This is a genomic window from Peribacillus sp. NPDC097197 (genome assembly GCF_050278025.1).
In the GTDB taxonomy this organism is placed as follows: Bacteria; Bacillota; Bacilli; order Bacillales; family DSM-1321; genus Peribacillus.
The window spans coordinates 242,298-299,968 of sequence record NZ_JBNNST010000002.1; the positions used below are offsets into that span (position 1 = coordinate 242,298).

Annotated in this window: 56 protein-coding genes, 1 riboswitch and 1 other annotated feature (1 of these 58 only partly in view); of the genes, 10 read left to right on the top strand and 46 right to left on the bottom strand. The window is 39.7% G+C overall.

Annotated features, from left to right (window positions below):
* Positions 1-20: 20 nt before the first annotated feature.
* The 7 genes from tatA to ACQKL6_RS03595 all read right to left on the bottom strand — a co-directional run bounded on the left by tatA (position 21) and on the right by ACQKL6_RS03595 (position 5,993).
* Positions 21-215 (bottom strand): twin-arginine translocase TatA/TatE family subunit, encoded by a 195-nt coding sequence (gene tatA / locus ACQKL6_RS03565; protein WP_402868997.1) that lies wholly within the window; start codon positions 213-215, stop codon positions 21-23.
* A gap of 194 nt (positions 216-409) precedes the next feature.
* The gene (gene ilvA, locus ACQKL6_RS03570) at positions 410-1,678 is read right to left on the bottom strand and encodes a threonine ammonia-lyase IlvA (protein WP_403121814.1); all 1,269 of its coding nucleotides are present in this window, start codon (positions 1,676-1,678) and stop codon (positions 410-412) included.
* 146 nt (positions 1,679-1,824) lie between these two features.
* The gene (locus tag ACQKL6_RS03575) at positions 1,825-2,310 is read right to left on the bottom strand and encodes a dihydrofolate reductase (RefSeq protein ID WP_402988173.1); all 486 of its coding nucleotides are present in this window, start codon (positions 2,308-2,310) and stop codon (positions 1,825-1,827) included.
* On the bottom strand, positions 2,307-3,101 hold the full coding sequence (locus ACQKL6_RS03580) for a thymidylate synthase (protein WP_402869003.1): 795 nt from the start codon (positions 3,099-3,101) through the stop codon (positions 2,307-2,309). Before ACQKL6_RS03580 ends, ACQKL6_RS03575 begins: the two co-directional genes overlap by 4 nt.
* 95 nt (positions 3,102-3,196) lie before the next feature.
* Positions 3,197-3,907: an anthrax toxin lethal factor-related metalloendopeptidase gene (locus ACQKL6_RS03585; protein ID WP_403121817.1), complete on the bottom strand. Its 711-nt coding sequence runs from the start codon at positions 3,905-3,907 to the stop codon at positions 3,197-3,199.
* Positions 3,908-4,397: 490 nt separating this feature from the next.
* Positions 4,398-5,174, bottom strand: a complete 777-nt coding sequence (locus ACQKL6_RS03590) for a TerC family protein (RefSeq protein ID WP_402869007.1) — start codon at positions 5,172-5,174, stop codon at positions 4,398-4,400.
* 204 nt (positions 5,175-5,378) lie between these two features.
* The gene (locus ACQKL6_RS03595; RefSeq protein WP_402956796.1) at positions 5,379-5,993 is read right to left on the bottom strand and encodes a YpjP family protein; all 615 of its coding nucleotides are present in this window, start codon (positions 5,991-5,993) and stop codon (positions 5,379-5,381) included.
* A gap of 431 nt (positions 5,994-6,424) precedes the next feature.
* Between ACQKL6_RS03595 and ggt the strand changes: the two genes are divergently transcribed.
* Positions 6,425-8,119: a gamma-glutamyltransferase gene (ggt, locus tag ACQKL6_RS03600; protein ID WP_427650589.1), complete on the top strand. Its 1,695-nt coding sequence runs from the start codon at positions 6,425-6,427 to the stop codon at positions 8,117-8,119.
* 2 nt (positions 8,120-8,121) lie between these two features.
* Here the strand turns inward: ggt and ACQKL6_RS03605 are convergent, their stop codons facing one another.
* From ACQKL6_RS03605 to ACQKL6_RS03645, 9 genes are all read right to left on the bottom strand, one after another.
* Positions 8,122-8,901: a class I SAM-dependent methyltransferase gene (locus ACQKL6_RS03605; protein WP_403121820.1), complete on the bottom strand. Its 780-nt coding sequence runs from the start codon at positions 8,899-8,901 to the stop codon at positions 8,122-8,124.
* 77 nt (positions 8,902-8,978) lie between these two features.
* Entirely contained in the window at positions 8,979-9,413 is a 435-nt protein-coding gene (locus ACQKL6_RS03610) for a BrxA/BrxB family bacilliredoxin (protein ID WP_402956792.1), read from the bottom strand.
* 195 nt (positions 9,414-9,608) lie between these two features.
* The gene (gene ilvD, locus ACQKL6_RS03615) at positions 9,609-11,294 is read right to left on the bottom strand and encodes a dihydroxy-acid dehydratase (protein ID WP_402956790.1); all 1,686 of its coding nucleotides are present in this window, start codon (positions 11,292-11,294) and stop codon (positions 9,609-9,611) included.
* A gap of 290 nt (positions 11,295-11,584) precedes the next feature.
* Positions 11,585-12,709 (bottom strand): conserved virulence factor C family protein, encoded by a 1,125-nt coding sequence (locus ACQKL6_RS03620; RefSeq protein ID WP_402869018.1) that lies wholly within the window; start codon positions 12,707-12,709, stop codon positions 11,585-11,587.
* A 133-nt stretch (positions 12,710-12,842) separates the two neighbouring features.
* On the bottom strand, positions 12,843-14,720 hold the full coding sequence (locus ACQKL6_RS03625; RefSeq protein ID WP_427650592.1) for an ABC-F family ATP-binding cassette domain-containing protein: 1,878 nt from the start codon (positions 14,718-14,720) through the stop codon (positions 12,843-12,845).
* Positions 14,717-15,361 carry an HD domain-containing protein gene (locus ACQKL6_RS03630; protein WP_402956786.1) on the bottom strand — a complete coding sequence of 215 codons (645 nt, stop codon included), beginning with the start codon at positions 15,359-15,361 and terminating at the stop codon, positions 14,717-14,719. Before ACQKL6_RS03630 ends, ACQKL6_RS03625 begins: the two co-directional genes overlap by 4 nt.
* Before the next feature lie 61 nt (positions 15,362-15,422).
* Positions 15,423-16,268, bottom strand: coding sequence for a DegV family protein (locus ACQKL6_RS03635; RefSeq protein ID WP_402956784.1), 846 nt, complete (start codon positions 16,266-16,268; stop codon positions 15,423-15,425).
* A 132-nt stretch (positions 16,269-16,400) separates the two neighbouring features.
* Entirely contained in the window at positions 16,401-16,880 is a 480-nt protein-coding gene (locus ACQKL6_RS03640; protein WP_402869026.1) for a glutathione peroxidase, read from the bottom strand.
* A 78-nt stretch (positions 16,881-16,958) separates the two neighbouring features.
* On the bottom strand, positions 16,959-17,501 hold the full coding sequence (locus ACQKL6_RS03645) for a hypothetical protein (RefSeq protein ID WP_427650594.1): 543 nt from the start codon (positions 17,499-17,501) through the stop codon (positions 16,959-16,961).
* Between the two features lie 182 nt (positions 17,502-17,683).
* Between ACQKL6_RS03645 and metA the strand changes: the two genes are divergently transcribed.
* Positions 17,684-18,592, top strand: a complete 909-nt coding sequence (gene metA / locus ACQKL6_RS03650) for a homoserine O-acetyltransferase MetA (protein WP_403121828.1) — start codon at positions 17,684-17,686, stop codon at positions 18,590-18,592.
* 246 nt (positions 18,593-18,838) lie between these two features.
* Here metA and ACQKL6_RS03655 read toward each other — a convergent pair whose 3' ends face one another.
* The 6 genes from ACQKL6_RS03655 to ACQKL6_RS03680 all read right to left on the bottom strand — a co-directional run bounded on the left by ACQKL6_RS03655 (position 18,839) and on the right by ACQKL6_RS03680 (position 24,195).
* Positions 18,839-19,534: an AIM24 family protein gene (locus ACQKL6_RS03655; RefSeq protein ID WP_402988802.1), complete on the bottom strand. Its 696-nt coding sequence runs from the start codon at positions 19,532-19,534 to the stop codon at positions 18,839-18,841.
* Positions 19,534-20,229 (bottom strand): class I SAM-dependent methyltransferase, encoded by a 696-nt coding sequence (locus tag ACQKL6_RS03660; protein WP_403121830.1) that lies wholly within the window; start codon positions 20,227-20,229, stop codon positions 19,534-19,536. Before ACQKL6_RS03660 ends, ACQKL6_RS03655 begins: the two co-directional genes overlap by 1 nt.
* A gap of 209 nt (positions 20,230-20,438) precedes the next feature.
* Positions 20,439-20,867 (bottom strand): transcriptional regulator MntR, encoded by a 429-nt coding sequence (mntR, locus tag ACQKL6_RS03665; RefSeq protein ID WP_402869035.1) that lies wholly within the window; start codon positions 20,865-20,867, stop codon positions 20,439-20,441.
* Between the two features lie 94 nt (positions 20,868-20,961).
* Entirely contained in the window at positions 20,962-23,133 is a 2,172-nt protein-coding gene (locus ACQKL6_RS03670; RefSeq protein ID WP_427650595.1) for a DNA topoisomerase III, read from the bottom strand.
* A gap of 233 nt (positions 23,134-23,366) precedes the next feature.
* Positions 23,367-23,825, bottom strand: coding sequence for an aminodeoxychorismate lyase (locus tag ACQKL6_RS03675; RefSeq protein WP_402956778.1), 459 nt, complete (start codon positions 23,823-23,825; stop codon positions 23,367-23,369).
* Positions 23,815-24,195: a hypothetical protein gene (locus ACQKL6_RS03680; RefSeq protein ID WP_402869039.1), complete on the bottom strand. Its 381-nt coding sequence runs from the start codon at positions 24,193-24,195 to the stop codon at positions 23,815-23,817. The genes ACQKL6_RS03675 and ACQKL6_RS03680 overlap by 11 nt, the downstream gene beginning before the upstream one ends.
* Before the next feature lie 392 nt (positions 24,196-24,587).
* On the opposite strand from ACQKL6_RS03680, the gene ACQKL6_RS03685 reads away from it, so the two are divergent.
* Complete coding sequence (locus tag ACQKL6_RS03685) at positions 24,588-25,031, top strand: DUF5392 family protein (protein ID WP_402869040.1); 444 nt, start codon at positions 24,588-24,590, stop codon at positions 25,029-25,031.
* 60 nt (positions 25,032-25,091) lie between these two features.
* Here the strand turns inward: ACQKL6_RS03685 and ACQKL6_RS03690 are convergent, their stop codons facing one another.
* Together ACQKL6_RS03690 and ACQKL6_RS03695 are read right to left on the bottom strand one after the other, a co-directional pair.
* A complete protein-coding gene (locus tag ACQKL6_RS03690; RefSeq protein ID WP_427650669.1) occupies positions 25,092-26,429 on the bottom strand; it encodes an amino acid permease in 1,338 nt (445 codons plus the stop codon).
* A 182-nt stretch (positions 26,430-26,611) separates the two neighbouring features.
* Complete coding sequence (locus tag ACQKL6_RS03695; RefSeq protein WP_427591772.1) at positions 26,612-27,244, bottom strand: LysE family transporter; 633 nt, start codon at positions 27,242-27,244, stop codon at positions 26,612-26,614.
* A gap of 261 nt (positions 27,245-27,505) precedes the next feature.
* Here ACQKL6_RS03695 and ACQKL6_RS03700 point away from each other — a divergent pair, with 261 nt between their 5' ends.
* A complete protein-coding gene (locus ACQKL6_RS03700) occupies positions 27,506-28,138 on the top strand; it encodes a LysE family translocator (protein WP_427591771.1) in 633 nt (210 codons plus the stop codon).
* A gap of 216 nt (positions 28,139-28,354) precedes the next feature.
* Here ACQKL6_RS03700 and ACQKL6_RS03705 read toward each other — a convergent pair whose 3' ends face one another.
* The 4 genes from ACQKL6_RS03705 to hmpA all read right to left on the bottom strand — a co-directional run bounded on the left by ACQKL6_RS03705 (position 28,355) and on the right by hmpA (position 32,791).
* Entirely contained in the window at positions 28,355-28,798 is a 444-nt protein-coding gene (locus tag ACQKL6_RS03705; protein WP_402869047.1) for a general stress protein, read from the bottom strand.
* 81 nt (positions 28,799-28,879) lie between these two features.
* Complete coding sequence (locus ACQKL6_RS03710) at positions 28,880-30,127, bottom strand: glutamate-5-semialdehyde dehydrogenase (protein WP_402869049.1); 1,248 nt, start codon at positions 30,125-30,127, stop codon at positions 28,880-28,882.
* 30 nt (positions 30,128-30,157) lie between these two features.
* Positions 30,158-31,246: a glutamate 5-kinase gene (proB, locus tag ACQKL6_RS03715; RefSeq protein WP_402869051.1), complete on the bottom strand. Its 1,089-nt coding sequence runs from the start codon at positions 31,244-31,246 to the stop codon at positions 30,158-30,160.
* Positions 31,247-31,303: 57 nt separating this feature from the next.
* Positions 31,304-31,518: a binding site (T-box leader), on the bottom strand.
* Positions 31,519-31,582: 64 nt separating this feature from the next.
* Complete coding sequence (gene hmpA, locus ACQKL6_RS03720; protein ID WP_427591770.1) at positions 31,583-32,791, bottom strand: NO-inducible flavohemoprotein; 1,209 nt, start codon at positions 32,789-32,791, stop codon at positions 31,583-31,585.
* 171 nt (positions 32,792-32,962) lie between these two features.
* On the opposite strand from hmpA, the gene ACQKL6_RS03725 reads away from it, so the two are divergent.
* The gene (locus tag ACQKL6_RS03725) at positions 32,963-33,424 is read left to right on the top strand and encodes an RrF2 family transcriptional regulator (RefSeq protein WP_402869867.1); all 462 of its coding nucleotides are present in this window, start codon (positions 32,963-32,965) and stop codon (positions 33,422-33,424) included.
* A gap of 18 nt (positions 33,425-33,442) precedes the next feature.
* Here ACQKL6_RS03725 and ACQKL6_RS03730 read toward each other — a convergent pair whose 3' ends face one another.
* The 3 genes from ACQKL6_RS03730 to ACQKL6_RS03740 all read right to left on the bottom strand — a co-directional run bounded on the left by ACQKL6_RS03730 (position 33,443) and on the right by ACQKL6_RS03740 (position 35,386).
* Positions 33,443-34,441, bottom strand: a complete 999-nt coding sequence (locus tag ACQKL6_RS03730; protein WP_402988097.1) for an HD-GYP domain-containing protein — start codon at positions 34,439-34,441, stop codon at positions 33,443-33,445.
* A 77-nt stretch (positions 34,442-34,518) separates the two neighbouring features.
* Entirely contained in the window at positions 34,519-34,710 is a 192-nt protein-coding gene (locus ACQKL6_RS03735; protein WP_402869055.1) for a zinc-finger domain-containing protein, read from the bottom strand.
* Complete coding sequence (locus ACQKL6_RS03740; RefSeq protein WP_402869057.1) at positions 34,688-35,386, bottom strand: ribonuclease H family protein; 699 nt, start codon at positions 35,384-35,386, stop codon at positions 34,688-34,690. Before ACQKL6_RS03740 ends, ACQKL6_RS03735 begins: the two co-directional genes overlap by 23 nt.
* 255 nt (positions 35,387-35,641) lie before the next feature.
* Between ACQKL6_RS03740 and ACQKL6_RS03745 the strand changes: the two genes are divergently transcribed.
* Together ACQKL6_RS03745 and ACQKL6_RS03750 are read left to right on the top strand one after the other, a co-directional pair.
* Positions 35,642-36,049, top strand: coding sequence for a reverse transcriptase-like protein (locus ACQKL6_RS03745; RefSeq protein ID WP_402869059.1), 408 nt, complete (start codon positions 35,642-35,644; stop codon positions 36,047-36,049).
* The gene (locus ACQKL6_RS03750; protein ID WP_427591769.1) at positions 36,033-36,935 is read left to right on the top strand and encodes a DMT family transporter; all 903 of its coding nucleotides are present in this window, start codon (positions 36,033-36,035) and stop codon (positions 36,933-36,935) included. The genes ACQKL6_RS03745 and ACQKL6_RS03750 overlap by 17 nt, the downstream gene beginning before the upstream one ends.
* Before the next feature lie 31 nt (positions 36,936-36,966).
* Here ACQKL6_RS03750 and ACQKL6_RS03755 read toward each other — a convergent pair whose 3' ends face one another.
* From ACQKL6_RS03755 to ACQKL6_RS03790, 8 genes are all read right to left on the bottom strand, one after another.
* Positions 36,967-37,260: a DUF6123 family protein gene (locus ACQKL6_RS03755; protein ID WP_402869063.1), complete on the bottom strand. Its 294-nt coding sequence runs from the start codon at positions 37,258-37,260 to the stop codon at positions 36,967-36,969.
* Between the two features lie 110 nt (positions 37,261-37,370).
* Positions 37,371-38,216 (bottom strand): 5'-3' exonuclease, encoded by an 846-nt coding sequence (locus ACQKL6_RS03760; RefSeq protein WP_402869869.1) that lies wholly within the window; start codon positions 38,214-38,216, stop codon positions 37,371-37,373.
* A 117-nt stretch (positions 38,217-38,333) separates the two neighbouring features.
* Positions 38,334-39,161 carry a sulfurtransferase gene (locus tag ACQKL6_RS03765; protein WP_403079409.1) on the bottom strand — a complete coding sequence of 276 codons (828 nt, stop codon included), beginning with the start codon at positions 39,159-39,161 and terminating at the stop codon, positions 38,334-38,336.
* Positions 39,149-39,931, bottom strand: coding sequence for a DNA polymerase beta superfamily protein (locus ACQKL6_RS03770; protein ID WP_427650597.1), 783 nt, complete (start codon positions 39,929-39,931; stop codon positions 39,149-39,151). Before ACQKL6_RS03770 ends, ACQKL6_RS03765 begins: the two co-directional genes overlap by 13 nt.
* Positions 39,932-39,957: 26 nt before the next feature.
* Positions 39,958-43,668 (bottom strand): dynamin family protein, encoded by a 3,711-nt coding sequence (locus tag ACQKL6_RS03775; RefSeq protein ID WP_427591767.1) that lies wholly within the window; start codon positions 43,666-43,668, stop codon positions 39,958-39,960.
* A 182-nt stretch (positions 43,669-43,850) separates the two neighbouring features.
* A complete protein-coding gene (locus tag ACQKL6_RS03780; protein WP_402988084.1) occupies positions 43,851-44,009 on the bottom strand; it encodes a hypothetical protein in 159 nt (52 codons plus the stop codon).
* 152 nt (positions 44,010-44,161) lie between these two features.
* Positions 44,162-44,692 (bottom strand): isoprenylcysteine carboxyl methyltransferase family protein, encoded by a 531-nt coding sequence (locus tag ACQKL6_RS03785; RefSeq protein ID WP_402869069.1) that lies wholly within the window; start codon positions 44,690-44,692, stop codon positions 44,162-44,164.
* On the bottom strand, positions 44,692-45,780 hold the full coding sequence (locus tag ACQKL6_RS03790; protein WP_407406659.1) for a type III polyketide synthase: 1,089 nt from the start codon (positions 45,778-45,780) through the stop codon (positions 44,692-44,694). Before ACQKL6_RS03790 ends, ACQKL6_RS03785 begins: the two co-directional genes overlap by 1 nt.
* A 174-nt stretch (positions 45,781-45,954) precedes the next feature.
* On the opposite strand from ACQKL6_RS03790, the gene ACQKL6_RS03795 reads away from it, so the two are divergent.
* A complete protein-coding gene (locus ACQKL6_RS03795; RefSeq protein WP_402869073.1) occupies positions 45,955-46,407 on the top strand; it encodes a chemotaxis protein CheX in 453 nt (150 codons plus the stop codon).
* A gap of 362 nt (positions 46,408-46,769) precedes the next feature.
* Here the strand turns inward: ACQKL6_RS03795 and ACQKL6_RS03800 are convergent, their stop codons facing one another.
* On the bottom strand, positions 46,770-48,086 hold the full coding sequence (locus ACQKL6_RS03800) for a nucleobase:cation symporter-2 family protein (RefSeq protein WP_402869074.1): 1,317 nt from the start codon (positions 48,084-48,086) through the stop codon (positions 46,770-46,772).
* Positions 48,079-48,678, bottom strand: coding sequence for a xanthine phosphoribosyltransferase (locus ACQKL6_RS03805; RefSeq protein ID WP_402869076.1), 600 nt, complete (start codon positions 48,676-48,678; stop codon positions 48,079-48,081). The genes ACQKL6_RS03800 and ACQKL6_RS03805 overlap by 8 nt, the downstream gene beginning before the upstream one ends.
* A gap of 160 nt (positions 48,679-48,838) precedes the next feature.
* A riboswitch (purine riboswitch) is annotated at positions 48,839-48,940 on the bottom strand.
* A 531-nt stretch (positions 48,941-49,471) separates the two neighbouring features.
* Here ACQKL6_RS03805 and ACQKL6_RS03810 point away from each other — a divergent pair.
* Together ACQKL6_RS03810 and ACQKL6_RS03815 are read left to right on the top strand one after the other, a co-directional pair.
* Positions 49,472-49,951, top strand: coding sequence for a cytochrome c oxidase subunit II (locus ACQKL6_RS03810; protein ID WP_402869078.1), 480 nt, complete (start codon positions 49,472-49,474; stop codon positions 49,949-49,951).
* Positions 49,948-51,600 (top strand): b(o/a)3-type cytochrome-c oxidase subunit 1, encoded by a 1,653-nt coding sequence (locus ACQKL6_RS03815; protein WP_427650601.1) that lies wholly within the window; start codon positions 49,948-49,950, stop codon positions 51,598-51,600. The genes ACQKL6_RS03810 and ACQKL6_RS03815 overlap by 4 nt, the downstream gene beginning before the upstream one ends.
* A 45-nt stretch (positions 51,601-51,645) precedes the next feature.
* Here the strand turns inward: ACQKL6_RS03815 and ACQKL6_RS03820 are convergent, their stop codons facing one another.
* The 5 genes from ACQKL6_RS03820 to ACQKL6_RS03840 form a co-directional block, all read right to left on the bottom strand.
* On the bottom strand, positions 51,646-53,166 hold the full coding sequence (locus ACQKL6_RS03820; RefSeq protein WP_427650603.1) for a carboxypeptidase M32: 1,521 nt from the start codon (positions 53,164-53,166) through the stop codon (positions 51,646-51,648).
* 124 nt (positions 53,167-53,290) lie between these two features.
* The gene (locus ACQKL6_RS03825; protein WP_427650604.1) at positions 53,291-55,204 is read right to left on the bottom strand and encodes an ATP-dependent DNA helicase; all 1,914 of its coding nucleotides are present in this window, start codon (positions 55,202-55,204) and stop codon (positions 53,291-53,293) included.
* Positions 55,205-55,423: 219 nt separating this feature from the next.
* Complete coding sequence (locus ACQKL6_RS03830; protein ID WP_034307871.1) at positions 55,424-55,624, bottom strand: cold-shock protein; 201 nt, start codon at positions 55,622-55,624, stop codon at positions 55,424-55,426.
* 193 nt (positions 55,625-55,817) lie between these two features.
* Positions 55,818-56,966 (bottom strand): THUMP domain-containing class I SAM-dependent RNA methyltransferase, encoded by a 1,149-nt coding sequence (locus ACQKL6_RS03835; RefSeq protein ID WP_402869085.1) that lies wholly within the window; start codon positions 56,964-56,966, stop codon positions 55,818-55,820.
* Positions 56,963-57,671, bottom strand: the 3' portion of a protein-coding gene (locus ACQKL6_RS03840) for a sensor domain-containing protein (RefSeq protein WP_427650606.1). Its footprint extends 1,376 nt past the window's final position; only the last 709 of its 2,085 coding nucleotides appear in the window; its start codon lies off the right edge, out of view; the stop codon is at positions 56,963-56,965. The genes ACQKL6_RS03835 and ACQKL6_RS03840 overlap by 4 nt, the downstream gene beginning before the upstream one ends.

Consider the following 57,671-nt stretch of genomic DNA (forward strand, 5'->3'; position numbering starts at 1 on the left):
ATCTTACGCCCTGCATTTAATCATTCATGATTTTTTGGTTGTTGTATTTTCTTATCCTCTTCATAGTCGCCTTTTGTCAGTTCACTCGTGGATTTCTTGAATTCTCGAAGCGTTTGTCCAAAAGCACGTCCGATTTCGGGAAGCTTCTTCGGACCAAAAATGATTAAGGCCAATACCAAGATGATAATTAGACCAGGTATTCCAATATTCGACATGAATACATCCCCCTCGATGTTATAATTCAACCTATTCTGCTTTTAATTATAATACCATTTTCAGCCAAATGAAAGGAACCTGGCAAATCGTCATACAACGGTAACAATTATCGACAAAACACGACTGCTGGATAAGTTGAATAATATGTAAAAATATATATATTATTCTAACCTAATTTAAAATTTTGTCTAGTTTAAATTAATAAGTGGAATAAATTGCTGTCTTTATTGACTTCCACGCTTGAGAAACCCTTCTTATTCATTCTCTGAATAAGTCCTGTATAATCAAATTTGTTTTTTAACTCAATACCAACAAGGGCCGGGCCACTCTCTTTATTATTTTTCTTCGTATATTCAAATCGACTAATATCATCATTGGGTCCCAACACTTCATCAAGAAATTCCCTTAATGCTCCAGCACGTTGTGGGAAATTCACGATAAAGTAATATAGCAGGCCTTCATATAATAAGGACTTTTCCTTGATTTCCTGCATACGGCCTATATCATTATTACCCCCACTTACAAGGCACACGACCGTTTTCCCCTTTATTTGGTCTTTGTAAAAATCAAGGGCTGAAACGGAAATAGCACCCGCTGGTTCAGCAATAATGGCATGCTGATTATATAAATCGAGAATCGTCGTACAGATATGGCCTTCAGGCACTGCAACGATATCCTCAAGATTCTCTTTACATGTTTGGTATGTCATTTGCCCTACACACTTCACGGCTGCACCATCCACAAACGTATCGATATTCTCAAGTTCAACGACTTTTCCTTCTTGGAAGGAAGTTTTCATGGACGCGGCTCCGAGCGGTTCTACTCCAATACACTTCGTATCAGGGGACACTGATTTGAAGTAACTTGAAACCCCAGCCATTAATCCGCCGCCACCGATTGCTGCGAACACATAATCAATCTTATCTTCACAATCATTCAGGATTTCAACCGCCGTAGTGCCTTGACCGGCAATCACCTTTTCATCATCGAAAGGATGGATGAAAGAACGCCCTTCCTTCTCGCAACATTCCATTGCACTTGCGAATGCGTCATCAAATGTATCACCAATTAAGACAATTTCAATATTATCCCTACCGAATAACCGGACTTGATCGACCTTCTGCCTTGGCGTCGTAGCAGGCATGTAAATTTTCCCATCGATTCCTAACTCACTGCAGGAAAAAGCCACTCCCTGTGCATGGTTCCCGGCACTCGCACACACGACACCATTCTTTGTTTCTTCCTGAGTCAAACTTTTCATTTTATAGTAAGCTCCCCTTAACTTAAAGGAACGAACATGTTGAAGGTCCTCACGTTTCAAATAGACATTGCATTCATACTTACTGGATAAACGCTGATTCTTTTGTAAAGGTGTATGTAAGACAATATCCTTCAATTCTCTATAGGCAATTAGAATATCCTCCAACTGAATCCCCCTATTCACTGATGCTGTCTGGTTCATAGTTATCCCTCATTTCCTTCCTAATCAATTCTATAATTATAGCACTTTATCATAAGTATGTAACTGATTTTTCTAAAAATTCTATCTCTTTGATCTTGTACAAAAAAACCGACTATGGCTTATTCACCATAAATCGGTTACTAATATCATTTTTTTCGTAAAACAATAAAATCATGGGCATATAGATTTTTATCATCTGTTACACCAGGGGTCGTCTCCACGGTTTCCCACTCCGTCTCATTAATGATTGGAAAAAACGTGTCCCCTTCAAAGACTTCATGTATTTCAGTTATATATAACCGATCGGTTACTGGCAGGATTTCTTTGAAGATTTCCGCTCCCCCTATAACGAACACCTCTTGTTTACTATTGTCGGCATACGTCTTAATCTGATCAACATCATGCAAAATGGTGCAGCCTTCCGCTTTAAATTCATGATTCCTGGTCACGATGACGTTTTCCCTTCCAGGCAGAATCCGCCCTATGGATTCAAATGTTTTGCGCCCCATGACGATTGGGTGACCCATCGTTACCTTTTTAAAGTACTGAAGGTCCGCTGGCAAATGCCAAGGCAGCTTGTTATCTTTTCCAATCACACGTTTTTCATCCATGGCTACAATTAAGGAAATCATATACTCACCTTCCCTTTAATGTGGGGATGAGCTTCGTAATTTTCAAGTTCGAAATCTTCAAACCGAAACTCAAAGATATCTTTCACTGCAGGATTGATTTTCATCGTAGGCAGTGGTTTAGGGTCTCGTGTCAACTGTAATTTCACTTGATCCATATGGTTCGAATAGATATGGACATCCCCAAAAGAGTGAACGAATTCACCAGGCTCCAGGTCACATACTTGGGCTATCATCATCGTTAAGAGTGCATAAGAAGCGATATTGAACGGCACACCTAAAAATACGTCCGCAGAACGCTGGTAAAGTTGGCAGGAAAGCTTACCGTCCGCCACATAAAATTGAAAGAATGCATGACAGGGAGGTAAGGCCATCTCTTCAAGCTCTCCGACATTCCAGGCACTTACGATCAATCTCCTTGAATTTGGGTTTGTTTTGATTTGCTCGATCACTTCACTGATCTGGTCGATTTGCCTTCCATCCGCTGCACCCCATGAGCGCCATTGATGCCCATAGACGGGACCTAGATTTCCTGCTTCATCAGCCCACTCATTCCAAATGCGCACATTATTTTCCTGAAGGTATTGTACGTTTGTATCGCCTTTTAGAAACCATAAGAGTTCATGGATGATTGCTTTTAAACTGACTTTTTTCGTAGTCAAAACAGGGAATCCCTCACGCAGATTGAACCTCATTTGATATCCGAAGGTACTGATTGTTCCTGTTCCGGTACGATCGCCTTTTTGAGTTCCATTTTCAAGTACATGCTTACATAAATCCAAATATTGCTTCATGGTAAACCACCTTTTCAACATTCATTCTTCTTATTTTAACTTTTTACTGTTACCAGTTCAATGTGTCAATGTGAATTACGATTGAATTAAATTATTCAATCTAGTTGTTTAATAAAATGGTAGGTCTCTGGAGCTTTCCGTCTTAGCAATTGATTTTGTTCCGGATTTACATAAAACATCGCAAACGCTTCCGCAAAGTATTCTTCGGGATATGTAGAAAAATAAGGTTGACCAGGAAACAGTGCATCTACTTCTTTTCCCCATACGCTTAAATAATCCATATCCTCACGAATGCCGCCATACACGATTTTATCGATGGAATGGGCAATTTCATGGAGTTCGAGATTTATAGAACTATGGCCGTTACCTTTATCGCTCGCGCCGATTTTAACCAAGACCATATGCGAGCCCCCCATACCCGGAACATCATCCCATGTAGTGCTGGGATTAACATACCCTCTTGGTGTCTGCCCCTTTAAATGAGCTGCAGAACGATTGTCTGTCAGGCTCCCACTGAAAAGCTTTATTTTCACACCCCGATCAATAATTTTCACTTGAAGGGAATGCGGGAGTTTATTGATTGTTTCAACTATGTTTAAGGCTTCCTCTTCATCAAATTCATCTACAGGATATATAAACAAGTTCTGTAATGTCTCTTGATCCTGAAAAATGGCTGCCTGCCTTAGTAGGCTATCTTTTTTCAAGTCCCTCCACTTTAAACCATCTTCCTTAGCAAAAGAGATGGAAAGCATAGAAAGGAAACAGCCTGCCAAAATGAATAATCCAATCCACTTTTTATTTGTCACCTTCTACATCCTTTCCATGGTTTAATAGGATATTTCAAAGAAATATGTATACTTCAATCCCAATTTATTATTCTAGTATAACATGAAACTCCTCTATAATTGATTGATGTATTTTTGGTAAAAATAAGTGGAATATTCTTTTCTCACGAGGCACGGATCACCCAGCATTTTCATATAAAATAATATAATCAAAAAAGGTTCAAGGTGATACCATGAAACCAGTTAACAGAAGTCTCATCCTGCCAGAACCACATGAACTAGCCGAGGAAGTACTGGAAATTTACAGTTTAAAAGTGTTCATCATTCTAGATCTATTGCTATTTTCGATTTTCTTTGGCATCTTGCTGCATCCATTCCTCACATCACTATGGCTAAACCTGTTATACCCTTTGCTCTTTTTTACATTTTTCACTCTCCTTTTTCATCTATTTGAATTTTATTTCCAAAGAAAGAGCTGACACCATTTTGGTATCAGCTCTTTTCCGTAAGATTATTTACTGTGTTCTTTAAGCTTTTTTTCCCTCTGAAAATGAAGCAAGATGGTCGTTCCAAAAATAACAAGAATGGTCAAAAAGAAGATGACATGTGGAACTTCGATTTTCGCCACCGAAAGAAGCATTTTAATCGATATGAACCCTATCAAGACATAGGCAGCCGTTTCCAATTCAGGAATCTTATCAATCAGTTTCAAAAAGACTCCGGCAACGCCCCGCATCATCAGGACACCGATCATTCCGCCCAACAGGAGGACCCAAATCTTTTCACTCACCCCAAAGGCAGCCAAGACACTATCAACGGAAAAAGCAATATCCATCATCTCAACAGCGACAACCGTTCCCCATAAATTACCGAACATACGGATTAATAAACTATTTTTACTCATTCCCTGTAACTCTTCATCCTGGTTAGCCTGTTTATTTCTCTTATCTCGGAAATACTTGAATGAAAGCCAGGCAAGATAAACAGCTCCGAGGATTTTTACCCAAGAAATCTTGATGAGATAGACACCTATTCCAATGGCTAAGAAACGGAATGCATATGCACCCAATAATCCATAGAAAAGGGCCTTTTTCCTTTGTTTTTCCGGAAGATGCCGAACCATAACGGCCAATACCAAAGCGTTATCAGCCGATAAAAGGCCTTCCATTAAGACAAGTGTCCCAATTAATCCCCAGCTAACAGGGTCTGTTAGTACTTCCCCCCACATATCCCAATCAAAAAACTGGGAATAGGTATGGAAGATTTTATTTAGCAATTCTACTGACATGATTAAAGCACCTCTGCAAAACTATAAAATTCACTGCAAGTGCTCTCTAGAGGCACAGCGCAGTTTTTCTTGCTATGTATTATTTCACACAAAATAAATACGTTGCAGAACAACGTATCCAAAAAGAACATTATGAACTTACCTTTATGTATGTTCATTATCATCATACTCTTCCCTTTAGATAAAATCAATGAACGAAGAGATTTAGGATATTCTATCTTGATTCGTCCATTTGGGAGGAGTGTTTTTATCCCAATATATTTTCCCGATGTCATAATGCGTGGCAAAAGAATCGTGGTACGTGTGATAATGAAAATTAAACCAATATCCTTCTAACGGTGGATTTTCCTGCCTAACATGGAATCGGATGACATCATTTCCACTTATCGAGTCATAAATATGAAAAATTTTTTCGGATCTACCTGCACTTGGCCGCTCCGTGATAGTTAGCTGTTGCAGTTTTTCATCAGGAAATTGGTTCGCCATATCGTTTACCGTCTCTTCTATTTTCGGCAAAATGATCATTTTGAACTCATCACCTATTTTAGGGTTTATTTTTTCACCAAATTTCACATAAGCGCTTTCTTCTGCTTTATCAAGTATATCCGATAAAAAGTTATCACGGTCGAAATGATTGAAGCCACTAGATTCCTGTGCAGAAGGAAATGGTGTATGGTCTTCTTGCACTACCGCTTTTTTCGAATCTTTTAGAGAGTCAGCATCAGCTAACCATGCCAAATCTGTAGGTGTGACAAGTCCAAACGTTAAAACGGAAACTAAAATGACAAGACTTTTCCTAAACCATGTTGCCGTTTTCAAACCATTATCCCCCCTCCTGTTGTTCCTTTTTTCTAGTATACTGCGATTTTCCAGGTAATACGAATATATAATACCCCATGTTTCAAAAATCGCCAAAAAGGATAAATACCTATATGCAACATACGTGTTGCATCTTTTATACCATTTTTCACTATAAATATATAAATTAAAGGATTATTAGGTAATTTGTAGAACTTAAATAGATTCAGGTATCTTTTTAAGGAGGGCTTATAAATGGCTTTGACTACAACCGCCATGGTGGCTTTATGTCTTGTTACATTAGCATTTTTCGTATATTTATCATTTGCTGATTAAGACTAAAATACTTATGAAAGAGTCCTTGTCATTCTATTAATGACAAGGTTTTCTTTTCAATGAAGTTCGTCTCTAGCTCAAGAAAGAACTTAAGACGATATACTGGAGGAATTTTGATGGAAAACATCGATGAAAAAACCAAAGAAGAAAACTATAAAAGAGAAACGGCAACAGGAAAAGCTGGTATGGTCGTCACGGCTCATCCAGTTGCGACTAAAATCGGGGAAAAGGTCTTACGCGATGGCGGAAATGCCGTTGATGCAGCAGTAGCCATCCAATTTGCATTAAATATCGTGGAACCTATGATGACAGGAATAGGCGGCAGTGGATTCCTTATGGTTTATAATGAAAAAAGTAAAAAAACGAAGATATTCGATGGACATGTCAGGGCACCTAAAGCGGCATATCCTGAATTGTTCCTGGATGAAAATGGGGAGGTTATTCCCTTTAAAGAGCGTTCGACAAAAGGGACGGCAGTTGGCATTCCAGGAATTCTAAAGGCGATGGATGAAGCGCTCAATGAATATGGTAGCAAGCCATTAGCCGAACTCATTGAACCCTCTATAGAATTTGCTGAAAATGGGGTCCCGGTCAACTGGGTACTTTGTGATGCCCTTAAAAACTTTGAATATCGATTGGGTGATGAAGCGCGAAACTTCTTCATGCCCGAAGGAAAACCATACCAGGTGGGAGATATATTAGTTAAGGAAAAGCTGGCAAATACTTATAGGATTTTACAACGCGAAGGGGTATCTGCTTTTTATGAGGGCGAGATTGGTGAAGGAATCATTTCCTGTATCAAGGAACAAGGCGGATTCATGGAAATGGCCGATTTAAGAGATTACAAAGCAACCGTTGATGAACCCATGGTCGGCACCTATAAAGATTATAAAATTGTCTCTTCGATGGCTCCTAGCGCGGGAGGGTTTACCGTCATTCAAATATTAAAGATATTAGAATCATTCCATCTAGAGCAATATGATGTACGTTCCTGGGAGAAATATTATCTGATAGCGGAAGCGATGCGTCTGGCCTTTACAGATAAAAAGGCATTTCTGGCTGATCCTGAATTTGCCGAATTACCGCTTACGGGTCTTATGCATGACGAATATATAGCTGAACGACGGAAGTTCATTAATTTCAAGTCACGGAACAATGCCATTGATTTCGGAAATCCATGGAAGTATGATTCCGTGAAGCAAAGGGAAGTGATTCAACAGCCAAATGATGAAGAACGCAGTGAAACCACCCACTTCACGGTGCGTGACAGATGGGGCAACATCGCGGCTTGCACCTCGACTGTTGAGCACCCTTTCGGTTCTGGCATCATGGTTTCCGACTATGGTTTCATGTTGAATAATGAATTGACCGACTTTGATTCCGTTCCAGGCGGCATGAATGAAGTACAGCCTAATAAACGACCAGTAAGCTGTAAGAGTCCGACCATCATTTTTAAAGACAATCAACCCATTTTAACACTTGGTTCCCCTGGGGGACCGACCATCATTAGCTCAGTTGTCCAAACCATCATTAATGTGCTCGATTTCAAAATGGACTTAAAGGCGGCAATTGAAGAACCAAGAATTTTCACGCCGATGGGCCCACATATTGAATGGGAAGCCGGGATTGATATGAACAGCAAGGGACACCTCGAAGGAATGGGATTTGCCTTCAATGAAGTCCCCCACTCAATCGGTAATGTCCAGGCCATACAAATCAACCCATTGGACGGTTCGAATTATGGCGCTGCTGATTCCAGCCGTGAAGGCTGTGCAATGGGTCTTGATGAAGGGGATTATCAGACCGAATGAATTCATAAAATGGAAATGAAGCCATAATGGAATTTTGAGGTTTTTCGTTCCAACACGTCAAATCCAAATCTCTGGAAGCGGGTACTGCGAAAATGATCTTTCAACACAACTCTTTTTCGTGCGACCCGCTTGGCTTCATTTATTATTTCTATGGTGAAATCATGATTTGCAGCAAAATGGGTCAGGCCTTTAATGCCATTAGATTCTTCAATGGTCTCCTCAAACATCGGATCAAAATAGACGACATCGAAATGATTATCCGGTAAAGTTTTCAATAACTCATTATGATTAGCCTCCATAACTTCTATCCGCCTCATTACTGATAACATCCACTCTTCTGCATCACTCCAAGTCTTTAAACCATGGTCCACAAGTAATGCCAAGTATTTATTTCCCTCCAGCGCTAACACACGCCCTTTACTACCGACTGCAAAACTAGCGACAATGGAGTCAGCACCTAATCCCAATGTACAATCAAGCACGGAGTCCCCTTCTTTAATATCCCCTGCAATAAGAAATGGATCAGCCTCCCCATTCAGTAATCGCTTCAATCGAATCATCGCTAAGTTAGGATGGAAAAAGAAAGGCTCCCTCTCTCCGTACCGGTATATTTCCATTCTATTTCTCCCGAAAACGAGACAATCATCCTTGTCGTTTTCCCTTTGAATATCCTGAATCGAACGTTTTCTCCTCGATACAAAAGGAATCTTTTGATCCATCGCGAACTCTTTTGCCAACTCTATAACATCTTGGTCAGCTCGTCCAGCTGTAGTCACAAACATGTACCTGCTCCTTTAATACTCTGAATTTGAAAAAGAATGCCCTTTTACAGGACATTCTTTTTTTTACTTATTTTATTTTACTTTACATTATCGAATGCTACCAAGAGATTTTCCATGATAGCTTCCATAGGCTGGCCTTCAATATCATGGCGAGGAATGAAATGAACGACCTCTTTCCCTTTTAATAGAGCCATGGATGGAGAAGAAGGTTCAATCCCATTAAAGTACTCACGCATTTTAGCTGTCGCTTCTTTATCTTGCCCTGCAAATACAGTGACTAGATTATTTGGCTTCTTCTCTGCTTGGAGTACAGCTTGAGTCGCTGCTGGACGAGCTAAACCTGCAGCACAGCCACAAACTGAATTGACGACAACAAGTGTAGTCCCTTCGGCTGCCTCCATGAATTCCTCAACCTTTTCAGCTGTTTCCAATTCCTTAAAACCCGCTTGCACCAATTCAGCACGCATTGGCTTCACCATTTGTTTCATGTATTCATCATAAGCCATAGACATAATAATTCCCCCTTGAAATAACTAGATGACTATAAGGATACTATAATTTATGTTCATAATGCAAAGTTGACGCTTAAACCTTCTACGAAAGGCGAACCTTAACCTTGAATCCACACAATTTAGGTTTACCAACATCCAAGCCCTGCATAGAAAATAGGCAGCAGAATTATCTGCTGCCACCCTTTCATTTGTGGATTAAATCTTCATGACGCCGCCAGTGCTTGCATTGGTGACAAGCTTGGAATAACGACCCAGATACCCTCTTGTTACCTTTGGTTCGAATCCTTTCCAATTCGCTTTGCGTTTTTCAAATTCTTCGTCAGAAATTTCCAACTGGATGATACGATTATTCAAATCCAGCTCAATGATATCTCCATTTTCTACAAAGGCTATTGGTCCTCCTTCGGCTGCTTCAGGAGATATATGACCGATACTGATCCCTCTAGAAGCACCTGAGAAACGCCCATCGGTAATTAAACCTACCTTGGCCCCAAGACCCCTGCCGACGATTTGCGAAGTTGGTGCCAGCATTTCCGGCATACCCGGTCCGCCTTTAGGTCCTTCATATCGAATGACCACGACATCCCCTTCTTTTACTTTACCAGTAATAATTCCTGACAACGCATCTTCTTGGGAATCAAAGCAGATTGCGGGACCTCGGTGATAACCGCCGACAGACTCGTCTACGGCACCCACTTTAATGATCGATCCTAGAGGAGCCAGATTCCCGAATAATACCGCAAGTCCTCCACGTTCGGAATGCGGGTTATCTAGGGGATGGATGACATCCGTATTCAAGATTTCGCAGCCTTCCACATTTTCACGTAGCGTTTTACCGGATACAGACAGACAATCACCATTGAACGCTCCTGGCTTTTTCAGTAACTCATGAATAATAGCACTGACCCCACCTGCATTATGGACATCTTCAATATGATAATCCGATGCCGGTGCAATCTTTGCAAGATGTGGTACCCTTCCGGCTATTTCATTTATTCTCTCCATTGGATACTCAAAACCTGCTTCATGGGCCAAAGCAAGGGTATGAAGGACGGTATTGGTCGATCCACCCATGGCCATATCCAAAGCAAATGCATTATCAATCGCTTCCATCGTAACGATATCGCGCGGTTTACGATCCATTTTGATTAGTTCCATCAGTTGTTTAGCTGATTTCTTTACGAATTCCTTTCGTTCTTCAGCTACGGCTAAAATAGTACCATTACCTGGAAGGGCAAGACCTAATCCTTCAGCTAAACAGTTCATCGAATTGGCAGTAAACATCCCTGAACAAGAACCGCACGTAGGACATGCCACTTGTTCGATTTCTTCTAAGTCTTCTGCTTCAATATTACCTGCTTGATAGGCTCCAACACCCTCAAAGACCGATGTTAAGGATAGAGACTTACCATTCTTATCTTTTCCAGCCTTCATAGGTCCTCCGCTGACGAACATCGTCGGGATATTGACACGAAGTGCCCCCATCATCATCCCTGGTGTAATCTTGTCACAGTTTGGAATGCAAACCATCCCATCAAACCAATGTGCAGAAACAACCGTTTCTACGGAGTCAGCAATGATTTCACGACTTGGTAAAGAATAACGCATACCAATATGTCCCATGGCGATTCCATCGTCTACTCCGATTGTATTAAATTCAAATGGAACCCCGCCAGCTTCCCTGATTGCTTCCTTCACGATCTTACCGAACTCCTGAAGATGGACGTGCCCAGGAACGATATCAATATATGAATTACAAACCGCAATGAACGGTTTGCCGAAATCTTCTTCTTTAACACCCGCTGCACGCAATAGACTTCTATGTGGAGCACGGTCAACCCCTTTTGTAATCATGTCGCTTCTCATTTTTGCTGTAGACATTTATGTAGCCCCCTCATTTTAGCAAATTAACATTGAATATATTAACTTTTTATAATACTCTAAAAATTCTAACATAAATGTGGTCAAATGTAACCATTCTAGCTCAAAGTTTTCTACATAAACATTTTTCTAAAATAGTAGAAAAGGGATTTATTCATATAAATGGATGATTTTATACATTTTTCACCTAATCTTTCATCCCTTTTTTATAAAAAAAAGAGGATGACCAACAAACACGTCCTTACACGGTCTGTGATTATCCTCTTTCGGTCTTTAAACTTACTTATTTTTTACTTTCTTGATTCCGTCATTTGTTTCCATACAGAACCTTTCGCTTCTTCCCCATTCTCGATTCTATCAAGGGCCATTTTCACTTGGAGTGCGACTTCAAATTCGGGGTCTTGTTCAGCTTTCTTTAAAAAAGGTAGGATGGATTCATCACCAACTTCGTATAAAAACATGGCTGCCCTCCATCTCACTAGTTTATTTTTATCCGATAGAGATAATGCCATTTCACCCATTGCTTCCTCAAACCCAAGATCAGATAAACAGTCCCCGGCCGTCCTTCTTACAGCGGCACTTGAATCCCTCAATGCTTTATATAAGCTAGGAAGGACTTTTGGATCTTCAATCATCCCTAAATATACAGCAGCAAGTCGACGAATGGAAACTTTGCTATCGGCAAGGGCTTTTTCCAGTACCGGAATATCTTCAACCGTCGGATCGCTCATCTGATCCAATAATTGATATCTCTTTTCCCAACTTTCATCGTCTAACATGTCAACGGTCAATTTTATTTTGGGGCGATTGATGACCGGTTCTTTTTTATCCACGGTTTCTTGGGCGGCATCAACTAATTTATTAATTCTTTCCTCCGGATAAGCTGCAACCAATTCTGCCGCTACTTCCTTGACGATGTCTTCCATTTCTCCGTAGCGAATGCCGTAATCCTTCCATTTACGAAGTAGGACGACATTATCATCTTCTTTTTGCGAAGCTGATATGCCCTTAATGAAATACTCCGGTAACGCAAAACGTTTTTCGTGTGTGCTATCATTTGCTTTAATCTGCATGGGAATACCTTTAAATTGTTGGATGGAAACGGAAACTTCTCCATAATGCTCATTTATTTGCGCTTGTTGATTTTGTTTTCCAGTATCCTCACCGAAAACTTGGCGAACTTGGACCAAAATATCTTTCCAATCAAATTTCGCATTACGTTCGACTGCTAAAAAGTCAGCCACATGGTATACACCCTTGACACCGTCAATTTGTAACATGTCTTTTATCATTTGCGGCGCAAGTTCCGCTTGATCTTTTTTATAATTATTGCTCTTGCCTGCTGGCAATTCTTCCGTAAGATTAATTTTCATTGTATTTGGACTTGGCGTAGGTTCTATCGATTTAATATTCAATGCTTTTCTCTCCTTTATCAATACGTTTCCTCGTGTCCTAGATTTTATCACACTGGCAAGAGATTCTCATGCAATTGAGATTCACCGAAAAAAAGACCGGGCCAAGCTAACGCATCCTGGCCCAGTCTTCAGCTTATTCCCCTTCAAGTTTTTCAGCGAGATATGTCCATCTTTCCATTGTATACTCTAACTTTTCGTTAAGCTCTTTTTCTTCTTCTAGAAGCAGGCGGACCTTTTCAAAATCACTGCCGGCTGCTGACATTTCGGCTGTGATATCCTTCAGGCGACCTTCGACTTGCTCCATTTTCCCTTCGATTTCTTCCCATTCCTTACTTTCCGCATAAGTAAGCTTTTTCTTCTTCTTTTCCGTCCGATTAGGCTGTGGCTCGATAGTTTTTTGAGGAACCGTTTCTTCTGTCTTTTCCTCTAAAAACTCAGAGTAGTTTCCGTAATAAAAATCTATTTTACCTTTATCTTTGAAGACGAGTAGTTGGTGACAAGTTTTATCAAGAAAGTACCGATCATGCGAAACGGTGATGACGACTCCCGAAAACGTTTCTAAATAGTCTTCAAGGACTGTCAAGGTTTGTGTGTCCAGGTCATTTGTCGGTTCATCCAATAAAAGGACATTGGGTGAACCCATCAAGATGTTCAATAAATAAAGTCGTCTTTTTTCTCCTCCTGAAAGTTTCCGTATCGGAGTGCCATGCGAACCCATGGGGAACAAGAACCTCTCAAGCATTTGTGCAGCGGATATGAAGCTACCATCTTTAAGAGCAATTGAATCAGCCGTTTGCCGGATATATTCGATCATTCGGAGATTTTCATCCATATCGATGCTTTCTTGTGTATAGTAGCCGATTTTGACGGTTTGCCCGATTTCAAGATTTCCACCATCCAACGGTTCGCGTCCGGCCAAGATATTCAATAGTGTGGATTTTCCACTTCCGTTATTACCGACAATCCCAATACGATCGCCTGGCTTGAAAAGGAAAGATAAATCTTTGATAATTGTCTGATTACCGAATGATTTGGAGACGCCTTGCAGTTCCAACACTTTTTTCCCTAGACGGGCGCCGCTTAATTCCATTTCAAGGCTTTCGTTTTTCTGCTTATCCTTAACACCGGTTTCTAACGTTTCAAAACGTTGAATCCTAGCCTTTTGCTTCGTTGAGCGCGCCTTGGCCCCTTTGCGGATCCAGGCCAATTCTTTTTTGAAGAGACTCTCTTTTTTTGAACGTTCAGTTGATTCATTTTCTTCCCTTATGGCTTTTGATTCAAGGTAGTCTGCATAATTCCCCTTGTATTCAAAAAGCTGAGCTTGAGCTATTTCCCATATTTTATTGGACACACGATCAAGAAAATATCGATCATGGGTCACAAATAAGACGGATTTCTGATGCTTTGATAAGTATTCTTCCAACCAGGTGATACTTTCAAAATCCAGATGGTTGGTTGGCTCATCCAAAATGAGCAAATCAGGAGTTTCTATCAATGTCTTTGCCAATGCTGCCCGTTTCTTTTGTCCACCTGAAAGCTCACCCAATTTCCGAGAATGATCAGGAAGGCCTAGCTTAGTCAAGATTGTCCGGGCATTGGCGCTAGTATCCCAGGCATTAAGAGCATCCATAGATTGTTGTTGCTTCAATAATCGATTTTGCACTTCACTATTTTGGGGATCGATTTGCAATTGCACCAATGTTTTTTCATATTCTTTTATCAAGGAGAATACGGGTGTCGAACTTTCATACATATACTCCATAATGGTCAATTGTTCATCAAAGTCAGGATCTTGTGATAAATAAGAAATTGTATAGTCATTCGGATGATCCTTCGTACCCAGGTCACTTTCTTCCAATCCAGCTATAATATTCAACAGCGTGGATTTACCGGTCCCATTTATACCGACGATCCCGATCTTTTCACCTTCACTGATGGATAAAGAAACATCTTTAAAAAGAAGCTTCTCTCCTTGGGTTTTCATTACATGTTCCATGCTAAAAACTTTCATAAACGTACATCCCATTCCTTATAGAATTCTTCTAGAAAACGAACCATGTATTCATGGCGTTCACTCGCGATATTCTTCGCTGTATCTGTGTTAAGCAAGTCTTGTAAACGTAATAATTTTTCATAAAAATGGTGGACGGAAGAGCTTTTACCCATTCGATATTCCTGCTTGGTCATCTCTTCACGGACCGAGAGAGATGGATCATACATAGGTTGTCCCTTTTTACCCCCATACGCAAATGTTCTTGCAATTCCAATCGCCCCGAGAGCATCCAAACGATCGGCATCCTGAACAATTTCAGCTTCGATGGACGTCAGATTCACTTCTCCAGCACTGTAGGAAATGGTAGAAATAATCTCCTTTATCTCCTTAACCGTATTCAGGTCCACCCCGGTCATCTTCAACCAATCATCGAGCTTATTCCAACCTGCTTCCATATCATCATTCAATTTATCATCTGGAATATCATGAAGGAGGGCTGCCATCTCGATTATGAATTCATTACCCTTTTTTTCTTCACGTGCAATATGTAAGGCCAGCTTCCGAACCCGATTGATATGATACCAATCATGGCCACTGACATCAGATTTTAATTGTTCGTAGACAAATGATTCCGTTTGTTCAATTATTGTTTTTTGCATTTCACCACTCCATGTCCTTTCTATTTTACCATGGTTCTAATTTTTAGAAAGGGAAATTGCCCTAAACTTCCTTGAACCAACTGATCCCGATTGTCTGTTCACCTGTATGCACCCCTATTGCACTACCTAGTGGTGATATATGTATTTTCACTTCTGGAAACTCTTCTGTAATCCTCTTTTCCCATGGTTCGGCCTGAACGGGTGAACCTCCGTACAAGATACTGCATTCTTTTACCTTGCCCAATGAAATGGATTTGCGTAATTCATGGAATATTTGATTTTCCGCTTTCTTAAGATTTCGAGTTTTCGTTTTGGTTTGCAGCAACCCATTCTCTATGGTTATGATCGGTTTTAAGCTCAATAGACTTCCAAGGTAATACTGAGTCCCCGTTAACCGCCCACTCCGGTGTAGTTGGTCTAATGAGCCAATCAAGACATATGTCTCATGGCTATCTGCATACTTCCGTGTAAGGGTGAAAGCTTCTTCCATTGAGAACCCGCTGTTTATATAGTGCATGAGCCTTTTTAATAACAGAATCATCGGATACGATATAAGCAAGGTGTCAAAAACATCCACAGGTATCGTGACAAGTTGTGCTGCCTGACGGCTTGAGGAGACCGTCCCACTCAATTTACTTGAGAGATGGATGGAAACCACCCGATCATAGTCTTTTTCAAGTTTCCTATACAACTCGTAAAAGGTGCCCACTGATGGCTGGGAGGTGGTCGGGACCTTATTTTCCTCCTTCATTTTGCGATACAGTTCTTCAGGTAGTAGGTCGACACCATCTTCGTATTCCTCACCATCCATGATGACAATCATAGGTACGACATATACATGTTCATTTTGAGATAGTTCCTCGTCCAATAAAGCCGTACTGTCCGTAACCCATGCAATCCGTTCCATTGTTTCCCTCCTGGGTAAAATAGTTGTTACCTATTATATTCCACTTTATCCCCATTTTTCCCCCTTTAAATTACGGACCCTTTTATTCCTTAAATAAAAAGCCCACCGATAAGAACACGGTGGGCCATTGAATCATGATAGCAATTTTTTTATATCTTCTTCCATTTCAAGCGGTTTTGTTTTGGGAGCATAGCGGTTCACAATATTCCCTTCACGGTCGATCAAAAATTTGGTGAAGTTCCATTTTATTGACTTCGATCCCATCATTCCTGGTGCATTCTCCGTTATATAGCTAAATAGCGGGTGAGCGTCTTTTCCATTCACATTCACTTTCGCAAACATTGGAAAGGTTACACCGTGATTGAGCTTACAATAGGAATCGATTTCAAGCTCGTCGCCAGGCTCTTGGTTGAGGAACTGATTGCAAGGAAACCCTAGAACTTCCAGACCGTCCTCTTTGTATTGCACATATAGGCTCTGCAGGTCATCATACTGTGGTGAAAATCCACATTTACTAGCCGTGTTAACTATAATCAATACTTTTCCCTTGTACTCCTCAAGCGAAATGACATCACCATTGATCTTTTTCACTTCAAATTCATAAATGGACATATATGATCTCTCCCTTTAGCCCTGATGAGGTCATTTTACCTTAAGTGAAGGAAACTTTTCCAGTTTGAGTGTTCTTGATTAGTTATTTAAAGAACCTTCAACAATTTGTACGGATTGTATTAGATACTCTACCATATCTTCTAAATCTTCCATTTGCTCTTCCTTTATAAGTCTTCCGAAAGAAATACCAAATGTTGAATGGCATGATGAGGATGGTTCTTTTTCACTAACCGTTTCAGAAGTAGTCAATTTAATGATTCTCTCACTCCCCCAAAGGGTCTCGAGTTCAATTAATATATTTCTAACTTCCAAGCTGTTGAGCTTTCTCGGTATGGAAATGAATAAATTCACGGCACAACCGGAATGCGTTTCATTCAGGTTCGACTGCAGCAGCTCGGAACTTAAATTCTCCAGTGAAGCGTATACCTCAAAGCCGCCGGTCACAGAATCAGTATGCTCTGATTCTTTCATTTCTAACTCAATTTTATATTTCCTTGCAAGTGTTGAGAGATTGACGATATCATCACGACCAATAACCAATATATCCCCAATGAGGTCGCGGTCATATACCGCTCCTTCCAATACCACTTTCATATTCTCATATGCTGTAGGATCAAACAATATCCATATACCCCTCTTCTAGATTCTTAACTGTCATAAACAAGTTTTATATAACTCATCATCATTTTACCATTCTACAAAATTCTTATGAGGATCTAAAAAAATAAAAAAATTGCTTTTCTATTTTTAAATTTTCTATATAATTGAAATATTATGATTTCACAAAGGAGGCAAAGCTAACTATGCCAATCAAAATACCAAGACACCTGCCAGCTAAAGAGATTTTAGAAGAAGAGAACATCTTTGTAATGGATGAGGAACGGGCAATCAGCCAGGAAATCCGGCCATTAAATATATTGATTTTAAACCTTATGCCTGAAAAAGAAAAAACAGAGGCACAGTTACTGCGTTTTCTTGGCAACACGCCTATTCAAGTAAATATATCATTTCTGGGTTTGAGTACCCATGAATCCAAAAACACAAGTAAATTTCATTTAAATCAATTTTATAATTCTTTTGCAGACATTCGTTCAAAAAAATATGATGGGATGATCATCACGGGAGCACCTGTCGAAAAGATGGACTTTCAAGAAGTTAATTATTGGGAAGAATTAAAAGATATCATGAACTGGTCAAGCAAAAATGTCACATCCACCCTACATATTTGTTGGGGGGCTCAAGCAGCTCTATACCACCATTATGGTATAGGTAAATATGAGCTTCCGGAAAAATGCTTTGGCATCTATAAACATGAGGTTCTTGAACCGAATGAAGACCTCGTCCGTGGCTTCGACGATTATTTCTTGGCTCCTCATTCTCGCTATACTGACATAGATTATCAAAAGTTAGTGAATCATCCCGAACTGAAAATCTTAGCACAATCAGATCAAGCCGGTGTGTTAATAGCCGCTTCAACCGATTCAAAGAGAATTATGGTGACTGGTCATTTCGAGTATGATGCGGGAACGCTCGGTGACGAATATAAACGCGATATTGAGCGCGGAATCGAAACCCAGCTCCCCGAAAACTACTTTCCGGATAATGACCCATCTAAAACTCCGTTGCATCGTTGGAAAAGTCACTGTAGCCTCATGTTTTCCAACTGGCTCAATTATTACGTCTATCAATCCACGCCATATGATTGGGATTGAAAGCGAAAGAAAAAAAGGGTCTTTGTCCGTTGATTGCCCTTTTTGGGGGAACCTGCCACACATCTGTCTAATGAAAAATCCTGATGAGAAACTCAGGATTTTTTTATTTCGCACTAGAATGAAATGATATTGAATACCTATGTCTGTTAAATGCAAACGTGTATCTACTCATCCTTTTTCTTCATTCTCAAATCATTCATTTACTACTCTTCTATTATCATAAAAAAAGGAATCTAATTTTACTTTTTAAGACTCTTTATCGCCAAAATATACTTCTTCATAGGGCTGGACAACAATAAACCCCTGTCCTTCGAATTTCATCTGAACTGACTCTCCGCTTCCTCTCCCAAAAAATGATTTCAAGGATACATCCGTTACGAAGTCTGGCTGTAAGTTCCCTGACCAGGCGACGGTCGCATTTGGATCTGTATAGACTGGCTTTCCCTCTTCAACAAGTAAAGTGAGGGGTTCGTAGTGTGATGTGAACGCAACCATCCCATTTCCTTCAAGCCTGACATTGAACAATCCACCAGCCAACAATCCGGCAATGCGTCTCATCATTTTAATGTCCCATTTCACACTTGATTCAAAGGCAAGTAAATCATTGCCGTTTATACAAATGGCCTCTCCATTCAATTGTATAATCGAAATCTTCTTTCCTTGGTCGGCCACATATAGCTTCCCTTTCCCTGTCGCTTTCATTAAAGAGGTACCTTCACCAGTAAAGGCTTTCTTAAATAATTTTCCAATCCCATGCTCCAGCATGCCTTCTCGTTCGAACTTAATACTGCCCCGGTATGAAATCATCGTCCCCATTTTGGCCCAGATTTGTTGTTCGAGATTGATTTCAAGAATTCGTTCCGTCTCCAGTTCAAATAATCCCTGGCCCTTATCCTGCTGTTTCGTTTTTTCGACAAATTGATTGATATGATATTTTTCCATCATTGAATACCTTCTTTTTGAAAGAGGAAGAGCCACATAAATGAAACGGATTGTTTCAATTCTTTTGAAAAGTGACCTAGCTTGGAGTAGTCCACCCCTCTTTTTTCAACACCAGTCTCAGCGACTAGCTTCCAACCAGTAGATAGTGCAAGCTTTTCAAATTCCCAGGCCTGCATCGTATTCATGATCACATCTTCACCAAATAACCGTTGGTAACTAAATTTTTTACGAGGCTCCGCCGTAGGTCCTAGTATTCCAAAACATACATATCCCCCGGGCTTTATAATTCGATGTATTTCCTTCATCACCGTCAGTGGCTCACCAGTATATTCAAGTGAATTGATCACCAAAGCGGCATCCATTTCATCATCCTTAAATGGGAGACTGTAAAAATCTCCTTGAGTAAAAGAAAGGCCGGGTTGTTGGTCGGCATTTTCCTTAGCCAATTCAACCATGACGGTTGAAAGGTCCACACCTGTAACAGCGTAACCGGCTTGGGCGAGTTTTGAAGAACCGACTCCGTCTCCGCAACCTATATCCACAACCTTCGATCCCGACTCCACATACTCGGAAAAGAAAGGGATGATCTTTTTACGACTACCGGTCTCCCACATTTCCTGTGAATTCTTCGCCCATGTCGGGGCAAAAACATCCCATTTCTTTTCTGCTTCTTTATGCCAAGTTTTTACATTCAAATGTCATTCCCCATTTCACATAGTTTTTCAGATTTACTGATCGCACCTTTTTCATGATTTAAATGGATATATTTTATGGTATTTCAAAATATCCCCTTTATAATAGCTATTCTGTTTTAAGACTAAAAATCCTCTTTTCCCCGTCATGTGGTTGCTTATTTAAGAAACGAATGATGGTTTTAGAGCAAAAAAAAACTGCCCATGGCAGCTTATTTTGCATTTTCTTCATTTTTCTTTTGTATATTTCTTAAATCCTCAACCCGGCTAGGTGATTCCTCAAAGAATTCTACAAGGTCACCAATTCGGTCTATCGCATTCCAGCTCAGGTGATGCTCGATTCCTTCAACATCATGGTAGATATTTTCTTCCTTGACCCCTATCAATCGTAGCATCTGCTCCAATAATTCATGACGGTAAACAAGTCGTTTACCCACTTTTTTACCATTTGCTGTCAAAACCAAACCACGATACTTCTCATAGATTAAATACTTTTCGTGGTCTAGCTTTTGTACCATCTTCGTCACTGAAGAAGGATGTACAGATAGGTTTTCAGCAATATCCGAAACCCTTGCATATCCTTTTTCTTCTATAAGTAAATATATCTGTTCTATGTAATCCTCCATGCTCGGTGTAGGCATCAGGAATCCTCCCATTCAAACGCATATCTAAAAATCTTACTATAAAAACGACCCTGAAACAAGATTATATCGTCTCAGGGCATGGTAGAAACGCTTAATTTTGCTTAACTGGTTGATCCGATATAAATTTTAAAATTACCTTCTTCTCGGTATCAGACCAAATTAAAGCAGCATCAAACGTCTTGTCCCCTTTTTTGAAACCACTGATCACATCGGTTTCTCCATGGGATAAAAGCTTTTTAACATTGACCTGACTGATTTTTTTATTAAGGATTTTTTTTGAGACGGTAAAGTTACATTTGGTTTTCTGATAACTTGCACATCCATAGAATTCCCCTTTATCGACAACTTTAGCACCACATTTCTTGCAACTTCCTACTGATGTCACACTTTTTTTCTTAAAACCCGGTCTTTGAATCGAATCGATATCTAGACCTTGAAAGTCCCAGGCTTCACAAGACTCAACGGCATCGCTAATAATCTTTGTGGACATCTTTTTAACGGCTTCCATGAAAGCACCCGCGGAAGCCTTACCTTCCCCGATTTCCCTTAGGCGCTGCTCCCATTTAGCCGTCATTTCTGGAGAAGCAAGGATTTTCTCGCCAATTGCTGTAATGAGAACCTTCCCTTTATCGGTTGCAAATACCTGGTTTTTCTTAACATCAATATATTTTCGATCTTTCAGCATGGTAATGATCCCCGCACGTGTCGCTTCGGTTCCTAAGCCTTCTGTTTTCATCAGGACCTTTTCAAGCTCTTCATTTTCCAGATGCTTTCCCGCCGTTTTCATCAAGGTTATTAGCTGACCCTCTGTATAACGCTTCGGTGGCTGGGTTTTTCCTTCTTTCACTTTTACCTTGGACACTAGCCCAGAATCGCCTTGTTTAAGGAGGGGTAAAAGAACATCATCATCTTTCTCATCTTGAAAAATGACCTTACGCCACCCTTCTTGAATCTGTTGTTTACCCTTTGAAATGAACTCGGCCCTCTTCTCGACCTTTGTCTTGATCGTCGTGTAATCAAAAATGGCTTTTTCATAATGTGCCGCAATCAGTCTACGTACCACTAAATCATATATATTACGTTCCTCACCGGAAAGTCGTTTTGGATCTACAACCTGTTCTGTCGGAATGATGGCATAGTGATCCGTAACTTTTTTTTCGTTAACAAATCGTTTATTGTCGCTGATACTGGAGACAGGTAACGGGAAAAAGGGTTGATATTCTGAAAATCCACTTAATTTTTGCATAATGTCCGGAAATGTTTCAGCTTCGCCTTTAGTGACATAGTTGGAATCCGACCGTGGATAGGATACAATTCCTTTTTGGTATAAACTTTGAACGATATCCAGGGTTTTTTTAGGTGAGTACTTATAGAGCTTATTCACAGTTGCTTGCAATGACGACAGATTAAATAAGAGCGGAGGCTGAAACTCTTTTCTTTCCGTTGTCATATCGGCAATTTCAGCTTCTTTTCCCTTACAAAATGCAGCTATTTTCTCTGCCATCTCTTTAGTCTGGATTCTCGAATCATTATTTTGTTGCCATTTTCCCTGATACTTCTTTCCATCCATCTTGAAGTCTGCAAATACTTCCCAAAACGGTTCTGATTTGAACCGTTCGATTTCCAATTCCCTTTTGACTATCAAAGCAAGGGTTGGGGTCTGAACGCGACCTGCTGAAAATACATCCGATACACCCTTTTTTTTCAAGAGAATGCTATATACCCTTGATGCATTCATGCCTACTACCCAATCCGCACAAGCACGCGTATACGCTTCATGGTAAAGTGGCCTGGTTTTCTCTTCACTGATTAGATTTTGAAACCCTTCATATATGGCCTTTGGAGTCAGTGAGGAAATCCACAAACGTTTCATCGGCTTTTTGACATGACATAGTGAAATGATATTACGTACAATCAATTCCCCTTCGCGACCAGCATCCCCAGCATGAATGATTTCATCAACATTCGGTTTACTCAGCAAAGTCTTGACCACATTGAACTGTTTGGCCTTTTGGCGGGTCACTTCGTATTGAAATTTTTCCGGTATCATCGGCAGGGTATCAATCGACCATTTTTTCCAGTTAGAATGATAGGTTTCCGGTGATACTAGTTGACATAAATGACCGACTGCCCACGTTACATAAGCGCCATCGGGGAAAAGCTCGTTTGGCATGATTTCTATATATCCTTGCTGTTTCTTCGATTTAAATTGAGCTGCCAATGTTGAACCTTGATCAGGTTTCTCGGCAATGATCAGCTTCATATTCTCTTCACCTAATCCGTTACAAAATACTTTCACACTTATATTATACCTTAATTATGAAAATCGGAAAGATAGGGGGTCGCTTTTGTCCCAGGTCCCCATTTGAAAACATTGAACTATCCTGCTGCAGTCAGGTAGTCAGTTCGAAAATGATATGGCGTTTGTAGACGACATAAAAGGCCGACTATCCATTTGATAGTCGGCTTTTCATATGAGTTGCTTCATTAATATGCTTACTTAAAGATAATAGAGATTATTTCCTCAGTCTCCATTTCACTATCTATCACATAAGAACCCGGACGTAAATTGTTCGCCTTGCCCTTCTTTTCGACTTCATTAAAGAAATCTTGGGCATTCGGGATGATTTTCGACCGTTTAAGATGTTTACCAACATCAATGCTGGTCATGCCTTTGGTAACTTTCAGGACCGTCCGATAAATAATCTTTTCGCTCGTCCCTTTTTCAGCTACCTCCTGGTTGGCTTTCAATTCATCAAGTTGCTCTTGATATTCTTTTTCGGTATGAATGACATACCCTTCAGAAGTTAACTTGTTTTTCATCTCATCATCAGATAATTTTTCTACTGTTTTTGTGCTAGCCGTTTCTTCAGAATCGAAGAAATATACTGCTCCGCATATACCTGCTGCAACAAGAATGCCACCGGCAAAGCTGCGCATCGATTTAGATGTCATTGACAACTTTTCTCCTTTCGTTCTTTGCTTTTATGTAAGGAGCAAGTAGGTTTTCTATGTCTTCAATAGATCGTTCTTTTTTTGCTGCTATGCTATCGATTGAATATCCACGTTTATATAAATCTAGTACATCGTGCAACAAAATCCACTTCTCAGGGGGTCCAGACAGTAAACCTGCTTCTTGTGCCATTATTTCAGCATCTATCTCAAGACTTCTTATTTGCATTTGTAATTGGCTTACTTCGTCTCCAAAGGTACTTGTAACCTGTTCAATTTGCTGTTCTACTTTCATCGAATCCGTCTTTATAAACGAAAAAATGAAGAGTAAAACTGCCACACCAAACAAAATGGCTAACGTCCATGACATCATTCTATTTCCTCCTTAACCTTATAAATCCTTCTAGCTTACTCATTATAGCTGGATTTAGTCGAAAACTCGATTTTAATTAGCCGAACCTTGATAAAACAGAACAAAAGTCATGTATTTATGACAAAAAAATACGTGATTACTAAATTATTAAAGATTTTCATGTATAATCCCCCATTTTCCAATCCCTAAGATTCTTCTACTCTTTCTCACTCTTACTAGCCATTTCTCGTGTCCCCCCTTTAACGTATAATAAATGACAAATAATTTTTTACACGTTAGAATGTATGTAATCACGAATTACTATGAAAGATTTTTTAAAATGATTATATTAATGGATGATCTTTTTATATAGAAGGAAAAACTAGCAGCAGCGATTACTAAAGGAGGATACGATGAATATAAAGGTCAAGAATATTCCACACTCTATGCAAAGTGAATTGAAGAAAATCCAAATGAAATTAAATCCCTTATTGAAGAAAAATATGAAGTATGGTTTCTTCTCCACCGTAATGATAGGATTTTCCGTTATAAACCTTTTTTTCCTCTTGTTTATGAATGATTCTTATCCTATTTCTAAAATAGCACTATGTATTTATGCACTAATAGGTGCAATAGGATTTGCTTTAATGAAAGAAAATAAACACAACCAAAAAGAAATAGTGAAAATGAGCCAAAAGTTTGTCCTTGAGAGAATGAAAAAAAGTACCTATCTAACGGATGCAAGGAAAAATAATTATTATCAAAAAGTGAATGAACACCCTTTTTTAGCGATGAATGTTTTCATTGAGTTTCTGGCCGAAGAAGAACAAAGAAAGAACAACTCCTCCCATAGTTAAATCCGTTAACAAAATCTAAACAAAAAATGGAACCCGACATGATAAGTCAGGTTCCATTTTTTAATCTAGTTCCGATCTTTTTGCCCTCGCCGTCATCGCCTTGTCCTTATTCCAAACCTTTAACTTCATATAAATGGTAGCAAGCCCGATGATTATGATGAATATTAAACTGATGAAGAATCCAGGACGTATCTCCTTTTCAAGAAGGGTTCCACTAACTGTTATAAGTATTAAAACAATCCCGAAAATAGCAATGACTTTACTCCACAATTTATGTTCGAGAATTTTAAGCGAAGAAAGTATGATGAAACCCCAATTATACAAAAGTAAGATACCAGCTGATGTTGTAATGTATTCATAAATCTTTCCTGGCAGTAGTAAAGCTGTAATAATGGACCCCAGGAGCCCTATGGCTGCCAGAACGAGAGAAGGTAACGGAAGGTCTTTAAACTTCTTTATCTTCTTCATGAAAAATGAAGGGGCATTTCCATCATCCGCAAGTGTCACCAACAAATTGGTTACCCCAAATAATGAAGCGGTCATCGTTGAAAAGCCCGCTATGATGATGGCTCCATTAAAAACATGTGGAAAGAATGTAAGATGATAACTATCAATGGCTGTTACAAAGGGACTTTCCTTTTCACTGAATGCTTCCATCGAAACCATTGTCACGGCTAATCCTAAAGATATTACATAGATGATGGTCAGAACTAAAAGCATGATGGTTCCTGCCTTTTGCGCATCTTCTTTCTTTTTCAATTGCATTGCCATCAGCCCTATCACTTCAATGCCGCCAAATGCATAAAAAGCATAAATGAGCGATGTCCAAAAACCTTTCATCCTTTTTGGAAATAATTCATGGTACGTATTCGGAAATGAAGGCGGCTTCCCACCATCTAGTCCAAACCAACCGACTACCGCACATATGGCAATGATGATAAACATGAAGATAGCCGCTGTCTTGATAACTGCAAGGATGTTTTCAACTCTGTCAAAACCCTTTGTTCCCAGCAAAACGACCACTATTGAAACAAGCGCGAATCCAGAGGCAAATAGCCATAATGGCACCTTTGGAAACCAAAATTGAGAGAGGAGAGAAAGTGCTGTTAGCTGGCTACCCATTATCAAAATATTAGAGGACCAATAATTCCAGCCACTGCTAAAGCCAGCCCATCTTCCGAATGCTTTATTAGCATAATAACAAAATGAACCCTTTTGAGGGTCTGCAGCTGTCATTTTAGCAAGCAGATTATATACGATATATGTACCTAACGCAGCCAATACAAAGGAAAACACAATGGATGGCCCAGTTGTTTTAATTCCTATTGTCGAACCTAGAAAATACCCTGTCCCAATCGTGCATCCGACACCGACTAAAGATAGCTGCCACCATTGCATGTCACCTTGTTGTTCACTTGATGCAGTGTTTTTAGCGGCATTCCCTTTTGCTGAGCTGCAATTGGCTTTTTTTTCATAAGAATTCCCCCTTCCATCATCCATAGTATGAATAAACCTTCAATGAATTATGTTAGAAAGAAGTTCCATAATGAAATAGAAATGTGTTAAAGGGATTTAGAACCTTATGAAACGATGGCTTTAATGCCTTGATAAGCAAAATAACCACCAAAGCCTAAAAGTGATGCACCCGAGGTGATGGATATGACCCTTAAGCTTCTTTCTGTTAAAAATCTCCTAAACCCATTCGTCAATAAGGCTACAAAAAAATCCCAGCAAGTGAGGCCCAGAAATATCATCCCACTATAAATGAATACTTGTGACGTACCATAACTGGATGCGGTTTTAGCTAAAATCGACCCGTATATCCCTAACCAAAACAAAATGGATAATGGACTGGTTACCGACATAATGAACCCGGTTAAAAAACAGGAAAGTAAGGAATCCCTATTTCTATATTGATTTAAGGTTATTTTGTTGGACTGAACAACGCTTTCGAACCCCGTATAAATGAGAACGAATCCACCAAAGAGCCAAAAGAAAATTTGAACGACTGGTATCTCTAAGAACCTTACCATGCCAATATAAACTAAAATCATGAAAATGGCATCTGCTATCATGGATCCTGCCCCCACAATCCACGCATGCCAAAATCCATTCTTGATTCCTTTATCTATTCGAGCGGAATTTACCGGCCCAATCGGGGCAGCAAGGGTTATTCCTAAAAAGAAGTAACTTAAAAGTAAATGTACACTCAAAAGCATCCCTCCATTCGTTTAGGTAATAACTTGTACATTCTATGAGAAAATCCCCAACCTATTACTTTTACCTGGAAGGTTCTGTGCACAATCTAAGTCTGAATCACCCCATATTTAATATGAATACATAAATCAAGCACACGACATCTAATAGATTCCCCCCTCTTTTGAACAATCTTTTTAGGATTATAAAAAAATGGGTTTGAGAGTCAACCCGTTTGAATACATTCAATTAAGACATATCGACGAAGAGGTGATACTTTGGATTTAGTTGTTTTTTTAAGCTACGTATTCTTAGGCTTGTCAATAGCGGTTCCTATCGGTCCTATTAATGCTGCTCAATTGGACATTGGAATTAAGAAAGGGTTTTTCCATGCCTGGATTTTCGGCTGGGGCGCCATTTTAGCGGATACTGTCTTTATAGCCCTTGTCTTTTTTGGTTTTATCCATTTTATGGACAACTCCTTCCTGAAGACGTTTTTATGGATTTTTGGATTTTTCGTTCTGACTTATACAGGGATTGAAAGCCTCCTAAGCGCTGGAAAGTTTGAAGTGAATAATCAAAAGTCCAATGACCGACTTGCTTCTTCATTCTTATCTGGGTTCATTATGTCGCTTTCGAACCCTTTATCCATTTTGTTTTGGTTAGGTATTTATGGTTCGGTACTTGCAAACTCCGTTTCAAAATATGATATGTCTCATTTACTCATTTATAGCTTGGGAATTCTTCTTGGACTTTTATTATGGGATTTCACGATGGCTATCGTCTCCAGTTCCCTTAGACGATTTTTATCGAAACCTATACTCACAGGCATTTCGATAATATCGGGAGTTTCTTTAATAGGAATCGGTATATACTTTTCCATTCAAGCAGCAAAGCTTTTATTTACATAAGAGTCATTACCTCTCGTAAACATTGATAATATAATATAAGAGAGTGCTACTCCATGTCAGGTCTAGGTATAGCCTGACATTTTGTTTCACTCAAGTGCCCGAAACAACCTGTACGCACAAAAAAAAGAGAATGCCTAAGCATCCTCTAAGTACTAACATTCCTAACATAGAAACAGAAACGTTCTGGTATGTATTTCTCAATAGTTAATCTATCTGTCATTTATCTAAATGAGTATCTGCAACGACCAAGATTTTCCCAGCCTTGATATCCTCTACATACTGTTTTGCTTCAGCCTTATCCAATCCAAAATCCATTAATGGTTTTTCCAATCCACCTGCACCTGATGCTGCACCTGCAGCAGCTCCACCAAATGTGGCAAATAACGGGCCTGCGGCCAAAATTGGTCCGATGCCAGGTACTGCAAGTGCACTCATTCCAATAAGTAGACCAGTTAAACCAACTGCCCCTCCCGCCGTTGCACCCGCTATAAATCCATCCGTTTTAGTAGGACTCACTTCTTCAATTTCATTAGACAAATTCTTACTATCTTTTGCCACAACTGAAATCTGATCTGATGTATATCCTTCTTTCTTTAACTGTTCAACTGCTACCATTGCTTCATTTTCATTATTAAAAATTTCTATAAATCTCTTGTCCATGGTATCTGCTCCTTTAAAAAGTAATGTACTATACCATTACCCGTTAAAATGCTTTACTAATCATCATGAACTAGAATGCTTCTACTCTCTTATTTGACCTTGACCATATATAAAATACTTGCTTGAGGTCAAGGCAGGTAACCCCATAGGTCCACGAGCATGAAGTTTTTGCGTGGAAATGCCAATTTCGGCACCGTATCCGAATTCGAAACCGTCTGTAAAGCGTGTCGAAGCATTATGATAAACAGCGGCTGCATCTACCTTTTTCAAGAAGGTCGCCGCATTTGAATCGTCGTTGGTAAGGATCGCTTCGGAATGCTTCGTACCATAACGATTAATATGTTCGATGGCATCAGATACATCCTTGATAATTTTCACACTGATTTTCAGTGCTAAATATTCAGCGGACCAATCTTCTTCCGTCGCCATTTTGGCTGGTGAAAAAGCGGCACAGACCGTATCATCCCCAAATATCTCTATACCTCTTTCATCCAAGGCTTCTAATAAACGATGTCCATGGCTTTCAAACCAATTTTCATGAACTAGCAAACTTTCAATGGCATTGCACACGGAAGGGCGCTGAGTTTTTCCGTTCAAGACTACCTTCTCCGCCATAGCCGGATCAGCCGTTTCATCAATGAAAATATGACAATTGCCTGCCCCGGTTTCAAGAACCGGAACACTTGACTCTTTCATGACGGTTTCAATTAAATTCTTTCCTCCCCGAGGAATCAAGACATCTAAATAATCGTTAAGATGGAATAGCTCTTTAGCCGTTTCACGACTGGTGTCTTCAATTAGTTGAACGGCATCCACGGGGATGGCTGTACCCTCTAATGCCTTGTGGATAGACGAAACCAAGGCCTTATTAGAAGATTTGGCGGATGAACTACCACGTAAGATGACTGCATTACCCGTTTTCAAAGATAAAGTCGCAGCATCTATGGTCACATTCGGCCTTGCTTCATAAATCATGCCAATGACCCCAATCGGAACTCGTAGCTTTTTAATCAATAAGCCATTATCCTTTTCAATCGTTTCTAGTTCTTCGCCAACTGGATCTTTTAAGTCAACTAAAAGGCGAATGGCCGCCGCCATATCTTCAATCCGTTTTCCATTCAGCATGATGCGGTCCAATACCGATTCATTCATTCCTTTTTGGCGGCCCATATCTAGATCCTTTTTGTTTTCGGCCAAAATGTATTCCTTATCTAAGACCAGGCGTTGAGCTACTTTTTCAAGTGCCTCATTTTTCACTTCAGTAGACAGGCCGATCAGCTGATAACTTGCGCTCTTGGCCGCTTTTCCTTTTGCTAACACTTCACTCATATGCATAAACCCCCTTAAATATTTTTTTGATTAAGCTTTCACCCATTTATCACGATGGATGACTTCTATCGAAGAAAGGACAAGCTCAGTCGTGCGCTTTCCCATCGCCTGCTTCAATTCGGAGGATGAATATAGTACTTCTCCACGTCCCAAAACACCGCTGGCACCGAACACTTCGACGACATCCCCCTTGGTGAAGTTCCCTTTGATCTCATATATCCCTGCAGGTAATAAGCTGCACCCTTTCGAAACTAAAGCCTTTTCAGCACCTTCATCGATGTAAATCGCCCCTGATACTTTTGAATGAAGGGAAATCCACTGCTTATTTTTGGTAACAGTCGTTAGGACCTCATTGCCGATATATGTGCCATCACCGTTTCCTTCTAGGATGGTAAGGAGTTTCTCTCTCCCCTCTCCGGATCCAATAAACACCTTAACTCCCAGGGAAAGGGCTGTCTGAGCTGCAATCAGCTTAGATTTCATACCACCTGTACCCACACTTGACCCCGCACCTTCAGCCATTTGCAGCAATTCTTCGGTAATTTCAGAAAGCTGGCCGAATCTGCTAGCCATGGGATTAGTCTGCGGATTAGAATCATAAAGCCCGTTTATATCGGTTAGGATGATTAACTGGTTCGCATGGACAAGGCCGCTAACAAGGGCAGATAACATATCATTATCCCCGAATGTCAGTTCCGCAATGGATACGGTATCATTTTCATTAATTATCGGAAGAATCCCCCGCTCAAGCAATTCCATCAATGTAGCATAGGCATTTTGATAGCGTTCTTTATTCGAAAAATCATTTCTTGTTAACAAAATTTGCGCCGGGACGATCCCGAATTGGCCCAGTTGCTCCATATAGGACTGAATCAATAGACTTTGACCGACGGCGGCTGCCGCTTGTTTTCCTTTTAATGTAACAGGTCTTGTCGGATAACCTAATTTACGAAAGCCAGTTGCTACCGCTCCGGATGAAACTAAAACCACTTCATGTCCAGCTGAACGTAAGGCCGCTACTGCGTGAATATGATCGGAAAATTTCTTTTGGTCGATTTCACCTTGGTTGTTTGTTAAAGAACTACTTCCTATCTTTACAACGATGCGCTTCTTTTCCATCGATTTTTTCCTCCAATAACTATCTTAAAAATGAAAAAAAGCCCTTTTCATCCTCGAAATAAGGACGAAAAGAGCTCTCTCCGTGGTACCACCTTCATTGGATGCACATGTATACATCCCACTTTACCTAATAACGCCAGGGTTCGCGCCTATGTTTTGCATAGGACTCAAGAAGCAGGTTCTGCGCTTTTCTGTCGCGGGTCTTCCAGCTATAAACTCCGCTCTCTGTCACAGTAATATTTCGCATACTAATCTTCTCTCAACGTTCATTGTTTTAATATAGTATGCAAAATTATCGTCGTGATGTCAACAACATTCCAGGTGCCTTACTAAATCTTAAAGGGCCATTGCTGGACCGAAAAACTCATAATGAATTTTTTCGGAATCGACCCCTAGCTCCTTCAAGTGAGTGATGATCGTTTTCATAAATGGTACAGGACCACATACATAATAATCTGCATCCGCTTTAATATGATTGCTTAAAAGCTCAACATCCATGTATCCTTTTTTTTCATAATTTGGAAGATCTTGATCTTCTTTACTAGGGTTCTTGAAAACATACGATAATTGATAGTTTACTAGCTTTTGTGAAAGTCCTGCCAATTCTTCTCTAAACGGCTGAACTGCCCCATTCTCACAAGCATGGACCAATTGTACATCACGTTCAGACTGTAGGTCAGCAAGGGAATGCATCATACTCAAGAAAGGCGTGATTCCAACACCTCCGCTAAGAAAGACAATTGGTGATTGTTTTTTTAAGTCCAGGGTAAAGTCTCCTGCAGGAACCGTCGCCTCAATACTATCCCCAACTTGAATGGCATCGTGCAGGTGGTTCGAGACCCTTCCATCAGGAGAGACTTGTGTTTTTTCTTTTTTGACGGAGATACGGAAATATTCTTTTCCTGGTGCATCCGATAAACTATATTGACGGTTGAATAAATACTGTTCACCCTGGATTTCGATGCGTACTGTTAAATATTGCCCAGGTAAATATGATGGGACAGCTTCTCCATCGGCAGGTTTTAAATAGAAAGAAGTTATGACTTCACTTTCCCGTACCTTCTTAATAACAGTAAACGGTTTGAAATCAGTCCATCCCCCATTCTGGTTAGATGCCTGGTCATACATTTCCTTCTCCATGTTAATGAAAACATCAGCTATGACACCGTATGCATCTCCCCATGCTTGAAGGATTTCCTCGGTAGCTGCATCTCCCAACACTTCCTTGATAGCAGCCAATAAGTATTCTCCGACAATAGGATAATGCTCAGGTTTCACAATAAGGCTCCTATGTTTTTGAGCAATTTGTTTAACTGCCGGTAAAATCGTTTCAAGCTGGTCGATATATTTAGCGGCAGCTAGCACCGTGTTCGCTAATGCGTTTTGTTGACGCCCCTTTTTCTGGTTAGTGTGATTAAAAATATTCAATAGCTCTGGATGGGCTTCAAAAAGATTTTTATAAAAAACAGTTGTAATGGTAGTACCATGCACTTCTAATACAGGCACGGTGGATTTTATGATATCAATGGTTTTTTGAGATAACATGTTTAGGCTCCTCTTTTTAAAAAAACAAGTATTTTAAATACATGTTTATCTTAAAACCAAATATCGATAAAAGCAATATCTAGAATACTTCTTTTTAGCACTTTAGCATTGATGTTAAAAAATGTTCACATTTATGATATAGTCAAAGGGATAGAATGTGAGGCGAAAAACATGAGGCTAACGAGTTATTCAGATTATTCACTAAGAGTTTTGATTTACCTAGCTTCCCAGGAACAAAGCACGTTGACAAATATAAAAGAGATTTCTGAAGTCTATCATATATCGAAAAACCACCTGATGAAAATTGTCTATAACCTTGGTAAATTGGGTTATATTGAGACAGTACGCGGACGAAATGGTGGGTTACGGCTGGCAAAAAAACCTGATGAGATAAATGTTGGAGAATTGGTCCGTAAAACGGAGGAAGATTTTTACTTAGTAGAATGCTTCAAAGATGATGATAACTGTGTGATTTCTCCCGTATGTTCTTTAAAATTTGTACTTAATAATGCCTTAGACGCTTTTCTTAAGGTTCTTGATCAATATACAATTGCCGATTTCGTTGAAAATAGAGTAATGTTAAAAGCCTATTTCGATTCGGTAAAGCCAAAGGACAAAGAGCCCGATATTTAAATCCGGCTCTTTGTCTCATTAACTCATGATCCGCTCAATTTGTAATTCCTTTTCCATTCTTAAATCCACGAAACCTGCATCGGTTTTCATCAGTACTTTAAGAGGGTCATATGGGTTTATCATGATAATCGTCCCAATCTGCTGATTCGTCAGCATGACTTCTTTTCCCACTAGCGTTTCCATCAAGGAATTAATGAATACCAACAAAATTTCAGGATTGAATTTTCCGAATACATCTCGGTTCATTTGTTCGATGACCATATAAAATGGCATGGCCTGATGATAAACCCGATTTGAGGACATGGCATGAAACACATCAGCTATTGCTACGATTTTGGAAAGATAGTAAATATTATTCCCGTTCAGGTTTAATGGATATCCATGCCCATCCTCACGCTCATGGTGCTGAAGTGCCGTCAATGCTATAGAAGGATGGAGCCCTGGTATGTTCTTAAGTAGCTCGTATCCATAAATCGTATGCCGTTTCATTTCTTCATATTCTGCTAAGGTTAGTTTCCCCGGCTTGTCTAATAAACTCTCAGGTATCCTAGTTTTACCAACATCATGAAGGGTTGCCGCTAATGTAAGATTGGAGAGACTTTCACTCGACAATCCGAGCTTCTTCCCTAAATAGGTCGCTATGATCCCGACCCCTATATTATGCTTATACGTATATTCGTTTTTGGACTGCATTTCTTCGAATAAGTAGTAAATATCCGGAATCCTGGCTGCCTCTTGAATGACTGGGACAATTTCCGCTTGAATTCCGTCAATTGTCCTGCGTTGAATTTTCTCTTCTTTGCGTATGTCATCAAATATATTCTTTATTTGTACCGTAATATCGTTTATTTGGTGGTGTAGGTGATCCCCCATTTTTTGTTTATCATAAAGGTCACTAACTGACGACTCTTGGTTTTCTTTTGTCTTTTTATTCAGTTCTTCCAACAAAGAATCGATTTCGGGAATGGTAAGCGGTACTTTCCACTCTTTATTTAACTTTCCTTTTCTTTTATTCATAGCTCCACACTTTTCCTTCTTTTTCCCCATAATACCATATTATTCTATGTTATTGTGAAAAAAGTAGGACCCACTTCTTATACCTGTGTATCATCAACCAGTTTGTTTCCCAGCTCTCTTAATTTTTCTCCCACAGTACACTGTGATATACAGAACTTATGAGCATATGAACGACCTTTATCTTTTCGGAATTGTTTTTGCAGAAAGCAATCCTGGCAGTAAGATACAATCACCTCTTCTACTTCTTCATATATTTTTTTCCGATTCATCGCTATTACGACTCCTTTGATCAATAATTTCCAAATTACTAAAAATGGATTCACCTTGAAGAGCGAGTGTTGCCAAACGATCCGCTTCCTGATTCTCCTTCCGCGAAATTGGCTTATAGACCGGAATGATTTTCATCTTTTCCAGTTTCGCTTCTATGCGATCCAACCATTTATTTAGGGTCTCTTCCATGCATGGCCAATCTCCCGACAATTGATTCAATACAACAAGGGAATCTCCTTTAAAGGAACAGCTTTGATGATGCACACCCAAGTCTTCCATCCGATTCAACGCCTCATAAAATGCAGCATACTCCGCTTCATTGTTGGATTCCAATTGTTCAAGCTTTACATTCGAGCGATTGCGGAAGTGTTTTTTTCCCTGCCGATAATAAATGGCTACGCCTATTCCAGCAGTTTTTTGATCTTTTTGGTAGCCCCCATCAAAAAAGACCGTCACATCCTGCGGCTCCTCTTCAACCACTGTCAAAAGTTTCTTTAATTCTTTCTTCGTCCATGTTGTATCGAAATCATCCTTGAATTCTACGTCCTTCAGTCGGCCCGTTTTTTCAAGGTCGTCAGCTATGATTAAAGCACTTCCGGCATCAAGCCAATCTGAAGTGAAATCCGCTGAAGGTTTCCTGGAGGTTTTATATTTCCAATGCATGATTACTTTCAATGATTTTCAGCTCCTTAAAATCGCTCTATTTCATACGATTAAGTTCGACAATTTTCATACCTATTTTCCGTAATACCATCTATAATATAAAATATACTAATAAATATTCTTATAATATTCCTTTATAGTAGTTCCCTAAACAACACGAATTTCTCACTTTGGAAATGAAATATTTTTCGTTTCCAAAGTGAGAATGATATAGGAAACAAGTTTTAATCATATCATATTAATATTGTGTACTCGAGGAGGAACATCATGATTGAAGTGTATATAGATGGTGCAAGTGCCGGAAACCCTGGACCAAGTGGCGCAGGCATTTTCATAAATAATAACGGTGTGGTAGAGCGTCATTCAATTCCACTTGGCTGTATGGAAAACCACGAGGCGGAATACCATGCATTAATTAAGGCTTTAGAGATTTGTGTTGCCAGTAATTATCAAGTCGTCTCATTCCGTACGGATTCCCAGGCAATTAACCAGGCTATTGAAAAGAAATTTGCTAAAAAGAAATACGGGCCCTTACTTTATGAAGCACTTAAACTAACCGACCAACTAGAGTTGTTTTTCGTGAAATGGATACCAAGTATAGAGAATAAATCGGCGGATGAGTTAGCTCGACGGGCCATACGTCTGAATAAGGATCAACATGAAAAAGACTGCTGATGCAACTTTACTATTCGTGGTATTTATTTGGGGTGTCACATTTGTAATGGTTCAAAATGCCATCTCTTTTCTCGAACCCTTTAGCTTTAATGCTGTCCGCTTTCTCATTGCCTTTCTGTTTTTGCTTGTACCATATTTTTTGACTTTACATAAAAAAGGGAATAGATACCATAAAGAAACAATGTTGGCAGGACTTCATATCGGGGTTTGGCTTTTCTTGGGTTATGCCTTTCAAACAAAAGGGCTAGAGTTAACGACTCCTGCAAAGACAGGCTTCATTACTGGATTAAGTGTGGTGATGGTCCCCGTTTTTTCTTTGGTGCTCCTCAAATTGAAGCTGTCACGCAATACGGTTTTGGGAGTCGTTGCTGCAACTTTTGGGCTTTACTTAATGGCATTCGTTGACCATTCATCTGTGAATGTCGGGGATTTCTTAGTGTTTCTGTGTGCCCTAAGCTTTGCCATGCAAATCATCACGACCGCAAAATATGCAAAAACCCTTCCGGCGCTTCCATTGACGCTAATACAAATAGGAACGGTATCCCTTTTATCCTTTCTCTCCGCCTTGCTTTTTGGTGAGAATTATTCAGTAGTCTTCAAGGCTGAGGTCATGCTACAGCCAGAGGTTTGGACGGCCCTATTAGTAACTTCAGTCTTGGCCACCTCATTTGCTTTTTTTGCACAAACCTATTTTCAGGCGTATACGACGCCCACTAGGGTTGCCTTGATTTTTTCTATGGAACCTGTATTTGCTGCATTGACCTCATACATATGGATTGATGAAAAATTGACAGTCGCTTCTTTAACCGGTTGTGGATTCATTTTTGCCGGCATGATTCTTGCTGAACTTCCACAAAGAAAATCTATACCGAGGGAAGTAACGTAAATAGGCTGGACTTCTACTTACGAAGTCCAGCCTATTTAAGTAAACCTTGTTCTTTAGCGAACGCTACCGCTGCAAAGCGCGTTTCAATGCCATTTTGCTTTAGGTTTTCAAGGAAAGAGATATAAAAACTGCCATCAAACTTTTTTTGGATTTTCAAGGTCAATTCGATTGCCGTATTGACTAAAGTATCACTCGCTTCCGTGTACCGTTTGCCAAAATAAATAAAGCCTATGGCATCATCTCCGAAAGAGAAACCTTTTCCTTCAAGAAATCTCACATATTCTTCAGTTGATTGCCCCACTACTGCATCCACTCCATCATTCATACTTTTTACATCTTACCGTAAATTAGGGGTTTTGCCTATCCATTTTTCGACAAAAACCCCTATTTAAATAAAAAACGAATTCCCCATCATAAGGAATTCGCTCATTCATTTTATAGCATCCGCAATAGTGTTTTATATTCATGATCCCTGGCAAGATTTTGGACTTTTTCACGATCGAATTGATAGATCGCCTGATCTAAGGTACATGATATCGGAACATCACATTTGATTTCCGCCAGCTGCCTTGATAAATGAAGCATATCAAGGGCTGATTCAATCTTTGTCCGCTGTCCCTTCGTCAATGAAGCAACATTTTCCAGGATACCCTCAATATTTTGATATTGTATCAATAACTTCAACGCTGTTTTTTCCCCAATCCCTTTTACACCTGGATAATTGTCTGCAGTATCACCCATCAATGCTTTAAGGTCGATCATCTGTCTAGGGGTAATCCCTTTCCATTCAAAGAAACTAGTGGGGTTATGCACTTCATAATTGCCGTAACCCTTTTTTAGTAAGAGGACGGAAATGTTATCTTCAATCAGCTGAAGCATGTCTTGGTCACCCGTTAGGATTCCGACGCGACTATGATTGGCTGAAGCTTTTGCAATGGTACCGATACAGTCATCCGCCTCATACCCCGGAAGCCCTATATTAGGAATATCAAAAGCCTCGACCGCTTGTTTCGCTAATTCGAATTGTGGAATCATTTCAACTGGGGCAGACGTTCTGTTAGCCTTATACCCATCAAATAATTCATTACGGAAAGTTTTACTACCCATATCCCAGCAAACTGCAATATGACTAGGGGAGAAATGATTTACCGCTGTGAGCATATGCTTTAAGAAACCCTGTACAGCATTTGTGGGGGCCCCTTTAGAATTAATCATAAACTGGCCTGTGACAGCCGTTGCATAAAAGGCTCTAAATAAAAGTGCCATTCCATCGACAAGCATAAAGGAAGGCTGCTGTTCTTTTTCATTCGTTAACACTTTATCACCTCTATCATGATGTATATCTATTTTACCATAGCTGTACACCTTTTTGAGGATTGTTAATTGGAAATAACTTAATCATCCTATAGGATTATCCGGGTAGGAAATCCAGTCACTGAAGCTTCCTACATATACCTTGACATTAGTGAAACCGGCTTCCTTCAGTGCAATATAATTGGGAGAAGCCGTCACACCTGAACCACAATAAACGATGATTTCCTTATCACCGCTAATACCCTCGAATGTTTTCTTCAGTTCATCCCTTTTCAAGAAATATCCCCCGTCAAGAACATTCGTCCATACCTTATTGATTGCCCCCGGTATGTGCCCTGCCTTTTTATCGATAGGCTCTACAATTCCTAAGAACCGTTTAGTTTCCCTTGAGTCTATCAACACCACGTCATCCGGTCTCTTTTCGCTAAACTCCTTCACCTTTTCGTAAGAAGCCAAAATGGGTTCATGTATGTGTAGTCGATATTCTGCCTGTTTATATTCTGGTATACTGGAATCCGAAGGGTACCCTCCATCCTTCCATGCCTGATATCCACCATTCAGGATGTAGACATTCTGGTGCCCAATATAGGAAAGCAGCCAAACGAATCTTGAAGCGAAGCTACCCTCCCCACCATCATAGGCAACTAAAATTGTATCGTTGGTTATTCCATATGATTCTAGCTTATTTTTAAACTGAACCAAATTCGGAAGCGGATGTCTCCCTCCATGTTCTTCAACCTGTCCAGATAAGTCTTTTTCTAAATCAAAATATACGGCACCTGTAATATGTTCTTTTTCGTATTCTTTACCGCCCACTTCTGGTGACCCAAGCTTATATCGGCAATCACAAATTCTGACATCCTCTAATTTGCTCATGGATATTAACTCTTCTACCTCTATTATATATCCCATTTTACTATCTCCCCCTTTAGAATGGACCAATTTATATGATTGAGTTCCTTCTCCATGTCCCTTCCCACCGGAAGCTTTGTTACATTCTCTTCCAAGAAGGGGAATGTTCCTTTCAAGACCTTAAGATTTTCTTCACTTGCAAGTTTCGGAAAATCTTCGTTTTTTTTAGCCATGAATATTGTAGTCATCCTCTTTTTCATATCTTCTTCAAGCACCACGGACTCCAGCAATTCCCACACATCTATGGGTGGTAGCGATTTTTTTTGGATTAGATAGTGTAACGTCAAATACGATCGATAAACTTGTACCCAAGTTTTAAACGTTTTAATTTCCGTATCCTTTTCTTCAGCCAATCGTTGAATATTGCTCTTAATCATGCGGAGGTAATGATGCCCTAAAACCTTTTTGGAATAAGCTACATTCATTAAACTTAGCATATTTCTGCGATAGGTTGGCTCGTCGATAAGTTGAATGGGAGACGTAACTAACTCATAAACAGAAGGGTTACTCTTTAACATGAGCCGGGAGGCCTTGAACAAATCCCATCCTACGAGGTCTAAAGAGCCCTCAACCAACTGGATGGAGTCGACAGGCTTGCCTATCGATAAATAGGTTTTGACTTCATTTTGGACATAAATAAATCTGACATCGAAATCCGAACTTGATGATGATAGACCAAAAGAATGGCTGCCTGTTACAGCAGCCATCATGATTTTAATATGTTCACGCTTTTCAAGTTCGGACAAAAGTGAAATAAGGTTTTCTTTCATAAAGTAACCTCGTTTCCATTATTATTCTAAGAATTCATTTTTACCAATTTTTCTACAGCAGCCTCATAGTAAGGTAAATCTACCTTTTCCTCTAAAGCAGCACGTAACCCAGCAAACACATCGGCTATTTCCGCTTGGAATTTCTTTTGAATCGATAGCAATTCCTGATCCAGAATCGTTGTATATAATTCAAAAAGACGGGCACCCTGTTCTTTCACGTAAATTAAGGCAGGCTCATCCAAGCGCAATTGGATATCCTCACTCATTTTTACCTTTTCATTTTTTTCGAAGAAGCTTTTTGGATTCTTGAACTGAGCTAACTCTTTTTTGAATTCACCCGCATCCATTTGGTTAAAAGCACTTGTGAACTCAAGGGACTCTTTCTCACTTGGTTCATATGGTTGTAACGAAATTGTTTTTCGGACATTCTGGATCTGTTGGAGCAAACCGACTTGTTTTTCATTCAACAATTTATTGACGAACATCTCAGTCCTCAATGCTGTGGCACGCATTTCCTGTGATAGGTCAAATCCTAATGATTCGAGTAGGTCCTTTAAGGCTAACTTAAGGACCTGTTTCAAGTCCTGTCCATCGTCCTTTATGACAGCAGGGTTGAATGATTCCTTGAAAAAGTCATTGAACCGGAAAAACACCCGTTGTTTACTATAGAAAGTCAATTCATCAATCTCTTTTTTCAACCGTAGTTTTTCGGCATCCCCTTTAATGACTTCCAAAATGCCTGTTATGGTCTGAGCCTCTTGCGCCAATGTCTCAAGGGCCTTTTGCTTGGCTTTCTCATCTTGCTTAGAGGCCGTAATAACATCACGCATTAATTCTTCGGTCCTTCGTACAGCCGCCTGCGCCGATTCGATTGCAAGCCCCGTTAAGTCATGTTCGATGAACGAATCGAATTGCAATTGAAATTCCGTTATGCCACTATCCTGAAGGAAAGAGTGCTTGAATGAACCAGGAAGTTTCTTTTCTGCCAAAGCACCTTTACTAGTAAGCGGGAATAGCTTTGGAAAACGGATACCGAAGCCATTCAATTGATCCGTAACATACTCCATCACTTCTTCCAACTCGTCGGTATTCTGGGCAAGATCGACTGCATTGACGATAAAGAACATTTTATCCATTGCAAAAGAATCCTTAACGCGACCAAGTTGGATCAGGAATTCTCGATCAGCCTTTGAAAAGGGATGGTTGTAATAGGTCACGAAGAGAATCGCATCCGAGTTTTTAATATACTCGAAGGCAGCTCCAGTATGCCTGGCATTAATGGAATCCGCTCCAGGGGTATCGACAAGCACCATGCCCTGCTTTGTCATTTCACAGTCGTAACGTAATTCAATCAAATCCACGAGACATGACTTCGATTCCTCTGCTGCAAAACTCTTGAATCCTTCCAAATCCACCGTTATGACTGACCCTAAATCTTTTTGGTATGGCGGCATTCCTTGATGGAACGCACGAAGGAAGGATAGATGAGTTTTCCCTTTATCCACTTCACCCGCTTTTTCGATAATCTCCAAAGCTAGTTGATGTGCCTCACTCAGTGACTTGGCAGTTTGACCAAACGCACTTAAAGCCAATTTCACATCCTCTAGGAGCATTTCTTCGGTTTTTAATTTAACAGTCGCTGTACCATGTGGATGTTCACTGTCCGAAGCCAAGATTTTATTGATTGCGGCAGTGGTAGGGTTCGGTGATACCGGTAAAACGGTTTCCCCCATCAATGCATTGGCGAAAGATGACTTGCCGGCACTGAAAGCACCGAATAATGCAACAGTGAATGTCTGCTTTTCGAGTCTACTCGCCTTCTCTGTTAATTCTTTATAGAGCGATTGGAAACCTTTCAAAGGTTGAATCAGTTTGGCTGCACTTTGTAAGTTTCTTGCCGTATCCATCAATTTTTCCTTACCACGTAAGTCCCCTTTACTCATAGAAGGGGTGACCGATTCGATTTGCACCTTTTTTTCTTCCATGGACGTTTGGGATGGCTTCTGTTTCTTTTCCTGATTTACCGCTTCGGTTTCACTCGTATTCATTATTTTAACCTTGATATTTTTATCTTCTTCATCCCATTGAGTCAGAAGTGCCTCGATATCACTTTCCTTGGCTGACTGTACAGTCTGATTGGCAATGGCATCCAACTGTTCCTTATGAGCGGCTATTTCACCGTTCATTGCTGCTGTAACCTTAAGGGCTTCTGCAAAATCAGCAAAACCTTCCAGCTCTTTATCAATGGATTCTGATTGTAAACCAATTCTTTCTTCCAGGGCGACAATCACTTTATTGAAAAATACATCCGCTTCATCACGGGACTTCTTTTTAATCGTGGAAGCTAGGTCATTGGTATAGTTCAATACATATTCCCCTGTAACATTGACCTGTGGTTTCAGAGATTTCCGGATATACTCTTCTGTAATCTCGATATGTAATGTCTGGGCATCACTTTCTAGCGTTGCATCATGTACTTCTGCCTCAGTAAGAGTCTTTACCGCCAACTCTTTAAGGTGCCATTCAAGTTGAGTCTTAACCTTTTCTTGCAAATCAGCTAAGAAGGATTGAAGGCGCTCCGCACGTTCAGCTTCCGTTTTTTTCTTTGCAAATAATAATCCCATTTTAAAATCGGGCTGGACGGATTCCAAGAATGATTTTCCCAAATCGCGAGTAGTTGCCGGCATGATATACGCGCTTTTCAAAATGACTTCCAAATCCTCGGCAAACTGGGCTTTTATCTTCTCCAAGCGATCCGTTAAAGATCCCTTTTCCTTGATTAGTTTATCCACTTGGTCTGTCAACTTTATCCGCTCTTCATTAGGAAGCTCCGACAGTACTTCAAATTCACTGGCATGTTCTTCTTCATACTGCTCTTTTAACCAGATAAGATGTCTTTCAACAAGAGCATTCGCAGATTGCATAATGGCGTCCTTGCCATTCGACAAACCATTTTCCGCCATTTCATACAGAAAATTCCGCACAGTTTCAATTTCATTCTCGCTATTGTCCAAATCTCTAACAGACGTAAAAAAGATTCCATCAGGATATACATTCCAATTCGCAAAAGCTTCTGAAACCGATAATTTAAAATTCTGGAAGCTCAGCTCATTTTCATCATGCTTATCAATCATATTGATAATTAAGTACGTCGGTTTTTCCGCTTCTACTAATTCTTTCGTGAAAAGGAAATTCACTTCAGATTGGACATGGTTATAATCCATAACATAAAAAACGACATCTGCTAGATGCAAGGCTGATTCAGTCGATACCCTGTGAGCATCATCGGTCGAGTCAATTCCCGGCGTATCCATGATTGCACAAGAATCTGGCAATTGAAACTGATTGGAGCTAATGGTAATGGCCGATACGGAATCGCCGTCCTTGGCGAATTTCTTTACCTCTTTAAAATCATATGGTGCAGGAAATACTACCGGTGGCTGATGATGATAAAAGACCTTGGCATAGTCATCTCCTTTTTGAACTTTAACTGTATTGGCACTCGTAGGAATCGGACTAGAAGGCAATACTTGATCACCCAAAAAGTAATTGATCATGCTTGATTTCCCTGCGGAAAAATGACCACAAAAAGCAATGATAAATTCTTCTTTATTCACTTTCATGATTAACTGTTTCAGTTTATCGGCATTACCCGTATCACCTGCCAATTGGAATTTTTCATACATGGCAGTCAAAATCCCCAATTTAGACTGTTGCTTGGTTACTTCAGAAATCATCTTTCCATACCCCTTATTCTATCGTCATTTTGATACTCCTATTGTAAACGATTTCGTTTGTTATTCATACCGTTTGCTTGATGTTTTACTAGTAAAAGACGCCGTAATGCATTGGAAAACTCAAAAAAGCCCACAATTTTGTGGGCTTTCATAAGGCTTATTGCTTTACTGAATGCAGATTCTTACCGAGGTGAGGGTGTTGGGTGGTAACTAGCTTGATTTTCGTTATTTGACTGGGTTAAAGAACGATTCACCTTAGCCGGTTTTTGGATATTATTCAACACATGTTTCATCACAAATGTATATGTAGCGACTGTCAATAAAATGAATAACCAAATCATTACAAAACACCATCCTCTTTTATATTCGTACATTTTTAGTTTTAATTGTCATAGTTTTTCTTTTCAATACAACCAGTGAGAATAATTTTCATCTTCATTTAGAATCTTATCACGAACGATAATCATTTTCAATAAGAAAACCAAACTTTTTATTATTTTTGCTTAAAAGCTGTAGAATATTCCGTATGTTCTTTTAAAGCCCTTTCTTCTAGTGGTATCCTCACTGACATCATCCAGACATTTAAAAGGCTGAATATCATTGCTGTATAATAAGCATTGAATAACAGTGAAATAACGATTATTTCAGTGGCCACGATGAGGTAATTCGGATGTTTAACATACCTATAGGGGCCTTTGATGATTACTTCCGCGTCAGGAACGACTATGATTTTTGTATTCCAATGCTTACCAAGAGACATGATCACCCAAACCCGGCCTACTTGGGCCAATAAAAACAACGATAACCAAATCGGCCAAAGGGGAGAAAAAGCTCTAGTAAATCCAACTACCTCAAATATGAGTGCTAAAAAGAAACTCAAGTGCAAGAGGACCATCCACCGATAATGGTCCACTCCATACTCGACTCCCCCAATTCTCTTCATCTGCTTTTCATTTTGCTTGGCGATGTATAATTCAGCAAGGCGCTGTAAGGCAATCAAGCCTATAAAAATCCCAAATAGCATCAGTTCCACCTCATTAATACTAATTCAGATGAAAATCCTGGCCCCAATGCAGCGGCAAGACCATATTGACCAGTTTGACCACTACGCTTCATGAATCTCTCCAGTACATACAAAATCGTAGCCGATGACATATTACCAAACTCTCTTAAAACCGCCATTGATTCCGCCGTCATCCCTTCGTTGAAACCTAACGATTCATGATAGGCATCAATAACCTTCTTTCCGCCAGGGTGGGCTATAAAATCCTTAATATCCCCAAGTCTAAGTCCTTCCTCCTTTAAAAAGTCTTCCACGTTCGGTTTAAGCCATTCCTTGATGATAGTAGGTATGTCTTTTGAGAAGATGACATGGAGGCCCTGGTCTTTCAAATCCCACCCCATCACATCCAATGAATTGGGCATAAGGGTGGATTGTGAATTCAAGAAATGCAGATGGTGGTCTTTATTTGATTTTCCTTCAACCTTAGCATCATCACCGCAGATCAAGACACAGCTAATTCCATCGGAAAATAAAGAGGTCCCAATTAAATTACTTTTGGAAATATCATTTTTCTGAAAGGTTAAGCTACACAGTTCTACACACAATACGATAACCTTTGCTTTCGGAAACGCTTTACAATATTCAAATGCGCGTGATAGGCCACTTGCCCCCCCGGCACAACCCAGCCCCCATATCGGTATCCTTTTCATATGAGAATTAAAAGGAAGTTCATTCATGATCCTCGCATCTATGGTTGGGGTGGCTATTCCAGTACTTGAAATATAAAAAAAGGCGTCAATTTCATTAGGATGAATCCCATTTTTCAAGAAATCAGTATTAACCAAACACTTTTCTACGGCCTCTTTTCCGAATTCGACAGCCTGTTTAACATATACTTCATTTTTTTCTTGAAAAGTATGATCTTCCCTAAACCAATCCAGGTTATTGGAAAAATACCTATTTTCAACTTGGCCGTTTTTGAACGCCTGCAATAATCGTTCTATATTCTTAAAAGATGCACCGAAAATTTCGCGGGAAAACTCCATGATTTTTTCCTGTGAAAGTTGATAAGGGAGTTTTATGTGGGAAGCAGATAAAAGATATGACATGAATTCACTCCTTATTAATCAATATATGGTTAAGCTTCCCAATCCCTTTGAATTTAATTCTAAAAAACCACGTAGTCTTAAATACATATTTTTCATTATTTTTTTCAATAAAATAGGTATTTCACCCTATAAATTTGATATTATAGGATTAACCATACAATCGGAGGAATTTAAATGGAAATCAGCGCTAGCATTACGAAAGTTTTAAACGGTACGATTTCAGCAGTGAAGTCCGTCCTTCCTTTTTCTTCGGATGTCCAGAAGCCTTCCCTCATTATGCAACCTTTTGAACAGGAATCTATCTCTGTACTTATTGGAATGACGGGTGCCGTTCGGGGTAGATTAATTATCGAAGGAACAAGTGACTGTGTAAGTAAAATAGGCGAAGTCATGTTTGGAATGCCTCTAGAAGGCGAAATGCTAGAGTCGTTCGCCGCAGAGCTTGGTAATATGCTTGCAGGTAATCTCGCAACTTCCTTAGCAAATGATGATACCTTAATGGATATAACACCACCAACCGTCCTTGTCGGTCAAACGAAAATGTATGGCTTCAATCAAGCCATCAATTTGCCTGTAGTCCTCGAAGGGGCTGGAACCCTTCATATTATTCTGATGATTGAAAGCTAGTATCAACATGAAAGAACCCCCTTACCTTCATACTTGGTAAGGGGGTTCTTTCATTCTTCTTTCTCCACGGAAGATTGATTTTGTACTTGGATGATGATGTTCTGAAATTCCTCTTTCCCACAGACAAAACATCTACATTCCTGATTCAAAATGGTCCGACAATGCATACAATATTTTTTTTCCATTCCTATCACTTTCTTTCTTAAACAGATACTAATAATATATTCAGAAAGTGAAGAGAGTTTCCTTTTTATTTTTTAAACCAACCATTTTAATTCAGTTGCCTAGGGGACAAATAAAAACTGCCTCCCCACCGAATCGGATAAGGAAGACAGTCTCATTTTTTGATCATGTGAAAATAATCAGGCTACTTTTTGTCCTTCGATACGCACTTTCTTTACTCTCCCTTTTGTCGGGATAACATTGAAAATGATATTCAAGAAGATCGCAGTTAAACTTCCAGCAACGATACCATTTTCGGTTAGAATCTGGATGCCGCCAGGAATATTTGCGAACACCTCGGGAACAACCGTCACCCCTATTCCCATACCTACTGAACAGGCAATGATCAATAAATTTTCCTGGGAGGAAAAATCCACCCTGCTCAGCATTTTAATTCCCGCTGCAATCACCATCCCGAACATGGCTACCATCGCGCCTCCTAAAACGGATGGAGGAATGATCGTTGTGAACGCACCTATTTTAGGTACGAAACCAATTAATATGAGCATGCTCGCAGCTACATAAATGACATTTCTTGTTTTGATGCCCGATAATTGAATCAGGCCCACATTTTGCGAAAAAGCCGTATATGGAAATGCATTAAACAGACCACCGATTATACTGGCCAATCCTTCCGAACGATACCCCCGCGCCAAGTCATCTTCAGAAATTTCTTTATCTGTGATTTCCCCCAAAGCATAGTAAACACCTGTTGATTCCACTAAACTTACTACAGCAACCAGGGTCATGGTTATGATGGCCGTGATATTAAACTCAGGAAAACCGAAATAGAAAAAATGTGGCATATGAAGCCATGAAGCGCCCTCTACGGCACTGAATTCTACTTTACCCATGAAGAAAGCCACAAATGTCCCAAAGAATAATCCAAGTAAAATAGCAATGGACCTGGCAAAGCCCGTTGAGAACTTATACATCAAAATGATGAATAGCAACGTTCCAAAACCAAGGGCTACATTATTCAAGGAACCAAAATCAACCGCACCTTGTCCGCCCCCCAGATTATTAATGGCCACTGGAATGAGCGTAATTCCAATGATTGTAACTACCGATCCTGTTACAACAGGCGGGAAGAACCTCGATAGCTTCCCAAAAAACTTACTGATCAAAACCACAATCAAACCTGAAACCAGAATGGCCCCATAAATGCTATTCATCCCATACTGAGTACCAATTGCAATCATCGGACTTACTGCGGTGAAAGTACAACCAAGTACTACAGGAAGGCCAATCCCAAAATATTTCATTTTTACGACTTGCAATAAAGTCGCAATACCACACATTAAAATGTCGATTGAAACTAAATAGGTCAACTGTGTCGAGTTCAATCCCATAGCACCACCAACAATAAGGGGGATAACAATGGCACCAGCATACATTGCAAGAACGTGTTGTAACCCTAACGATGCAACTTTCAATGGGGATTGATTTTCAGACATGAACGATAGCTCCTTCCCGCTCCTCAATGAATGTTATTTGGCCTACGTTCAACTCCTTGATCCTTGCTAAGGATTCAACTTGGAAACCTTGATCCCTAAGATCTTTGCCACCACTTTGGAAAGCTTTCTCTATAACGATTCCTATACCGACCACTTCAGCGCCTACCTGTTTACAAATATCCGCCAACCCCCGGGCAGCCTGTCCAACAGCTAAAAAGTCATCGATTATTAAGACTTTATCACCGGCTTTAATATACTTATCCGATACGGAAATAGTATTGGTTTCTTTTTTAGTAAAGGAATGAACCGATGCCGTCACTAGCCCCTCAGTCAATGTAAGGGATTTACGTTTACGAGCAAAAATTAATGGAACATCCAATTCCAAAGCTGCCATAAGACCTGGTCCAATCCCCGAAGATTCAATCGTAAGCACCTTTGTTATCTCTTTATGTGCAAATCGTTTTACAAATTCTTTACCGATTTCTTTCATTAGCACAGGATCCATTTGGTGGTTCAAGAATGAATCCACTTTTAAAATGTCTTTAGATAACGCTTGCCCCTCTGACAAGATTTTTTCTTTTAATAGTTGCATGAAGATTCCTCCCAATCTAAGATGATTGATTATTTTAAGTCATGTCATTGTTTCCTGGTAAATGAAAAATGCCCAAGAAACATTGCATCACATAGTAGAGTGAAGCAATATTTCTTGGGCATTCATGAAAAAGGATATATAAAGTCCCTTCAAATCGCGACAAGATCTATTACTCACTCATAGTCAGATTATTTACGGTAATCCGGTAGAAACTTGCAGGCCATATTCCTGCGATTATACGAGTGAAAAAAATTTATTTTTAATAATACAAGAATTATAACAATGCCTTCACAATTTGAAAAGAAAAACTTGATAAAAAAACGAACTTTAAATTAAAATGATAGTTTATCATTCGTGTTATTTGAAAATTCAAAAAAATATATCTTGGAGATATCCTTTCGTATGGAATATAAATGGCAAGTTCATAAACTTCACAATACTTTCACAATACACCTTCCTTTCAAACCAACACTTTCCTTAACGTTTCAATATTCCCCTATTTCCAACTTGTTTAGACAATGATTGAACAATTTGTGAAATGAGAAAAAACAGCTACTATTCACCTGGTACTTTTGTATGATTAAGTAGCTTAGTTACTCTATTTTTTTCTAATGGGAAAGGTGTGAAAAAATGTCCGAACCTACTGGCAAGAACAAAACACAAATAAAACAAGATTCTGATTTGAAAGGCACACTCGCTTCGGTTTTACTACTTGGAATTTTTCTAATAGTGATTTGGGTCAGCATTTATTTTTTATTTACGGGTCGTTTAGGTTAAGTGAGGAGGATAAATGATGCATATGCATAAGTTTGAAAAGATTTGGCTCATTTTAGGAACGGTCGCCCTACTCATTTTCTTAACAGTTCTAGGGGTAAGTGCTTTCTATTTAGGGAACCAGCCACCAAGCTGTTTAGTAACCATCGACCCTGAAAAGGTTGATACCACTGCCCCCTTCAATGATCCCGGATTACATAAAGTAGACGGAAAGGATTGGGATTATGAATTAGTATTTGTGGCTTCGGCTTTTTCGTACAGCCCAGCAAAGGTGGAGATTCCAAAGGGGGCGACTGTCAAAATCATTGCGACAACCAAGGATGTCATCCACGGATTTGAAGTAGCCGGGACAAATGTCAATATGATGCTTGAACCTGGTTATGTCAGTGAATATACCGCTACTTTCAATAAAGTGGGGGAAAACCTAATTATATGCAATGAATACTGCGGAGTTGGTCACCATATGATGAGCTCTCAAATTGAGGTGGTTTCAAAATGACAAAAGCTATTGATAACGAAAAAATTCACCCACTTGATGCGAAGCTTTCCATGGCACATTTCTATGTTGCCATCATTGCCTTGGGACTAGGGGGCTTTGCGGGACTCCTTCAAACACTTGTACGTTCAGGCAAAGTCGAATTGCCTGCAGGAATAACCTATTATCAACTACTTACTGTCCATGGCGTTTTACTCGCACTAATTCTTACGACCTTCTTCATTTTGGGGTTTCATCTTTCAGCAGTCAGTAAAACCATAGGACCTTTAACCAAATGGGCAAGATTCTCAGGCTGGGTTGGTTTTTGGACAATGACAGTTGGAACGGCAATGGCGGCTCTTATGGTGTTATTAAACGAAGCTTCCGTCCTTTATACTTTTTATGCCCCTCTTCAAGCCCATCCTATTTTCTATGGGGGATTGACACTTGTCATCGTTGGCAGTTGGTTTAGCGGTGGCTCCCTATTGGTGACATACCATAAATGGCGGAAAAATAACAAGGGAAAATCCAGCCCCTTATTAAGTTTCATGGCTGTGGTCAATACTTTATTATGGTTCGTAGCCACGTTAGGGGTCGCTATCACCGTCTTGTTCCAGCTTCTTCCTTGGTCTTTAGGATGGGTTGATTCGATTAACATTTTAGCAAGCAGGACTTTGTTCTGGTATTTTGGTCATCCACTTGTTTATTTCTGGTTGCTACCAGCCTATATGTGCTGGTATGTAGTGATTCCTAAGATCATTGGCGGTAAAATATTTTCGGATTCATTAGCGAGGATGTCTTTTATTTTATTTCTGTTGTTCTCCATTCCTGTCGGGCTTCATCATCAATTGCTTGAGCCAGGAATAGACCCTGTTTGGAAATATATACAAGTTACATTAACTTTCTTGGTCGTAATCCCTTCTTTAATGACTGCTTTTTCTTTATTCGGCACTTTTGAAAAATACGGACGTTCACAAAATGCTACAGGTTTATTCGGATGGTTCCTAAAACTCCCTTGGGGCGATGCCCGTTTTACCGTTCCTTTTATCGGGATGGTGGCTTTCGTCCCAGCTGGAGCCGGGGGACTTGTCAATGCATCGAACCAATTGAACCAGGTTGTTCATAATACCATATGGGTAACGGGACATTTTCATTTAACATTGGCCACTTCAGTAATTCTAACTTTTTTCGGCATTTCTTATTGGCTGGTTCCTCATTTGACTGGACGGATATTGACTAAAAAACTTAATAAATTAGCCATCATTCAAGGTATCTTTTGGGCAATCGGAATGTCCATCATGTCTGGGGCTATGCATATTGCCGGACTACTGGGTGCACCTCGTCGCTCATCTTTTTCTACTTATGGGGAGTCAGCACAGGCACTTGAGTGGATTCCTTATCAAATCGCCCAGGCAATCGGTGGAACCATACTATTTATTGGAATCGTTTTATATATTATTATTTTCATCCAATTGGCCTTCTTTGCTCCAAAGGGAAATGAAGAATTCCCAGTAGGTGAATCAAATGAGGATGCAACGATTTCTCTCGTTTTTGAAAACTGGAAATTATGGCTTGGAATAACCGCAGCACTTATTCTTTTCGCCTATACCATTCCATTTATTGATATCATTCAAAATGCCCCACCAGGTTCAAAGGGTTTTAAATTATGGTGATTAAAGGAAGCCTTGGCAAGTTGCCAAGGCTTCACTTTATCCATGTTATTTAACTTTATAAACCGCTTTATACTTTTCTTCTAGATACTCGATTAAATATTGCACATTCAAACCTTCCCCCGTTGTTTCTTTCAAAATCTCTAAGGGTTTTTTCAACTTACCGAATTTATGGACCTTTTCGTTAAGCCAATTCCTGATAGGTTCAATGTTACCCGCTTCCAAAAGTTCATTAAATTGTGGTAAATCCTGCAGCATCGCATGTTTAAATTGAGCGGCATACATATAGCCAAGTGCATAGGATGGAAAATACCCAAAACTTCCGTCAGACCAATGGACGTCTTGCAAAACACCCACTGCATCATCTTCAGGTATGATACCCAGATACTCCTCGTATTTTTTGTTCCATGCACTTGGTAAGTCCTTCACTTCAAGCTCACCATTAAAGAGAGCCTTTTCCAATTCATAGCGAATCATGATATGTAGTGGGTATGTTAACTCATCGGCTTCAATACGGATAAAAGAAGGCTTCGATTCATTAATTCCACGATAGAAATCTTCAAGTGCAACATCCGCGAACTGCTCGGGAGCAAACCCCTTTAAAAGCGAATATTGGTTTTTCCAGAAACTTAAGCTTCGGCCAATGAAGTTTTCAAAAAATAAAGATTGAGATTCATGGATTCCCATCGAAGTCCCACTATCGAGAAGTGTACCCGTTAACTCCTCAGCAATATTCTGCTCGTAAATAGCGTGGCCACACTCATGGATGGTGCCAAAAATTGCGCCTCTAAAATCACGTTCGTCATACCGGGTCGTAACACGAACGTCGCCTCTATTGATTCCAGTTGCAAATGGATGGACGGTTTCATCAAGCCTACCAGCCTTAAAATCGTACCCGATTTGTTTTAAAACTTCGTGGTTGAATTGCTGTTGTTTTTCCTTAGGAAATTCCTTATAAAGGAAATCTGTCCCAGGTTGATGCTTACTATCGGCAATTTGCTTGACCAAGGGAACGATGCTCGCCTGAAGCTCACCAAATACTCGATCTAGGATTTCAACGGTCATACCCGGTTCATACATATCTAACAAAGTATCGTATGGCTGGTCCTTGTATCCCCAATATTCAACAAATTTACGAGTATAGGCGACAACTCTCTCAAGGTAAGGTTCAAATATAGAAAAGTCCGCTTTTTCCCTTGCTTCTTCCCACGCACTTTCCGAACGGGATTGTAATATCACGAATTCCTTATATTCATCTGCTGGAATCTTATTATTTCTCTCAAAGGTTTTCTTACATTCCTGTACCATTTTCATCGTTACTTCACTAAGTTTTGGTTCTGCTTTCTCTGTTGTGAGCTCATCAATAAACCGCTTCATTTCGGAACTTGTGGTCATATTGAAAACTTCAGAGGAGAGCACCCCAATCACTTCAGATCGTTGCTCCACACCCTTTTTGGGAGCTCCCGTACGCAAGTCCCAGAATATGAGTGCAAGTGCCTCGTTATATGCCGATATTTTCTTGACGTATTCTTTAAATTCTCTTTCTACTTGCTCCACGCTACCTGTCAAATAAAACATCCCCTTTCACATTACACTTTACCATATTATACAAGGGAAAATCACATCAGAACGAACGAATTGAATTCAAAAAAGATCCAAGGGGATTTCCCTTGGACCTTAACATGTTTTTTTATTAAAGAGATACCGGAAGGACAGAAATGATTTTTTCTTTAACTTGATTTGATAAATAATTGTCAATCAGTATTTGTACAGTTCCAGAGTCGTTGCTGGTCCGGATTAAACGTCCAATACCCTGACGTAAACGAAGAAGCATATACGGGAGGTCAACGGCTTCAAATGGATCGGTGACCGAGTTCCTCTTAGCTTCGAATACAGGATCATGTGGCGGGAATGGGAGGGAGTGTATCACTACATTCTGCAATGAATCTCCCGGAACATCCAGGCCTTCCCATAAATGATAGGAGAACAGAACGGAATGCTCTTCATCCTGAAACTTTTTAACAAGGTCGCTAATCTCCGATTCACCTTCAAAATAGAAAGGATAATCACCCTTCTTGCAGTTCTCCTTGAACCAAAGCAACTCTTCTTTTGATTGAAACAATACGAGTGTCCGTCCTTTGTTTTCCTCGATTGTTCCCATTGTATAATTGAGCTTAGCTAACCGATCTCCTTTTTCAAAGGTCGGCATGTTCATCTTCATCACTTCTTCATAATCAAATGGAGATTCAACCGAGAAGCTATCGAACTTTTTAATCCCCAAGCTATCCGCAATATATTGGAATGATTTATTATCGGATAAGGTCGCTGATGAAAAAATGTATGGAATTTTTTTCGAGAATACTTGTTCAGATAAAATATCCTGGACAAGTCTAGGCATGATGACCAACGTTTTAGTCATTTCATTTTCTTCAAACCACGAAACGGCTTGTTCATCTTTCACGAAGAGAGAAAGTGAGTATCCCAACTGTTCTAAATACTCTTCAGTGACTTTCAAATCATAGTCGTTAATCGTATACATTTCCGATTCAAAAACAAGGCTTTCTTCTAGTTCTTCCACCTTTTCATGAAGTCTTTTAGCAAAATTGGTGATTTCTTTCGACATCGGTATTTCATATCGGTTTGAACCACTTACATGAATTGCCTTTTCGTCGAGCAAATCAAAAAACTCTTCGTTGATATCAATTAAATCTTCTATGATGTACAGCGTTTCCTCACGCACTTGATTAGCTGTTAACAACTCTAAAACTGAAGCGAGGGTTTGTTCACCCACTTTATATGTCAGTGCCTTTTGTGCAGAGAATTCGAGTAAATGACCTTCGTCGAAGATTACACAACTATGTTCTGGCAATAACGGTAGTTGTCCTTCACGCTTGCGCTTATCTTTCGTCCAAACATGTTCCATGAAGAAATCATGTGAACAAATGATTAAGTCACTTGATTTCCGGTAATGATCACGGGAAAGTGTTTGTCCACAACGCTGACGTTTATCACAGGTAAAGCAATTTTGTAACTGGTCCCAGCCTACTTTAGACCAATCTTCATCATTGAGGTATGGATATTGTTTACGATCCCCATAAGGCGTATAAGCATTCATGGAAGAATTGTTATGCACAAATTTAGGGAGTTCATCAAATAGCTGATCGATGCCCTCAGAATCCTCATGATTCACAGCATGATCCAGCTTCTTTAGGCATACATATTGATCGTGGTATTTCGCAAGCCTAACGTCCACTTCAATACCTAAGGCGCCCTTTATTTTTTGTATGTCGCCTTCTTCTTTAACGAGCTGTTCAATCAAAGTCTCATCAGCGCAGGAAATGATTGCCGGTTTATTGGTGTATCTGGCATAACAGATTGCATATAACAGATAAACCAATGTTTTACCCGTCCCTACACCAGCTTCTGCGAAACTTATATTTTTTTCCTTAAAGGCCTTTTCTAGTTGAAAAGCCATGAATATTTGTTCGTCACGTAGCTCGAATCCTTTTTCGGGAAGAATATCGTAAAAAACATCACCCATCCATTCTGAAAGCTTATCATAAAAAGAATCTTCCTTTGTTACCGAAAAAGGCAGTGTTTTTAGCATCCTGGTCTCCCCTTTTATCTATCTTAAGTATATGAATTCAGGTTTTAAAATATATCTAGGCAAAATTATATTATCCTTCAATTCCTTCACATAGTCAAGGTATTTTGTCATGGCTATTAAAAAGTTTTATGTACTATGGTGTTTATATTGCTAGGGATTGCCAAAAAACAAAAAGACAGACTCCCTAGAGAGCCTGTCTGTAAATACTATAAGGTTGAATTAAGCTTTGTTTACGTTTGATGCTTGCGGTCCGCGTTGACCTTGTTCTACATCAAATGTAACATCTTGGCCTTCTTCAAGTGTTTTGAAACCTTCTCCTTGGATAGCTGAGAAATGTACGAATACATCGTCTCCACCTTCGCGTTCGATGAATCCAAAACCTTTTTCTGCGTTAAACCATTTTACTTTACCTTGTTCCATTTTTGTTGCCTCCTAGTGTGTTTGCCACACATTATATTACTATCCTTGCTCACTGATTAATAAGGTATTCCTTAAATCTGAACAAAAATAATTCACTATCAGAATAACAGAAATGGAAGGGATAATCAAGAATAGAACCCACTTTAGATAAAATGTCCTGACTTTTCAAAATCTTATATTATATTATACCTACTTATTCGCCTCTAGGTTGTCTTGCCGGCCTTTTTCCCCAATATTGATAAAAGTCCGTCCTAATGAATCCATTGAACAGCTTCCTTTTTTTCGTAGCTGGTTTCCCATAAAACTGTTCAAAGTCCGGGTTTGAGGTAATCATGTAAATAGACCATGTATCAAGCTTTTTAAATGCCTCTCCCATCTCTTTATACATCTGCTCAACGGCTTTCTTTTCACCAAGACGTTCCCCATATGGTGGGTTCCCCACAATGACGCCATATTCCTTCCTCGTCGAGATATCCCTCACCTGCATTTGTTTGAAATCAATCAAATCTCCAAGACCTGCTTCGAAACTATTGGCTTTTGAGATTTCGACCATGCGGTGATCAATATCACATCCTGAAATATCCAAATACTGATCGTAATCAGCCAAATCCTCAGCTTCGGTTCTCGCTTCATCCCAAACCTTGCTATCCATCCAAGACCAGGTTTCGGAAATGAAGTCACGGTTAAATCCAGGAGCAATATTCTGTCCAATCAATGCCGCTTCAATAGGAATCGTCCCGGAACCACAGAATGGGTCGATGAATGGTTTATCTGGTTTCCAGTTCGTGAGCATTACCAACGCTGCCGCCAAGGTTTCTTTAAGAGGTGCTTCACCTTGCCCAGTGCGGTAGCCACGTTTATGTAATCCAGCTCCTGATGTATCTATCGTAAGTGTTACTAAATCTTTTAAAATCGATACTTCAATTTTAAATAATGGGCCTGTCTCTTCAAACCAGGAAACTTGCTTATACTTACTTTTCAATCGATCGACAATCGCTTTTTTCACGATGGCCTGACAATCAGGAACACTATACAACTGGGATTTAACTGATTTACCGCTGACTGGAAACTCAACATCTACAGATAGGTAATCTTCCCAATTCAAGGCTTTGGTTTTTTCAAACAGCTCATCAAAGGAATACGCCTTGAATTCAGCGACCTTAATTTTCACACGATCGGCACTACGTAACCATAAATTAGAGCGGGCTATGGCCATTTGGTCCCCTTTGTACATAATTTTTCCGTTTTCAACTTCACAGTCGTAACCCAAGTCACGGACTTCCTTTGCAACAATAGATTCCAATCCCATTGCTGATGTTGCAATAATATCGAATTGTTTCATTCGTCATGCACCTTCTTTCCTATAATCAAAATCGGTTTCCACATTTCCAAAAAGTCATGCAATTCAGTAACGGGTAACGGTTTTGACAAGTAAAACCCTTGAATGATATCACACTTTTGCGTTTTCAAAAAGTCTACTTGCTTTTTAAGTTCCACGCCTTCTGCTATGATTTCCAGATTAAGCGTCTTAGCCATAGTAATAATCGCTATCACTATTGCCGAGTCATCTTTGTCATTATCTACGTTTTTAATAAAACTTTGATCGATTTTAAGAGTATCAATAGGGAATTTTCGCAAGTAACTCAATGATGAATAACCAGTCCCAAAATCATCAATGGACAATTTAAATCCTTGTTGCTTGAGTGCGACTAATTTTTTTATCGAATTCTGGGCATTAGGCATGATTATGCTTTCGGTCAATTCCAACTCCACACGATGGGGATTGATGTTAGTGTCTTGTATGAGGCCAATGACTTCTTTCGCAAAGTTTTCCTGGGTGAAATGCAATCCTGATATATTGATACTTACCTTTAAATCAGGATACCTAGAAATATGGAATTTTCTAATTTCCTCACATGCCTGTTTAATGACCCAATGGCTGATTGGGATGATCAGTCCCGTTTCTTCCGCAATAGGAATGAACTCAGCAGGAGAAACCTGTCCTAATTCAGGAACACTCCAACGCAGGAGTGCTTCCACACCCACC

What these genes read in the sequence shown, in the direction of transcription:
- tatA (WP_402868997.1), bottom strand. Translation starts at nt 215, where the DNA reads ATGTCGAATATTGGAATACCTGGTCTAATTATCATCTTGGTATTGGCC.
- ilvA (WP_403121814.1), bottom strand. Translation starts at nt 1,678, where the DNA reads ATGAACCAGACAGCATCAGTGAATAGGGGGATTCAGTTGGAGGATATT.
- ACQKL6_RS03575 (WP_402988173.1), bottom strand. Translation starts at nt 2,310, where the DNA reads ATGATTTCCTTAATTGTAGCCATGGATGAAAAACGTGTGATTGGAAAA.
- ACQKL6_RS03580 (WP_402869003.1), bottom strand. Translation starts at nt 3,101, where the DNA reads ATGAAGCAATATTTGGATTTATGTAAGCATGTACTTGAAAATGGAACT.
- ACQKL6_RS03590 (WP_402869007.1), bottom strand. Translation starts at nt 5,174, where the DNA reads ATGTCAGTAGAATTGCTAAATAAAATCTTCCATACCTATTCCCAGTTT.
- ggt (WP_427650589.1), top strand. Translation starts at nt 6,425, where the DNA reads ATGGAAAACATCGATGAAAAAACCAAAGAAGAAAACTATAAAAGAGAA.
- ACQKL6_RS03605 (WP_403121820.1), bottom strand. Translation starts at nt 8,901, where the DNA reads ATGTTTGTGACTACAGCTGGACGAGCTGACCAAGATGTTATAGAGTTG.
- ACQKL6_RS03610 (WP_402956792.1), bottom strand. Translation starts at nt 9,413, where the DNA reads ATGTCTATGGCTTATGATGAATACATGAAACAAATGGTGAAGCCAATG.
- ilvD (WP_402956790.1), bottom strand. Translation starts at nt 11,294, where the DNA reads ATGTCTACAGCAAAAATGAGAAGCGACATGATTACAAAAGGGGTTGAC.
- ACQKL6_RS03625 (WP_427650592.1), bottom strand. Translation starts at nt 14,720, where the DNA reads ATGAAAGTTTTTAGCATGGAACATGTAATGAAAACCCAAGGAGAGAAG.
- ACQKL6_RS03630 (WP_402956786.1), bottom strand. Translation starts at nt 15,361, where the DNA reads ATGCAAAAAACAATAATTGAACAAACGGAATCATTTGTCTACGAACAA.
- ACQKL6_RS03635 (WP_402956784.1), bottom strand. Translation starts at nt 16,268, where the DNA reads ATGGAACGGATTGCATGGGTTACGGACAGTACGGCTTTATTGGACGAG.
- ACQKL6_RS03640 (WP_402869026.1), bottom strand. Translation starts at nt 16,880, where the DNA reads ATGTCCATTTATGAATTTGAAGTGAAAAAGATCAATGGTGATGTCATT.
- metA (WP_403121828.1), top strand. Translation starts at nt 17,684, where the DNA reads ATGCCAATCAAAATACCAAGACACCTGCCAGCTAAAGAGATTTTAGAA.
- ACQKL6_RS03655 (WP_402988802.1), bottom strand. Translation starts at nt 19,534, where the DNA reads ATGGAAAAATATCATATCAATCAATTTGTCGAAAAAACGAAACAGCAG.
- mntR (WP_402869035.1), bottom strand. Translation starts at nt 20,867, where the DNA reads ATGCCTACACCGAGCATGGAGGATTACATAGAACAGATATATTTACTT.
- ACQKL6_RS03670 (WP_427650595.1), bottom strand. Translation starts at nt 23,133, where the DNA reads ATGAAGCTGATCATTGCCGAGAAACCTGATCAAGGTTCAACATTGGCA.
- ACQKL6_RS03675 (WP_402956778.1), bottom strand. Translation starts at nt 23,825, where the DNA reads ATGACATCTAAATCGATGCGCAGCTTTGCCGGTGGCATTCTTGTTGCA.
- ACQKL6_RS03680 (WP_402869039.1), bottom strand. Translation starts at nt 24,195, where the DNA reads ATGATGTCATGGACGTTAGCCATTTTGTTTGGTGTGGCAGTTTTACTC.
- ACQKL6_RS03685 (WP_402869040.1), top strand. Translation starts at nt 24,588, where the DNA reads ATGAATATAAAGGTCAAGAATATTCCACACTCTATGCAAAGTGAATTG.
- ACQKL6_RS03690 (WP_427650669.1), bottom strand. Translation starts at nt 26,429, where the DNA reads ATGCAATGGTGGCAGCTATCTTTAGTCGGTGTCGGATGCACGATTGGG.
- ACQKL6_RS03705 (WP_402869047.1), bottom strand. Translation starts at nt 28,798, where the DNA reads ATGGACAAGAGATTTATAGAAATTTTTAATAATGAAAATGAAGCAATG.
- ACQKL6_RS03710 (WP_402869049.1), bottom strand. Translation starts at nt 30,127, where the DNA reads ATGAGTGAAGTGTTAGCAAAAGGAAAAGCGGCCAAGAGCGCAAGTTAT.
- proB (WP_402869051.1), bottom strand. Translation starts at nt 31,246, where the DNA reads ATGGAAAAGAAGCGCATCGTTGTAAAGATAGGAAGTAGTTCTTTAACA.
- hmpA (WP_427591770.1), bottom strand. Translation starts at nt 32,791, where the DNA reads ATGTTATCTCAAAAAACCATTGATATCATAAAATCCACCGTGCCTGTA.
- ACQKL6_RS03725 (WP_402869867.1), top strand. Translation starts at nt 32,963, where the DNA reads ATGAGGCTAACGAGTTATTCAGATTATTCACTAAGAGTTTTGATTTAC.
- ACQKL6_RS03730 (WP_402988097.1), bottom strand. Translation starts at nt 34,441, where the DNA reads ATGAATAAAAGAAAAGGAAAGTTAAATAAAGAGTGGAAAGTACCGCTT.
- ACQKL6_RS03735 (WP_402869055.1), bottom strand. Translation starts at nt 34,710, where the DNA reads ATGAATCGGAAAAAAATATATGAAGAAGTAGAAGAGGTGATTGTATCT.
- ACQKL6_RS03745 (WP_402869059.1), top strand. Translation starts at nt 35,642, where the DNA reads ATGATTGAAGTGTATATAGATGGTGCAAGTGCCGGAAACCCTGGACCA.
- ACQKL6_RS03750 (WP_427591769.1), top strand. Translation starts at nt 36,033, where the DNA reads ATGAAAAAGACTGCTGATGCAACTTTACTATTCGTGGTATTTATTTGG.
- ACQKL6_RS03755 (WP_402869063.1), bottom strand. Translation starts at nt 37,260, where the DNA reads ATGAATGATGGAGTGGATGCAGTAGTGGGGCAATCAACTGAAGAATAT.
- ACQKL6_RS03760 (WP_402869869.1), bottom strand. Translation starts at nt 38,216, where the DNA reads ATGCTTGTCGATGGAATGGCACTTTTATTTAGAGCCTTTTATGCAACG.
- ACQKL6_RS03765 (WP_403079409.1), bottom strand. Translation starts at nt 39,161, where the DNA reads ATGGGATATATAATAGAGGTAGAAGAGTTAATATCCATGAGCAAATTA.
- ACQKL6_RS03770 (WP_427650597.1), bottom strand. Translation starts at nt 39,931, where the DNA reads ATGAAAGAAAACCTTATTTCACTTTTGTCCGAACTTGAAAAGCGTGAA.
- ACQKL6_RS03775 (WP_427591767.1), bottom strand. Translation starts at nt 43,668, where the DNA reads ATGATTTCTGAAGTAACCAAGCAACAGTCTAAATTGGGGATTTTGACT.
- ACQKL6_RS03780 (WP_402988084.1), bottom strand. Translation starts at nt 44,009, where the DNA reads ATGATTTGGTTATTCATTTTATTGACAGTCGCTACATATACATTTGTG.
- ACQKL6_RS03785 (WP_402869069.1), bottom strand. Translation starts at nt 44,692, where the DNA reads ATGCTATTTGGGATTTTTATAGGCTTGATTGCCTTACAGCGCCTTGCT.
- ACQKL6_RS03790 (WP_407406659.1), bottom strand. Translation starts at nt 45,780, where the DNA reads ATGTCATATCTTTTATCTGCTTCCCACATAAAACTCCCTTATCAACTT.
- ACQKL6_RS03795 (WP_402869073.1), top strand. Translation starts at nt 45,955, where the DNA reads ATGGAAATCAGCGCTAGCATTACGAAAGTTTTAAACGGTACGATTTCA.
- ACQKL6_RS03800 (WP_402869074.1), bottom strand. Translation starts at nt 48,086, where the DNA reads ATGTCTGAAAATCAATCCCCATTGAAAGTTGCATCGTTAGGGTTACAA.
- ACQKL6_RS03805 (WP_402869076.1), bottom strand. Translation starts at nt 48,678, where the DNA reads ATGCAACTATTAAAAGAAAAAATCTTGTCAGAGGGGCAAGCGTTATCT.
- ACQKL6_RS03810 (WP_402869078.1), top strand. Translation starts at nt 49,472, where the DNA reads ATGCATATGCATAAGTTTGAAAAGATTTGGCTCATTTTAGGAACGGTC.
- ACQKL6_RS03815 (WP_427650601.1), top strand. Translation starts at nt 49,948, where the DNA reads ATGACAAAAGCTATTGATAACGAAAAAATTCACCCACTTGATGCGAAG.
- ACQKL6_RS03825 (WP_427650604.1), bottom strand. Translation starts at nt 55,204, where the DNA reads ATGCTAAAAACACTGCCTTTTTCGGTAACAAAGGAAGATTCTTTTTAT.
- ACQKL6_RS03830 (WP_034307871.1), bottom strand. Translation starts at nt 55,624, where the DNA reads ATGGAACAAGGTAAAGTAAAATGGTTTAACGCAGAAAAAGGTTTTGGA.
- ACQKL6_RS03835 (WP_402869085.1), bottom strand. Translation starts at nt 56,966, where the DNA reads ATGAAACAATTCGATATTATTGCAACATCAGCAATGGGATTGGAATCT.